The 54265-nt window shown below is 50.2% G+C and carries 70 protein-coding genes and 1 pseudogene (2 of these 71 cut by a window edge); 12 read left to right on the forward strand and 59 right to left on the reverse strand.

Annotated elements, in window-relative coordinates; genetic code table 11:
• From JNE38_RS26055 to JNE38_RS26070, 4 genes are all read left to right on the forward strand, one after another.
• On the forward strand, window positions 1-573 hold the 3' portion of the coding sequence (locus tag JNE38_RS26055; protein ID WP_203353966.1) for a spore germination protein. The gene continues 831 nt to the left of window position 1, outside the view; the window shows 573 of its 1404 coding nt (coding positions 832-1404); the start codon falls outside the window, past its left edge; it ends in the stop codon at window positions 571-573.
• Between the two features lie 2 nt (window positions 574-575).
• Window positions 576-1664 (forward strand): GerAB/ArcD/ProY family transporter, encoded by a 1089-nt coding sequence (locus tag JNE38_RS26060; RefSeq protein WP_203353967.1) that lies wholly within the window; start codon window positions 576-578, stop codon window positions 1662-1664.
• A complete protein-coding gene (locus JNE38_RS26065; protein ID WP_203353968.1) occupies window positions 1661-2452 on the forward strand; it encodes a Ger(x)C family spore germination protein in 792 nt (263 codons plus the stop codon). Before JNE38_RS26060 ends, JNE38_RS26065 begins: the two co-directional genes overlap by 4 nt.
• A 79-nt stretch (window positions 2453-2531) precedes the next feature.
• A complete protein-coding gene (locus JNE38_RS26070) occupies window positions 2532-2807 on the forward strand; it encodes a Ger(x)C family spore germination C-terminal domain-containing protein (RefSeq protein ID WP_238933468.1) in 276 nt (91 codons plus the stop codon).
• Here the strand turns inward: JNE38_RS26070 and JNE38_RS26075 are convergent.
• Together JNE38_RS26075 and JNE38_RS26080 are read right to left on the reverse strand one after the other, a co-directional pair.
• Window positions 2800-3015 carry a CLC_0170 family protein gene (locus JNE38_RS26075; protein ID WP_203353970.1) on the reverse strand — a complete coding sequence of 72 codons (216 nt, stop codon included), beginning with the start codon at window positions 3013-3015 and terminating at the stop codon, window positions 2800-2802. The genes JNE38_RS26070 and JNE38_RS26075 overlap by 8 nt on opposite strands.
• A 78-nt stretch (window positions 3016-3093) precedes the next feature.
• A complete protein-coding gene (locus JNE38_RS26080; RefSeq protein WP_203353971.1) occupies window positions 3094-4530 on the reverse strand; it encodes an aminotransferase-like domain-containing protein in 1437 nt (478 codons plus the stop codon).
• Window positions 4531-4718: 188 nt separating this feature from the next.
• On the opposite strand from JNE38_RS26080, the gene JNE38_RS26085 reads away from it, so the two are divergent.
• Window positions 4719-5624: a DMT family transporter gene (locus tag JNE38_RS26085; protein ID WP_203353972.1), complete on the forward strand. Its 906-nt coding sequence runs from the start codon at window positions 4719-4721 to the stop codon at window positions 5622-5624.
• 55 nt (window positions 5625-5679) lie between these two features.
• Here the strand turns inward: JNE38_RS26085 and JNE38_RS26090 are convergent, their stop codons facing one another.
• The 7 genes from JNE38_RS26090 to JNE38_RS26120 all read right to left on the reverse strand — a co-directional run bounded on the left by JNE38_RS26090 (window position 5680) and on the right by JNE38_RS26120 (window position 9671).
• On the reverse strand, window positions 5680-6381 hold the full coding sequence (locus tag JNE38_RS26090; protein WP_203353973.1) for a nucleotidyltransferase domain-containing protein: 702 nt from the start codon (window positions 6379-6381) through the stop codon (window positions 5680-5682).
• Window positions 6378-6845 (reverse strand): NUDIX domain-containing protein, encoded by a 468-nt coding sequence (locus tag JNE38_RS26095; RefSeq protein WP_203353974.1) that lies wholly within the window; start codon window positions 6843-6845, stop codon window positions 6378-6380. Before JNE38_RS26095 ends, JNE38_RS26090 begins: the two co-directional genes overlap by 4 nt.
• Window positions 6846-6861: 16 nt before the next feature.
• Window positions 6862-7401, reverse strand: a complete 540-nt coding sequence (locus JNE38_RS26100) for a suppressor of fused domain protein (protein ID WP_203353975.1) — start codon at window positions 7399-7401, stop codon at window positions 6862-6864.
• 133 nt (window positions 7402-7534) lie between these two features.
• The gene (locus JNE38_RS26105; protein WP_203353976.1) at window positions 7535-7831 is read right to left on the reverse strand and encodes a putative quinol monooxygenase; all 297 of its coding nucleotides are present in this window, start codon (window positions 7829-7831) and stop codon (window positions 7535-7537) included.
• 29 nt (window positions 7832-7860) lie between these two features.
• Window positions 7861-8502: a nitroreductase family protein gene (locus tag JNE38_RS26110; protein WP_428993677.1), complete on the reverse strand. Its 642-nt coding sequence runs from the start codon at window positions 8500-8502 to the stop codon at window positions 7861-7863.
• 29 nt (window positions 8503-8531) lie between these two features.
• On the reverse strand, window positions 8532-8951 hold the full coding sequence (locus JNE38_RS26115) for a MarR family winged helix-turn-helix transcriptional regulator (RefSeq protein WP_203353977.1): 420 nt from the start codon (window positions 8949-8951) through the stop codon (window positions 8532-8534).
• A 495-nt stretch (window positions 8952-9446) separates the two neighbouring features.
• A complete protein-coding gene (locus JNE38_RS26120; RefSeq protein WP_203353978.1) occupies window positions 9447-9671 on the reverse strand; it encodes a transcriptional regulator in 225 nt (74 codons plus the stop codon).
• A 264-nt stretch (window positions 9672-9935) separates the two neighbouring features.
• Between JNE38_RS26120 and JNE38_RS26125 the strand changes: the two genes are divergently transcribed.
• Together JNE38_RS26125 and JNE38_RS26130 are read left to right on the forward strand one after the other, a co-directional pair.
• Window positions 9936-11378 (forward strand): FtsK/SpoIIIE domain-containing protein, encoded by a 1443-nt coding sequence (locus JNE38_RS26125; protein ID WP_203353979.1) that lies wholly within the window; start codon window positions 9936-9938, stop codon window positions 11376-11378.
• Window positions 11362-11955 (forward strand): replication-relaxation family protein, encoded by a 594-nt coding sequence (locus tag JNE38_RS26130; RefSeq protein WP_203353980.1) that lies wholly within the window; start codon window positions 11362-11364, stop codon window positions 11953-11955. The genes JNE38_RS26125 and JNE38_RS26130 overlap by 17 nt, the downstream gene beginning before the upstream one ends.
• A 77-nt stretch (window positions 11956-12032) precedes the next feature.
• On the opposite strand, the gene JNE38_RS26135 is transcribed toward JNE38_RS26130, so the two are convergent.
• The 5 genes from JNE38_RS26135 to JNE38_RS26155 form a co-directional block, all read right to left on the reverse strand.
• Window positions 12033-12482: a hypothetical protein gene (locus tag JNE38_RS26135; RefSeq protein ID WP_203353981.1), complete on the reverse strand. Its 450-nt coding sequence runs from the start codon at window positions 12480-12482 to the stop codon at window positions 12033-12035.
• An 11-nt stretch (window positions 12483-12493) separates the two neighbouring features.
• The gene (gene dcd / locus JNE38_RS26140) at window positions 12494-13177 is read right to left on the reverse strand and encodes a dCTP deaminase (protein ID WP_203353982.1); all 684 of its coding nucleotides are present in this window, start codon (window positions 13175-13177) and stop codon (window positions 12494-12496) included.
• 177 nt (window positions 13178-13354) lie between these two features.
• Window positions 13355-13693, reverse strand: coding sequence for a YolD-like family protein (locus JNE38_RS26145; protein ID WP_203353983.1), 339 nt, complete (start codon window positions 13691-13693; stop codon window positions 13355-13357).
• Window positions 13678-13800, reverse strand: coding sequence for a hypothetical protein (locus JNE38_RS31015; protein ID WP_275296611.1), 123 nt, complete (start codon window positions 13798-13800; stop codon window positions 13678-13680). Before JNE38_RS31015 ends, JNE38_RS26145 begins: the two co-directional genes overlap by 16 nt.
• Window positions 13801-13909: 109 nt before the next feature.
• The gene (locus JNE38_RS26155) at window positions 13910-14185 is read right to left on the reverse strand and encodes a WYL domain-containing protein (RefSeq protein ID WP_343071376.1); all 276 of its coding nucleotides are present in this window, start codon (window positions 14183-14185) and stop codon (window positions 13910-13912) included.
• A gap of 404 nt (window positions 14186-14589) precedes the next feature.
• Between JNE38_RS26155 and JNE38_RS30840 the strand changes: the two genes are divergently transcribed.
• Window positions 14590-14793, forward strand: coding sequence for a hypothetical protein (locus tag JNE38_RS30840; protein ID WP_238933469.1), 204 nt, complete (start codon window positions 14590-14592; stop codon window positions 14791-14793).
• A 41-nt stretch (window positions 14794-14834) separates the two neighbouring features.
• On the opposite strand, the gene JNE38_RS26160 is transcribed toward JNE38_RS30840, so the two are convergent.
• The 26 genes from JNE38_RS26160 to JNE38_RS26280 form a co-directional block, all read right to left on the reverse strand.
• The gene (locus JNE38_RS26160) at window positions 14835-15521 is read right to left on the reverse strand and encodes a glycoside hydrolase family 73 protein (protein ID WP_203357752.1); all 687 of its coding nucleotides are present in this window, start codon (window positions 15519-15521) and stop codon (window positions 14835-14837) included.
• A complete protein-coding gene (locus tag JNE38_RS26165) occupies window positions 15521-15808 on the reverse strand; it encodes a phage holin family protein (RefSeq protein ID WP_203353986.1) in 288 nt (95 codons plus the stop codon). Before JNE38_RS26165 ends, JNE38_RS26160 begins: the two co-directional genes overlap by 1 nt.
• Window positions 15805-16170, reverse strand: coding sequence for a coiled-coil domain-containing protein (locus JNE38_RS26170; protein ID WP_203353987.1), 366 nt, complete (start codon window positions 16168-16170; stop codon window positions 15805-15807). The genes JNE38_RS26165 and JNE38_RS26170 overlap by 4 nt, the downstream gene beginning before the upstream one ends.
• Before the next feature lie 88 nt (window positions 16171-16258).
• Entirely contained in the window at window positions 16259-16429 is a 171-nt protein-coding gene (locus tag JNE38_RS26175) for a hypothetical protein (RefSeq protein WP_203353988.1), read from the reverse strand.
• A 13-nt stretch (window positions 16430-16442) separates the two neighbouring features.
• Window positions 16443-16709 (reverse strand): hypothetical protein, encoded by a 267-nt coding sequence (locus JNE38_RS26180; RefSeq protein ID WP_203353989.1) that lies wholly within the window; start codon window positions 16707-16709, stop codon window positions 16443-16445.
• Between the two features lie 9 nt (window positions 16710-16718).
• The gene (locus tag JNE38_RS26185) at window positions 16719-17840 is read right to left on the reverse strand and encodes a hypothetical protein (protein WP_203353990.1); all 1122 of its coding nucleotides are present in this window, start codon (window positions 17838-17840) and stop codon (window positions 16719-16721) included.
• 12 nt (window positions 17841-17852) lie between these two features.
• Window positions 17853-19442: a Gp37-like protein gene (locus JNE38_RS26190; RefSeq protein WP_203353991.1), complete on the reverse strand. Its 1590-nt coding sequence runs from the start codon at window positions 19440-19442 to the stop codon at window positions 17853-17855.
• Between the two features lie 7 nt (window positions 19443-19449).
• On the reverse strand, window positions 19450-20019 hold the full coding sequence (locus tag JNE38_RS26195; protein ID WP_203353992.1) for a hypothetical protein: 570 nt from the start codon (window positions 20017-20019) through the stop codon (window positions 19450-19452).
• A gap of 4 nt (window positions 20020-20023) precedes the next feature.
• Entirely contained in the window at window positions 20024-20869 is an 846-nt protein-coding gene (locus tag JNE38_RS26200) for a phage tail family protein (protein WP_238933470.1), read from the reverse strand.
• A gap of 22 nt (window positions 20870-20891) precedes the next feature.
• Window positions 20892-24218, reverse strand: a complete 3327-nt coding sequence (locus JNE38_RS26205; RefSeq protein WP_203353994.1) for a phage tail tape measure protein — start codon at window positions 24216-24218, stop codon at window positions 20892-20894.
• A gap of 198 nt (window positions 24219-24416) precedes the next feature.
• A complete protein-coding gene (locus JNE38_RS26210; RefSeq protein WP_203353995.1) occupies window positions 24417-24824 on the reverse strand; it encodes a hypothetical protein in 408 nt (135 codons plus the stop codon).
• A complete protein-coding gene (locus JNE38_RS26215; RefSeq protein WP_203353996.1) occupies window positions 24824-25411 on the reverse strand; it encodes a major tail protein in 588 nt (195 codons plus the stop codon). Before JNE38_RS26215 ends, JNE38_RS26210 begins: the two co-directional genes overlap by 1 nt.
• A 2-nt stretch (window positions 25412-25413) precedes the next feature.
• Window positions 25414-25749, reverse strand: a complete 336-nt coding sequence (locus tag JNE38_RS26220) for a hypothetical protein (RefSeq protein WP_203353997.1) — start codon at window positions 25747-25749, stop codon at window positions 25414-25416.
• A complete protein-coding gene (locus JNE38_RS26225; protein WP_203353998.1) occupies window positions 25746-26132 on the reverse strand; it encodes an HK97 gp10 family phage protein in 387 nt (128 codons plus the stop codon). The genes JNE38_RS26220 and JNE38_RS26225 overlap by 4 nt, the downstream gene beginning before the upstream one ends.
• Window positions 26125-26436, reverse strand: a complete 312-nt coding sequence (locus JNE38_RS26230; RefSeq protein ID WP_203353999.1) for a phage head closure protein — start codon at window positions 26434-26436, stop codon at window positions 26125-26127. The genes JNE38_RS26225 and JNE38_RS26230 overlap by 8 nt, the downstream gene beginning before the upstream one ends.
• On the reverse strand, window positions 26433-26711 hold the full coding sequence (locus JNE38_RS26235) for a hypothetical protein (protein ID WP_203354000.1): 279 nt from the start codon (window positions 26709-26711) through the stop codon (window positions 26433-26435). The genes JNE38_RS26230 and JNE38_RS26235 overlap by 4 nt, the downstream gene beginning before the upstream one ends.
• The gene (locus tag JNE38_RS30845; protein WP_238933471.1) at window positions 26702-26860 is read right to left on the reverse strand and encodes a Rho termination factor N-terminal domain-containing protein; all 159 of its coding nucleotides are present in this window, start codon (window positions 26858-26860) and stop codon (window positions 26702-26704) included. The genes JNE38_RS26235 and JNE38_RS30845 overlap by 10 nt, the downstream gene beginning before the upstream one ends.
• Window positions 26860-28056 (reverse strand): phage major capsid protein, encoded by a 1197-nt coding sequence (locus JNE38_RS26240; RefSeq protein ID WP_238933472.1) that lies wholly within the window; start codon window positions 28054-28056, stop codon window positions 26860-26862. The genes JNE38_RS30845 and JNE38_RS26240 overlap by 1 nt, the downstream gene beginning before the upstream one ends.
• Window positions 28046-28621, reverse strand: a complete 576-nt coding sequence (locus JNE38_RS26245) for an HK97 family phage prohead protease (protein ID WP_203354001.1) — start codon at window positions 28619-28621, stop codon at window positions 28046-28048. The genes JNE38_RS26240 and JNE38_RS26245 overlap by 11 nt, the downstream gene beginning before the upstream one ends.
• The gene (locus JNE38_RS26250; protein ID WP_203354002.1) at window positions 28614-29813 is read right to left on the reverse strand and encodes a phage portal protein; all 1200 of its coding nucleotides are present in this window, start codon (window positions 29811-29813) and stop codon (window positions 28614-28616) included. The genes JNE38_RS26245 and JNE38_RS26250 overlap by 8 nt, the downstream gene beginning before the upstream one ends.
• A gap of 15 nt (window positions 29814-29828) precedes the next feature.
• Window positions 29829-31550, reverse strand: a complete 1722-nt coding sequence (locus JNE38_RS26255; protein ID WP_203354003.1) for a terminase large subunit — start codon at window positions 31548-31550, stop codon at window positions 29829-29831.
• Window positions 31543-31899, reverse strand: coding sequence for a P27 family phage terminase small subunit (locus JNE38_RS26260; protein WP_203354004.1), 357 nt, complete (start codon window positions 31897-31899; stop codon window positions 31543-31545). Before JNE38_RS26260 ends, JNE38_RS26255 begins: the two co-directional genes overlap by 8 nt.
• A gap of 517 nt (window positions 31900-32416) precedes the next feature.
• On the reverse strand, window positions 32417-32956 hold the full coding sequence (locus JNE38_RS26265) for a hypothetical protein (RefSeq protein WP_203354005.1): 540 nt from the start codon (window positions 32954-32956) through the stop codon (window positions 32417-32419).
• Between the two features lie 4 nt (window positions 32957-32960).
• The gene (locus JNE38_RS26270; protein WP_203354006.1) at window positions 32961-34337 is read right to left on the reverse strand and encodes a DEAD/DEAH box helicase; all 1377 of its coding nucleotides are present in this window, start codon (window positions 34335-34337) and stop codon (window positions 32961-32963) included.
• Entirely contained in the window at window positions 34334-34615 is a 282-nt protein-coding gene (locus JNE38_RS26275) for a VRR-NUC domain-containing protein (RefSeq protein ID WP_203354007.1), read from the reverse strand. The genes JNE38_RS26270 and JNE38_RS26275 overlap by 4 nt, the downstream gene beginning before the upstream one ends.
• Before the next feature lie 267 nt (window positions 34616-34882).
• Window positions 34883-37243: a virulence-associated E family protein gene (locus JNE38_RS26280; RefSeq protein ID WP_203354008.1), complete on the reverse strand. Its 2361-nt coding sequence runs from the start codon at window positions 37241-37243 to the stop codon at window positions 34883-34885.
• A gap of 135 nt (window positions 37244-37378) precedes the next feature.
• Here JNE38_RS26280 and JNE38_RS26285 point away from each other — a divergent pair, with 135 nt between their 5' ends.
• Entirely contained in the window at window positions 37379-37750 is a 372-nt protein-coding gene (locus JNE38_RS26285; protein WP_203354009.1) for a DUF6173 family protein, read from the forward strand.
• Between the two features lie 58 nt (window positions 37751-37808).
• Here JNE38_RS26285 and JNE38_RS26290 read toward each other — a convergent pair whose 3' ends face one another.
• The 14 genes from JNE38_RS26290 to JNE38_RS26360 form a co-directional block, all read right to left on the reverse strand.
• Window positions 37809-38165, reverse strand: coding sequence for a hypothetical protein (locus tag JNE38_RS26290; RefSeq protein ID WP_203354010.1), 357 nt, complete (start codon window positions 38163-38165; stop codon window positions 37809-37811).
• A 14-nt stretch (window positions 38166-38179) separates the two neighbouring features.
• Window positions 38180-39745, reverse strand: coding sequence for a PcfJ domain-containing protein (locus tag JNE38_RS26295; protein WP_203354011.1), 1566 nt, complete (start codon window positions 39743-39745; stop codon window positions 38180-38182).
• A 12-nt stretch (window positions 39746-39757) separates the two neighbouring features.
• Window positions 39758-40144, reverse strand: a complete 387-nt coding sequence (locus tag JNE38_RS26300) for a Cas9 inhibitor AcrIIA9 family protein (protein WP_203354012.1) — start codon at window positions 40142-40144, stop codon at window positions 39758-39760.
• Window positions 40145-40163: 19 nt separating this feature from the next.
• Window positions 40164-40547, reverse strand: coding sequence for a hypothetical protein (locus JNE38_RS26305; protein ID WP_203354013.1), 384 nt, complete (start codon window positions 40545-40547; stop codon window positions 40164-40166).
• The gene (locus tag JNE38_RS30850) at window positions 40547-41380 is read right to left on the reverse strand and encodes a DUF3310 domain-containing protein (protein WP_238933473.1); all 834 of its coding nucleotides are present in this window, start codon (window positions 41378-41380) and stop codon (window positions 40547-40549) included. Before JNE38_RS30850 ends, JNE38_RS26305 begins: the two co-directional genes overlap by 1 nt.
• Window positions 41340-43307, reverse strand: a complete 1968-nt coding sequence (locus JNE38_RS26315; RefSeq protein ID WP_203354014.1) for a DNA polymerase — start codon at window positions 43305-43307, stop codon at window positions 41340-41342. Before JNE38_RS26315 ends, JNE38_RS30850 begins: the two co-directional genes overlap by 41 nt.
• A 179-nt stretch (window positions 43308-43486) precedes the next feature.
• Window positions 43487-44248, reverse strand: a complete 762-nt coding sequence (locus tag JNE38_RS26320; protein WP_428993678.1) for a DUF2815 family protein — start codon at window positions 44246-44248, stop codon at window positions 43487-43489.
• The gene (locus tag JNE38_RS26330; protein WP_203354015.1) at window positions 44241-45437 is read right to left on the reverse strand and encodes a DUF2800 domain-containing protein; all 1197 of its coding nucleotides are present in this window, start codon (window positions 45435-45437) and stop codon (window positions 44241-44243) included. Before JNE38_RS26330 ends, JNE38_RS26320 begins: the two co-directional genes overlap by 8 nt.
• Window positions 45434-45913, reverse strand: a complete 480-nt coding sequence (locus JNE38_RS26335) for a hypothetical protein (RefSeq protein ID WP_203354016.1) — start codon at window positions 45911-45913, stop codon at window positions 45434-45436. The genes JNE38_RS26330 and JNE38_RS26335 overlap by 4 nt, the downstream gene beginning before the upstream one ends.
• Window positions 45914-45991: 78 nt before the next feature.
• Window positions 45992-46195, reverse strand: coding sequence for a hypothetical protein (locus tag JNE38_RS26340; RefSeq protein ID WP_203354017.1), 204 nt, complete (start codon window positions 46193-46195; stop codon window positions 45992-45994).
• A gap of 193 nt (window positions 46196-46388) precedes the next feature.
• Entirely contained in the window at window positions 46389-46568 is a 180-nt protein-coding gene (locus tag JNE38_RS26350) for a hypothetical protein (RefSeq protein WP_203354018.1), read from the reverse strand.
• 78 nt (window positions 46569-46646) lie between these two features.
• On the reverse strand, window positions 46647-46802 hold the full coding sequence (locus JNE38_RS26355) for a hypothetical protein (RefSeq protein ID WP_203354019.1): 156 nt from the start codon (window positions 46800-46802) through the stop codon (window positions 46647-46649).
• A 17-nt stretch (window positions 46803-46819) separates the two neighbouring features.
• Window positions 46820-47086: a DUF771 domain-containing protein gene (locus JNE38_RS30855; RefSeq protein ID WP_238933474.1), complete on the reverse strand. Its 267-nt coding sequence runs from the start codon at window positions 47084-47086 to the stop codon at window positions 46820-46822.
• A complete protein-coding gene (locus JNE38_RS26360) occupies window positions 47073-47309 on the reverse strand; it encodes an XRE family transcriptional regulator (protein ID WP_428993679.1) in 237 nt (78 codons plus the stop codon). Before JNE38_RS26360 ends, JNE38_RS30855 begins: the two co-directional genes overlap by 14 nt.
• 172 nt (window positions 47310-47481) lie before the next feature.
• Between JNE38_RS26360 and JNE38_RS31110 the strand changes: the two are divergent.
• The 3 genes and pseudogenes from JNE38_RS31110 to JNE38_RS26375 all read left to right on the forward strand — a co-directional run.
• Window positions 47482-47709: pseudogene (locus tag JNE38_RS31110) on the forward strand (helix-turn-helix domain-containing protein); the annotation flags it as partial.
• A gap of 145 nt (window positions 47710-47854) precedes the next feature.
• Window positions 47855-48316: an ImmA/IrrE family metallo-endopeptidase gene (locus JNE38_RS26370; RefSeq protein ID WP_203357757.1), complete on the forward strand. Its 462-nt coding sequence runs from the start codon at window positions 47855-47857 to the stop codon at window positions 48314-48316.
• 73 nt (window positions 48317-48389) lie between these two features.
• Complete coding sequence (locus tag JNE38_RS26375) at window positions 48390-49544, forward strand: site-specific integrase (RefSeq protein WP_203354021.1); 1155 nt, start codon at window positions 48390-48392, stop codon at window positions 49542-49544.
• 57 nt (window positions 49545-49601) lie between these two features.
• On the opposite strand, the gene sufB is transcribed toward JNE38_RS26375, so the two are convergent.
• The 5 genes in view from sufB to sufC are tightly spaced (at most 36 nt apart) and all read right to left on the reverse strand, a layout consistent with a single transcriptional unit that may run on beyond the window.
• Entirely contained in the window at window positions 49602-50999 is a 1398-nt protein-coding gene (sufB, locus tag JNE38_RS26380; protein WP_203354022.1) for a Fe-S cluster assembly protein SufB, read from the reverse strand.
• Window positions 51000-51035: 36 nt separating this feature from the next.
• The gene (gene sufU, locus JNE38_RS26385) at window positions 51036-51473 is read right to left on the reverse strand and encodes a Fe-S cluster assembly sulfur transfer protein SufU (protein WP_203354023.1); all 438 of its coding nucleotides are present in this window, start codon (window positions 51471-51473) and stop codon (window positions 51036-51038) included.
• Window positions 51460-52686, reverse strand: a complete 1227-nt coding sequence (locus JNE38_RS26390; protein ID WP_203354024.1) for a cysteine desulfurase — start codon at window positions 52684-52686, stop codon at window positions 51460-51462. Before JNE38_RS26390 ends, sufU begins: the two co-directional genes overlap by 14 nt.
• Window positions 52686-53984 carry a Fe-S cluster assembly protein SufD gene (gene sufD, locus JNE38_RS26395; protein WP_203354025.1) on the reverse strand — a complete coding sequence of 433 codons (1299 nt, stop codon included), beginning with the start codon at window positions 53982-53984 and terminating at the stop codon, window positions 52686-52688. The genes JNE38_RS26390 and sufD overlap by 1 nt, the downstream gene beginning before the upstream one ends.
• 21 nt (window positions 53985-54005) lie before the next feature.
• Window positions 54006-54265 carry the 3' end of a Fe-S cluster assembly ATPase SufC gene (sufC, locus tag JNE38_RS26400; RefSeq protein ID WP_203354026.1) on the reverse strand. Its footprint extends 529 nt past the window's final position, so only the last 260 of its 789 coding nucleotides appear in the window; the start codon falls outside the window, past its right edge; the stop codon is at window positions 54006-54008.

Consider the following 54265-nt stretch of genomic DNA (forward strand, 5'->3'; position numbering starts at 1 on the left):
CTCATCTCTTATCATCCCGGAATGATCCCCACCCAGTTGGCGTTGAGCATTTCTGCAACAAGGGCGGAGGTCCCTTTCCCCGCCTTGCTGGAGGCTGTCTTTATGGAGGCCACGCTGGAGATGCTGCGTGAAGCCGGTTTGCGCCTGCCCAAAGTCATGGGGCAAACCATCGGCATCGTCGGAGGACTCGTGATTGGGCAATCTGCTGTGGAGGCCGGAATCGTCAGTCCGGTCCTCGTCATTGTCGTGGCGATTACCGCCATCTCGTCTTTTTTGGTACCTGCCTATAACGGAGCCATCGCCTTGCGCCTGCTCCGCTTTCCATTGATGTTCTTATCGGGAAGCCTTGGCCTCTTTGGACTGATTTTGGGGCTCATGGCCATCTTGGCGCACCTGGTCTCCCTCAAATCGTTTGGAATCAACTATTTTGCTCCAATCACTCCTTATCGTTTCAGGGACTGGAAGGATTTACTGGTACGTGCGCCGCTCGTTTATCTAAAGGAACGGCCTGAGATTCTCCATCCATTGGATCAAAAACGGATGAACACCCAAAAACGCAAGAAAGGGTGGTAATCGTGATTAAGGATCGATTGACTACTTCGCAGATTACGGTGCAGCTGCTTGCTGCCATGGTCGGGGTAGGTGTCTTGAACCTGCCCGAATCGGTAGGCTCGAAAGCGGGTGTCGACAGCTGGATCGTGCTCTTCGCAGCCGGTTTCCTTGCCATGGTCGCTGTGTCCATCATGGCCTACCTGGGGAACCGCTTCCCCGGGCAAAGCATTATTCACTATGCACCCCTGTTGATCGGGCGTTTTTTTGGAACCATCGTCCTCGTGGCATTTCTGGTCTATTTTCTGGTGTTTGTCGGTACAGTCGTGCGCATCTCGGCAGATGTCACCAAGCTTTTCCTGCTGGATTTGACTCCCCTCGAAGTCATCATCATCGGCATGCTCAGCGTCAGCACCTATCTCGTGCTGCACGGGATCAATGCCATTGCCCGGTTCAATGAATTCATCCAACCGCTCACCCTTTTTTTGCTCATGCTGGTGTTGACGCAAACCATACGGGATACGGATCTGGGACGAATCCTCCCCGTTCTCGGCGATGGCATTCAGCCCCTCTTCCGCGCCTTCCCTACGACGTTTTTTGCCTTCATGGGATTTGAGATTCTGCTGTTCATCCAACCCTTCATGGAGCAGCCCCGTTCCGCTCAGCGTGCGTCTCTGATCGCTGTAGGAACTACCATGCTTTTGTACGTCATCGTCACGATTTTGAGCATCGCTGTTCTGGGGAAGACGGAAGTCACGCTGGTCGAATACCCGACTCTGGCCATTATCAAAAACATCGAGGTTCCCGGCGCTTTTATCGAACGTCTGGACTCCATCATGATGATGGTCTGGATTCCTTTTGCCGTCACCACCATCGTCATGTTCCACTATTGCGCCAGCCTCATAGCGTCCCAGCTGTTCGGGCTGCAGGAGCACCGTGTCATTGCGCTCCTATTCATTCCCGTCGTGTTTCTGATCGCTGTCTTACCCCGCAACATTCTGGAGGTTGACAGATGGAGCCAATTGGCGAGCTGGCTGGGCGTCTTTCTGATCGGCATCGTTCCGATCTGGCTCGTGCTCGTCTACAAATGGAAAAAGAGGAGGCAGCGCGTGTGAAGCGTCTTGTCCTCCCCCGCCTATTTTTCGTTTTGCTGCTGCCCTCACTCTTGACGGGCTGCTGGGATCGGGTCGAGATCCAGGACCGCCTCTTTGTCATGGCCGTAGCGATCGATAAAAACAAAGCGGCGAATGGGGAAAGGTCGTACTACGAATTTACGACACAGTTCACGGAGGCGCGTGCTTTGTCTGGAAAGGTGAGCAACCCGAACATATCCCCTGTCTGGAACGCCTCGACTACAGGGCCGTCCATTTTTGAGTGCATCCGTCTCATGGCGACAAGAGTGGCCAGACAGCCCTATTACGAGCATCTCCAGATCATCATCATCGGGGAGGAGCTCGCCAAGGAAGGCATCAACCATCCTCTCGACCTGTTTTACCGCGACCATGAGTCCCGGCGAAAAATCAAGCTCGTAATCGCCAAAGGCTCTGCAAAAGATGCGCTGTACATCAAGCCAAAACTGATGCCTGTATCTGGCCAATACATAAGCAAGCTGACGGAAGAGGGCGAGTCCAAGACTGCTCGCTTGCCCAATCACGATTCCATCGGTCAATTTTCCACCAACTTCCACGATGGCAGCAACAGCGTTTTGCCTAGGATCACCCCCCATGGTGATGAAGTGAAAATGGCGGGCGGAGCCATCATGAAAGGGGAAAAGCTGATCGGTTGGCTCACGGATCAGCAAGTGAAGGCTCTCCGGTGGATCAACGGTACGTTTTCTTCCGGAGATGAAGTCATTTTGCAAAATCTCGAGGGGGAAGTCCCGGATTTACGACCATGGAGGTAAAAGCAGTGCGCTCCACCGTTCATACGGCCATCAAGAACGGCAAGCCTGTTTTTACGGTCATGATCCGGGAGAAGGAAATTTGGCTGAGGATGGGCTGGAAAACCACCCTTCCATCGAGAAACTCAGGGAGAAAGAGATTCAAATGAACAAGACGATCCAATCAAAAACCGAAAAGCTGATCAAGAACATGCAGGAAAAGTACCAAACCGACATCTTCGGTTTTGGCGAAGAGCTCCGCCGGCATCAGTATGCCTATTGGAAAACCCATCAAAAAGACTGGGACAAACTCTTCAAGGATGCAGAGGTCCACGTGAAGGTGGAAACCTTCATCAGACGAATCGGCCAGTTCAAATAAGCATGTAATGGGCAATCAAAACAACGGCAGCGAGAGACAGCAACGTGTAGCTTCCGCCTTTTGCAACCGCGGCATCACGCGTCAGCTGGCGATTTTGGTAGGCGATATAGTAACGAAAACGCAGGATCAGCCCGGTGACAAACAGGAGCAATGCCAGATAATACGAAGTCAGTGACTCCATATAGCCAATGACCAGAGAGAAGCCCATGGGTTCACACCTCAATTCGACATTCTTGTAGCCGTCACTAGTATGAACACAAATGCGCTCCGTTATAGCCCGATGCGGTCACGTACCCGCTAGAATCGCCTTTTGGAGACGCCGCATCCCCTCGTGAATGGAAGCTGGCTGCTCCCATGAATACGTCAATCGCAGCCATCCCGCTTCGGCGCCGTAAACGCTGCCGGGTGTAAACACGACCCCCTCTCGGATAGCCGCATCCAAAAGCACGCGCTCCTCTCGCGGCTCGTACAGACGGCCCCACACATGGTAGCTGCCCTCCGGAACATTCCACTCTACCAGGTCTGCCAGATGAGACTGCAAGGCATCCAGCGTGGCGTTTCGCTGTTCGTACAGATACGACGACAATCGCTCGATCTGCGCTTCCCACCTGCCATGCTCCAAAAACGATCTGGCCAGCTGCTGGGAGACCGTACTCGTGCCAAAGTCCATCTGCTGCTTGGCGTCTGCAAGCCTCTCGACGACCGAACGCGGACCGACCAGCCAGCCGATGCGCAGACCCGGTGCGATCGTCTTGGATACGCTGTTTACGTACAGAACCGTACCGCTCTTGTCGAAGGCTTTGATCGGTTGGGGCGGCCGCTTGCTTTCTTTCATGGAAAGAGCACCGTACGCGTCGTCTTCCACCAACGGAATTCGCAGCTCCATGCAAGTATCGAGAATCTGTTTCCTGCGTCGCTCGCTCGTGACCAGCCCAGTCGGATTGTGGTAGGTCGGATTGGCAAATACCATGCGCAGCTTGTGCTCCTGATGCAGCTGGCGGATTCCCTCGGGTATGATTCCTTCCGCATCCATGGATAGCCTGTACAAGCGAAGTCCCGCCGAAGTGAACAAGGGCAACGAGTACGAGTACGAGGGGCCCTCCATCGCAACGGCGTCTCCCGGGCTCAGCAGGCAGAGGGAAATCAAATGCAGCGCCTGCTGTGCGCCCGAAGTCACGAGAATCTCCTCTGGAGAAGCCGGGATTCCGTATTGTTTGCGCAAATGCCGGGATAATACTTCGCGAAGCCCCATGTCTCCTTTGGGATGCGTATAGCCAAGCTCAAACTGCGGTGTTTGCTGCAATCGCAGCAATTCCTGCGGATCGAGGGAAGGAATCAATGGCGTCGCCAGCTCTGCCTTTGCCAGATTGATGATCGACGTATCAAAGCATGCCTCCTGAATGCGTTTGACCAGCGGATAGGCGGGAAGAAAGGCTCCCCCATTCGTGTATTTATGCCAATTGGGAACCCGCTGCACTCCCCACAAATGCCGGCTGACCCATGTCCCGCTCCCTTGCATCGACTGCAATAGCCCTGCTGCCCGCAGCTCTTCGTAGGCGGCTGATACCGTCCCTCTATTGACCCCGAAGCGCTTGGCCAACACTCTCTCGGCAGGCAGTGATGTGCCCGGCGGCAAATCTCCCTGAACGATTTGACCTTCCAGCCACTGTGCAATCTGCTGATAAACAGGTGTGTCTCCTTGCTTGTCAGGCTGCCACTCCATCCCCATCGTCCTCCCTAGCGAAGCGTTCCTTCGTATTTCCTCAGTCGTTCGACAAATTGGCCTGCTATACCTCCCGCCAATTGGCTCTACCTTTTGCGGACGCAGCACCTTACGATAGGGAAAACCATCGTCATGCGAAGGAAAGAAGGGATTCTTTTGAAAGCGGAAGTATCGATTGAAGAAAAAAGATGACGCGGTCATACTCAGCAGACAGCAGCCTCTCCCATGAAAAGGCGGGTTTGCTCTACGGTTTGCTGGGAGTGTGCAGCTTCAGCCTGACTCTTCCTGCGACAAAAGTGGCGTTGACCGCTCTCACCCCAGTGACAGCTGGTTTGGGGCGCGCCTTGGTCGCCGCCATCCTCGCAGCTATTGTTCTGCTGGTCAGACGGGTTCCTTTTCCCACCCGGCAACAGGCCATGCAGCTGCTTTTAGTGGCCGGAGGAGTTGTAGCGGGCTTTCCCTTTTTCTCGGCTTGGGCTATGGAACGTGTCCCCGCTTCCCACGGCGCGGTCATCATCGCCTTGCTGCCGCTCACGACAGCTGGCGCTGCTGCGTTCTTCGCAGGGGAACGCCCTGCGCGTATGTATTGGATGTCCAGCGGAGTCGCTTGTCTCACCATCCTCGGCTACGCCATTGGTTCCGGGTTCGGGTCCTTGCAGTGGGCGGATCTCGCTTTGCTTGCAGCGGTCATCTCCGCAGCGATCGGCTACGCCGTGGGCGGGCAGCTCTCCAAGACCATGGGCGGCTGGCAAGTGATCAGCTGGTCTCTTGTCTTCTCCTTTCCCTTTTTGGTCATCCCGATCGCAGGTCCGCTCCTCTCCCAGCTGCAGCACGCGACAGCAACGGCCTGGCTCGGCTTTAGCTATGTCAGTGTCATCAGCCAGTTTCTCGGCTTTTTCGCCTGGTATCATGGTCTTGCCTTAGGGGGTGTGTCGAGAGTCGGACAGACGCAGTACCTTCAACCGTTTCTCACCATCCTCGCCTCATGGCTGCTGCTCTCCGAATCCATCACGATCGGCGCAGTGCTGGCTGCGGTGATCGTAGTCGCAGCGGTGGCCAAAGGACGGAAATCTTCTGTCAGGCAAAAAGCATAGGGACAAAGGGTAACGAAAAAACACCGACCTTGGGGAGAGGGTCGGTGTTTCATCATTACGGATTATAAAACTCCCGGTTCAATCGAATGGCCAGCTGCTGCACGGCATCGGCATCCACTTCCTCCGGCAATGGGGACACCTCGTATGCCTTGGACATTTGGGCAAACAGCTCTTCTGCATAGGCGAGGAGATCGTCTATTCGCCACTCTCCCCGCTTGATGGCCATGAGCTCCTCTGCATTTGATCGGGCTACCAGCAGCTCTCCTGTCTCCAGCAGCTCTCGTCCCATTTGCAGGAGGCGAATGAGGTGATGAGCATCCTTCGCATCGTAGGCCTGCCCTGCACTCGCCAGCTTTCGCAGATTTCGTATGGCATACCCGCCGTAGGAATGATAAAGCCGCTTGGACAGGAACAGCTCACGCCTCTCTCTCAGCTCTTCTCCGGCAGCCACGGCATATACGACATGCTTCGGCTCTACGTAGAGCATTTCCACGATGTTGGGGTTCCCATTCATCGCCAAGCGGATGTATTTGTTCAGCGCGTATACGACCAGATCCGGTTCAGTCAGGATCGTTTGCTCATATCTTTCCAGTCCAAATACCGCTTCCACCGGAGCAAAAGCGATACCACGCAGGTCGACATCACTGCTTGCTGTATTCGTTCCATAGCTGAGGCTCCCCGCGTAGACGAGATAACAGAGATGCCCTTTCAGCTCAGGTGCTTGTTCCCATACGGATTGCAGCTGTGACTGGTTCATGGATTCTTCTTGTCCAGCATGTTCCCGATGTAGGCTGGCTTGTACTGGTCCCCTTCCAGCGCCGAGATGACCTGCTCTTGCCTGGAATTGGCGTACCGGGGGTCCGTCTTCCACTCCTTGAGAGGGACCCACCCTGCCCACTCGATGATTTCATCCTCGATTCCCCCCGGAATGGGAGTCTCGTCCTCGCCAATGAATTTGGCCAACACCGCAATGCCGATCGTATGCTTTCCTTCTCCCGTACGGTTGATCCTCTCGTCCACCCAGAGCAGGCGATCCATTTCGACGAGCAATCCTGTTTCTTCCCATACTTCTCTCCTCACTGCATCCGGGATCCCCTCGAGATACTCGACATTGCCACCCGGCAAACAGTAGCCTATCTCTCCTCCCGACTTTTCCCGAATCAGCAGGATTTGCTCTTGATGGACGACTACCACGGTCACTCTTATTCGAACTGCTTTCATCCCGCTCGCTCCCTTCTCAAATGGCTGGAGTACGCATGAAGTCCAGGGAATCGACATCGGCACACGCAAATAATTCCTCCAGAGCATCCAATCCATGTCTTCGCGCAAACATCGCCTCTGACTCGGCAATGGCATGAAGCATCATGAATGAAATGACCTCTGCACCGTTTGTAAAATAATCAAATCCATCCTCTTCATAATCAGCAGGCGTCACGATCACATGGTCCAGGCACGATGCCTCCTGGACCGGGCTCTCTAACGGAAAGACTTCTCCCGGCTGCAGACGGTAATGCAGCCTGTTCTCCCCGTTTCTCATGACTTGATCGGCCACATGCGCCAGCAAGGTAATCATGTCCCTTTCAAATTTGTAAGAGTACATGAGACATTCGCTCGCCCCTACCCGGTATAGCTCTAGCGTGACATACGTCCACCAGCCCCGCCTTTTGGTTGGTGGAAAGACGGCGATCAGTACGTCAGCCTCCTGTGATTGATACAATTCTGCATGGCAGCCAAATGCGCTGCTGCAATGATTCAGCAACTGTTTTACTACTATCATATGTAGCTCCCTATCCTGCACCAGTACGAAATATCCATTATCTACAGTATAAGCGAAAAAGGGCAAAGAAAGGCACCTTCAGGCGGGCTCACCGCTCGAAAGTGCCTTTCTTGCTCCGCAAACCATCCGCGCATTACGGCTTCACAGGCTCTCCTGTGAATACTTCCAATTCCATTGCTGCCGAGAAAAAGGATGGGGCTTGCTTCACAAACGATTGGAAATGATCACTAGCATTGTGCGCCGCTACTGCGTCGGCGTCCTTCCACTTCTCTACCATGGTGTAGTGATATTCCTGCTCCGTGCTCTTCAATAGGCTGTATCCCCTATTCCCTTCTTCCGCTCGGCTCGCAGCAACCAGGGACTTGACCGCTTCTAGGAAGGCCTCTTCCTGTACGGGAATTACTTGCAGATGGGCATGTATAATTAGCATGTCTTCTACCTCTCTTCCACGGAATTGGATTATTTCCAGGTTGTCACGGTCTCAACTGGCAGACGATACGATGGGTATCCTTCCTTGGCTGCTTTCCCGATACTGATCAGCATGATCGGCTGATAGCGGGCCTTGTCCAAATCAAACGCTTCCGCTATCTGATCCTTTTCATAGCCGCCGATGGGATTGGTGTCGTAGCCAAATGAACGGGCCACCAGCATCAGCTGCATGGATACGAGACCGGCATCGATAAAATTGACATCCCGCAGGTCAGAAGCGGGCAAATTGGCGTAGTATGGCTTTACTGCCTTCAGCTGCATCTCCTTCACTTCCTGCGGCATGTATCCGAGCTCGACAGCTTTTTCAAAGATCTCATCCATATACTCCGCATTGTTCATGTCAACGAATACGGCAATGACGGCCGAAGAAGTGAGTACCTGCGTCTTGTTGAAGCGTGCCAGCTCTGCAAGCTTTTCTTTCCCTTCCTGACTTTCGATGACCACAAAGCGCCAAGGCTGCATATTAACCGAAGATGGCGCGCGTGTGGCTCCCGCTAAAATTTCGGTCATTTCTTCACGGCTGATTTTCACTTCAGGATCATAAAGCTTGACGGATCGGCGACCCAATGTGATTTCACGAAAATCATTTGTTCTTTGCAATGTGCTCATCATATGAAAACAGACTCCTTTTTTATGAACGATCAAATGTTGTTTTGCATCCGTTTGAGAAAGTCAGCCAGGACCTTCGTTTCTTCTTCGCGAAAGCCATCCAGAATCTGCTGGATAAAATGATGCTTCTCGCTTTTGTAGCCTTCAATCCGACGATGCCCTTCTTCCGACAGACGAACGAAGGTTTCCCGGTTATCGTTTGGATTTCTCTGCCGAGTTACCATGCCATCTGCTTCCAGCTGCTTCAGGTGGCGGGTGATGGCGGCACTGTCGATATGGATGTGCTTTTGCAGCTGGGACTGGTTGATCTCCGTGCACTCGCAAAGGATTTGCAAGATTGCGAGACGGGTGGAGCTGATTCCGGTACAGCGTTCGAACTTGGGACTGATTTTATTGGTTAGCCCCATGAGCAGATTCAGAATCTGCTCCTCTTCAAATTCCTTGCTTGTCATGAAAAATGCCTCCCGGGAGCACGACGAATAGAAACTAGGTCTTCTAGATCCACAGCAACGACAAGAAACAGTCAGCTGTGCGTCCTTTATGATTGAGGCATCAATCTTTGATACCTCAATCATTGATGCCTCAATTAATATAACAGCTTTTTTCGTTGTTTGCAACTCTCGAGTGTTGGCTGCCCCAACTAGAAAGGCCCCTGTCTCCCTCCCACATAAAAAAACGTGCCCGCGCAACTGGATCACGACAGGCGTGACAGTCACTACGGACACGTGTTGGTGTTTGCTTTTTTATCCGATAGAGCCTTCCATCTCGAACTTGATCAATTTTCGATTTCATGCCGTTTCACTATATTCAAGAATCGTTGATTTTATTCGGTTTTTAAAATAACCCGTTTCATTTCCCTTCGCAGATTATCAATTTGATGGGGGCAATTGGGGGGCAACAGGGGGCACTATCCGAGATCCGGGGGTGCCCCCCTTCTCTTATGCAGATCACATCGGCCAAAAGTCTTCCTGCTTCAATGTTCTATCTTTCTTCCGCAGCGCCTGGATGATTCTCTGCATCGTAGTCCCGGACGGAAGAGGCTTGTCTTTTGAAGCAAGCTGACTGATGGTCTTTTTATTCAGCTTTGTCTCATCGACGAGCCATTGCTGGGGGATCTCCTTGTCATCCAAGTATTTTCCCAATCGGCTCCTTTGTTTACCGAGTCCGAACATTCAGATCACCTCAGTAACATAATGGGCAGACTTGAGAAAACATAAACTCGTCTGTGGAGAAAAAAGTGTAATTTTGGACAACCAGTCTCTCGTAGCCATTAGTACACCAGTAACCTCACCAGCGGCTGACGCACAAACCAACATAACCCTACCGTAATAAACAAGCCAAGAAACCGCAAGGCGTTGCCAAACAATAAACCTGTTAAGAGCGAAGCGAAGGAGCAGAGCGAGGCGCTGAGCTCGGGCCCAAGGAGGCGGAATTGTATGAACGTTTTGGAGAGTGTTACGACTGCCCTGGATGATTTCCTGCAGGACATTTTCCGTGAAATCGTGATCGAGTTGTTTGGGGGCACTATGTTTGGAGGGCTGCCAAGCGTTCGCCTGGCTGACGGGTTGTATTTTCTGGCCAAAGGGTTCACCACTGCCTGCGTGCTTACCTATTGCGCGTTGAAAGTCCCGGGATGGGTAAACGATCGAATCAAAGTAAAGGAGCGACTTGTCCGGGGGTTTATTGCTGCAGGGATCTACATGGAGAAACAGCGCCGCGACTTGGGCGACGGCAAGATCAAATCATACCGGATATTCCCGACCATCGAGCGTGTCTCCGTCGCGGGCAGCTGCACAACTGTGAATCTGCATCTGCCGATAGGTATGGATCCCTCGGTGATCGAGAGCCGTGCCTGGGTGTTCCAGCAGCTATTTGGGCCGACTGCCCAATTGGTCAATGACAAGGCAGGAAGATTCCGGCTGCAGATCCCCAAAGAGCTGCCAACCAAGGTGGCGTATAACTTGGAGATCGCCCGCGCAGCTATGAAGAAAACAGAAGGCTTTGCCCTTTACATCGGGGAGGCATACAACGGTAGCGTGGCCGTCGACCTCAAACAAATGCCGCATGTCGGACTGGTCGGCGTCACCGGCTGGGGCAAGTCGACGGCCCTGCGTGTAATCCTGAACACCTGGCTGCAGGTATATGGTCCGGATCGGCTCCGGCTGTTTCTGGGAGATCTCAAAATGACGGAGTTTGGTCTTTATCGAAATGTACCGCATGTGGAGGGAAATATCGCAGTGAGACGATCGGAAGTAGTCGCAATGCTGGCAGAAGTTCTCGACGTTTTACGATATCGTCAGGAACGGTTTCATGATGTTGACGCGACGGATCTGGACGAATACGAGGAGTTGACCGGTGAGCGCCTGCCGAACGTAGTGGTATGTATCGATGAAGTGGCCAGCCTTGAGGGAGAAACTGCAGCTCACGACGTTCTGGAGGAGATCGGCCAGCTGGGTAGAAGCTTTGGCGTCTTCCTGGTGCTCTCACAGCAACGGGTTGACAGGGAAGTGATGGACGGCAAGCTCAAAAACAACCTAAACGTGCGGATCGCCTATCGGATGAGCGACGACCTGAACAGCCGAATGCTCCTGGGGAAGCCAGACGCTGCAGACCTCCAGGTGAAAGGCAGGTGCTTTGTCAAAGATGCCACGCATATGCGAGAAGTGCAAACTCCCTGGCTTGCACCAAAGGAAGCCAGGGCACAGATCGTAGAAATAAAAAAGCGCTTTGCCGGGGTCAAGAAGATACCACTGATCCCTCCGATCAACCCCGACATTCCGCAGTCGGTTGAGCTGGACCAACAAGAAAGTAACGAGCTGCGGGAGCTTCTGCAAGCCCTAATGGATCAGGAGGTGCAATCCCATGCGAGCACGCGATAGGGCTATTCTGAAAGACCTCGATCGTTTTCGTTGCTTATCTCGGGACGACATTATCAGGCTCCATTTCGGCGGGATCCGGGATGGCGTGAACGCGGCCAACCGGGTGCTGCGTCGTCTGCGCGATCGCGGAGAGGTCGAGCTTATTACCAGCCAGGCACCGTACGTGTATGCCGTGAAGCCCTCCCCGATCAAGCGTGATTCTCAAAAGATCCCACACTATTTGGAGATTGCTGCCGTGTACCATCAAATGGCGCAGCTGCGTGCGCCGGATATTTTCGTTCCGGAGCCAAAGTACGGTAAGGGGCTGCCTGAACCTGATATTTTTGCTCTCTGGGGTAAGCCGTTATATATTGAAGTGCAGCGAAACCAGTTTACGCCAGGAGTGTGGCATGACAAATTTGCGAAGTACCGCACGCTTTTCCACCGCGGTGAAGTAGCCCGCGAACCTTGGCAGAACAAAAACGCACCTGTTTTTCCCTGGCTGATTATCTTGACCGAGAATCGGATCCCAGTGCCAGAATGTCTGCCGTTTCGGGTTTTTCAAGTGCGGAACATCAATGAGCTAATTAAAAACTGATAAGATTAACGCTACAATAATCCCTTCACTGTTTGAGAACTACGAAATAAAAAAGTCGCCTGATGAAGGCGACTGTTCTACTTTTCTTTTCCTTTCCACCACAGCAATCCCAACAAAATCGCCAACACCACTAGTATGCCTGTCATGATCCAATCTTTTTGGGTTATTGCGTAAGTTAGGCCAGCGAGTAAGAATGGAAGGATTACTACTTCACGAAATTTATCAACGAAGAGGTTGGTCTTCTTCTTCTGAGGTTCTTCACTAATAGAAGCAGCAATAGCGTCTACCGTTGGCGTGCCCTTCATAAACTCCATCGTTTCCTCGAAAGCACTTTCAACCATTTTGTCGATCAGAGCTGTTTCCTTCTCAAGAAAAGCAATAAAAGTATCAATAACTTCTTTGCTTGGTTCCTTCTTGTGTTTCTCTCGATATAACTGCTTTAGCGAATCGATAAGGTAAGCTATGTACTGCTGGCGGGTGATTTGAAACAACTGAAGGCTTTTTATATCTCTTTGGTTAGCAGCCATTTATTTGAGACCTACAGTTGTACTTCTTTTTGAAACAGATCAAGAATTTTTGCGGTTTTCCCCTGGAGATTTGCAAATAGTGACTTTTGGAATAACAAGATGTGATCCTCAGTCACGCTCTCAATCCCATTCTCCCGCAAAAATTCGTTTATTTCCTTATCAAGATGGATCTTAGATGTCACTACACCCGTTTCGCCAACATACTTTGCTTCTTCTCGCACATTGTAAGGCTTTTCGACGCCATTTACTTCAGTCAAGACTAACTGGCAAACGCGTAATCCAGCAATTATCTGGATAGGATGTGAAGAGAAATTGCTTATTACCAATGGCAGGTTCCCTTCATAGCCTGGATTTGCAAAAGAAGACATCGCCACATCCAGGCCGAGTCTAGCCAAACTGCTACGATTATGTATGTTACCTGCTAGCGTAGAAGGCAATTTAACGTATTCACGAGTATACCCTTGAATTGTTTCACGCGGTTTCAGATAAAAGGGCTTCTTGAATAGATCAATCTCTTCATAATTATCTGAATTATCAACCATAGGATTAGAAGCGATGTTCTTGGTTGCTTTTTTAATGACATGTCCTAGGGTCAAATCAATTGATGCAGGGCCGACGTTTTTATCGTCAAACGGCTCAATATGCAGTAAGCCGCTCTCTACATATTGGGCTATTTTTGTATCCCCAAGTATCATAGTGATCTTCCCATCTATTAAATTTCGATACCCTCAATATATCGGTTCTCTAACTACCTGTCTATATTTTTCCATTCGCATGGGTCATCTGTCATAATTTGTTCGTAATTCGTTCGTCCCAAATCAACAAAAAACTCCACAGTAGTTAAACTGCGGAGTAGCTTTAAATAAGCATTTCTATACCCTAACATCAACAATGCGATCCATATTGACCCACTGGACGTCTGTGTCATTTACAATCTTGATTCGACGCCCTTGTTGATCGATCCATTTCACGGCGCCCCACATGGAGCAGGTCGATCCGAGGTTGCCTTTCACCTGTCTCCACCAGGTTACTGTGATAGCGTAATCCTCCCTTGCGGAATCACGGATCGAATAATGAAAGCTCTCCAGTTCGTCCTGTTCGATTACCGGCATGGAAACCAGTTTCTCGTCTTCTTTAAGCTGCAGGTATAGCTCCCTTTGCTCCGGTAATACAAAACGCATAGAAAAAGGATTCTCTATCTTGCTTGCCATCTGCCCTGCTCCTTTCGTTCCCACGCCTCCAGCACCGTCATGGTGTCCGGTGCGGATCGCTGCCACTCGATATACTCCTCTTTCGCAAGAACTTCAAGCACAGTCATGATGCCTCCTCTGTTGCGCCCAGTTTTGATGCACAATTCGTCCACCGTTGGCGTCCTACGTCTCCCAGCTGAGTAGTTGGCGATTACGCGCAGGACTTTTCTCTCGATATCAGACAGCACGGCTGCTCACCACCGGTGCAACAGCGAGAATGTTGTCAATGACAAAGACCCTCGGTGCCTTACGTGTGAGGCAATATGCTTTCAGGCGATCCCCTACAACCTCCAGCGGCCGTAAGGTTCGCATTGTGGTCTGGCCTTCCTGGCCCAAATATATGATCTGAACATGTTGTTGATGGTCTATGGCGCGTTGTAGTTCCTTTACCACATTGTTCGCCTCCGAATAAGAACGTTTGTTCTGTATTATATGCGAACAACATGCGAACATGCAAATGAAAAATGCTCCACTTTAGGAAGGGAGCATATCAGGCTAGTTATGTTTCCTCTATGTACTCATTTGGTTCTTCTTTACCTTCCAGTTATTTTTACAGTCTTTACAGTGATTGTATTTTGGAAGAAAGAAAGCAACCGGTGAAAGTAGAATTAAAAGTGCCGCTAAAAAAAGAACAGGGAAGAGAATGAGGCCGACCCATATCAAGCATCCTCCAGAACCAAACAAGATAAAAAACCACATCCACTTTCCCATCGTTTGCACTTTATTTGATCCGCATCGCGGGCAAGGTTCCCAATACTGACTCACTATGAATCCTCCCTTTCAAATATTAGGGATATTGTACCATTACATGGATTTAAAATGGTACAATATTGCAAATAGGCAGGCAGGTGATACCTTTGAAATTCGGCATGCGTAAGCCAAGTCTTAAAAAAAGAATTGCTGCCAGAACCAGTATAAAGCGTCAGATCGTTCACCGTGCTGGACTAAAAATGCCCCGTGGCTGGGGCTGGTTGAGGAGTCCCAAGAGATACGCATACAACCAGGTGTATCGCCGAACCACGTTTGACATCTTTGCTTTACTTAAAAAGCTGTTTAAATAGAAATAGCCCTCCACCGGTTAAACGGTGGAGGGCTTTCACTTTTACTTCGCTGGTTCTGTCACCCGGTCCAGCATAGTAAACATGAGCCAGGGCAATTCGCTCATTACACCAGCTGGATCGTCGGTCAATCGCTTTTTCCACTTATCCGGATCATTCAGCAGTCCTTTGCAAGCAAGACTATCGATCGCCTTCAAGCCTGCTTCGCGTTCCCAGTCCTCCAGCTTCAAAGCTGTGGCTGCTTCCTTATCCACAGAGTTGTCAGACTTATCAACATCATACTGGTGCAGCGCGTACGTTTCGATCAAGTTGATCAGCTTCTGTGGATAGGCTGGATCCGTCGCATACCCGCCTTCTTTGATCTTCTGACAGGCTGTCTTGTAATCAGCTCCAAGGACTCCATGGTATCGAGTAGGCTTGTCCCGCGTACCGTTCAGAATAAGAGCCGAGTGATCGGCAATCGATTCCGCCCAGCTGTTGTATTTTCGGAATTTGGCGCTTGTTTGAATCGGGGTAGATCCAACATACTCCGTTGTGGGCATGTTAACGCTGCCCGCGGTGCCGGTCCCTTTGATGCCAAACAGGTTATTTGCGTTGACAGTCAGACCGCTTTTTCCCCAATTGCTTTCCAAAATCGCCTGTGCAATGGTCAGCGAGGCAGGGACTCGAGTCTTCTTCATATCCGCAACAGCTGCAGGAGCGATCTTTGCGATAAACTCTTGCTGGGCCATCACTGATCACCCTCCCGTTTTTCAAATGTCTGCTTCCACAGCTGGTGCCCCAGCGTAGCGATCCCTGCAGCAAGAATGCCCTGGATCGTCGCCTGCACAGAAATCGCTCCAAGTACGCCCCAGGCCATGCCGATGCCTCCCCCGGTTAGAATCCAGGGAATGCTCCAGTCCGGGATCCAAGGTGTTTTCTTCAAAAACACGCCGATGACCAGGAGAGCAACAACTACAATGAGCGCCTTATCCAGCAGGAATTGATTGGCCAATGCCAACAGATCTGTTTCATTCATGATACCCCTCCACCTTTCGCTACTGATTCGATTAGTTTCCAAATGAGAGCTCCTGCGCCCAGCACAGTTCCGACAATCCAACGTTTATCGTCCCTGCCTTGGCGCTTGTCGTCCTCGATTCGTTTTTCGATTTCCTTTTTGATGTCCTCGGCCTTCTTAGTCAGGTCTGTGATCTCCGCGCTCAGCTCATCGAGACGTTTGTGAGCAGCTTTCGTGCTTTGCAAAGCTTCGAGGGCGAGTTTTTCGGTCGAATCGAGCTTGTTTGCCATGCTGCCGAGCTGCTTGATTTCTGTTTCGATTTTTCCGATCGCAACCAGGATGTCGGTGATTCCTTTTTGTAGGTCCTTGATCTCGTCCGCCACTAGCGCATGACCTCCTCACCCCCTTGGGGCAACAAAAATAGCCCCGCTAGGAACGAGGCGAACTTTCAATCTTGATGGGATTAATTTCTTACTCAATATCAGGTCGGATACTGTACACATATGCTTTGACTTGAGTAGCATCGTCCTCGGAAAGATTCGGATAACTGGTGTTTACAATTTCGTCAAGTGTCCCTTCTCCTGCGTCATAGCGAGTAACGCACGCTCGACCAATAATGTTTACCTGATAGGATTTCAACATGTCCCATTCCTCCTTAAATGTTTCCTGCGAATAGATCAGCCAGTGCCATCTCCAATTCATTGATGCGCTGCTCCATAGATGGCTTGTTGTCCACGATAACAGGCTCTTTCTCAACCTCAATAAATGAGGTACCATCATAAACCCACCCTTTTGGATAACGCAGCAATTTATCCGCAATTTCTTCTGGAACAAGAGCGGATTTCGAAAAAGGTGGATTTTCGTATCCTTGTGAAATCTGTGCAATCGTTCCGTCTGGACGAATTTGACAATATGTTTTCATGCTGCCCTCCTATGCCGTAATTGGATAGAACCTGCTCAATCCTGCCCCGCCAACTGTAGCCGCACCTGATAACGATCCTGTGTTTGCTCCTACCTGACCGCCTTCTACGGATACTGTTGCAAGAGAAGATGGAGCTATCTGGTAGACAATGCCACCGCCGCCTCCAGCACCGCCTGGAGAGTTCGTTCCGATTGCGTTTCCTCCGTTCCCACCTTTTGCCTCTACTGCGATAGCAGGGATTGGGTTTGGACTTACCACTGCAGCGATGCCGCCACCCCCACCGCCGCCTCCACCGTTTCCTGTGTCCGAGGGAGGATTAACGTTGGAGTAACCCATCGTCCCTCCATTTCCATACGCACCTGCACCGCCTCCACCACTTCGCCGCGCCACACTACCAGAAGTGTTGTAGTCGCTTGACCCTGATCCCCCCGTGCCTGCCCCCATATCAGTCGCCACCAATTGCGACAGATTCGCAAGCAAAAGCGATAGTGCATTTGCCACTCCTGCCCCGTTAACGGTAGCGACAGTATTGGTTGGTGGGAGTGGAGAGCCGCCACCTGCCGTGAAACCAAAAAACTGCCCATCAGGTCCGCGGTTTCCTTCTGTACTCGTGGTACCTGTTCCCGCTGTCGCATTTCCTCCATTCGCCCCATTGGAAATGATCTTTCCATTTCCCACAATGGTATTTGCGATAACGAGAAGTAACCCACCGCCCCTTCCTCCGGCCCCGGCATTATTGGGTCCTGCCACATTTGCACCGGGTTCAGAAGAAATCGTGCCGTTTAAAGTAAGGGTGCCGCTCACATAAATTACCTGTATGGGCTCGGTTGTTTTCAACGTATGGCCACTATTTATCGTTAAGTTTCGGTATCTCGCTACCGATTCGGATAGGGTTGTTGTCGGTACAGCTGTACTGAAATCCGTCGTGCTACCGAACGCCATTAACGAGGGGCCTGCTGCCCCCACTAGGCTCTTAAATAGAGCTACATTGAACTCGTCCGTCTTCTTTTTGTCATCCGCGCTCATAAACCCAGATTTTAATGGGGTCGCATTTTCGTGTGAATGATTCGTTGCTGCAGCAATTGCGATCCACTGACCTGATACTGGATCTTTTACCTTTGGGATCGTCATATCCTCACCTCACTAATTAGTTGTATCGATCCACAATAAACTTGGATCTGCTGGAGGGCTACTTCCTACATAATATCCTCCTGGTCCAGGTGGTCCTTGGGGTCCAACATCTCCTTTGGGGCCAGAAGGTCCTTGAGCTCCTACATCTCCTTTTACCCCCTGAACTCCCTGCGGACCTTGGGGTCCCTGTGGGCCGATATCCCCTTTATCGCCTTTTGGCCCCTGAACACCTTGCGGCCCGCTTGGTCCCGGATCACCTTTGTCGCCCTTGATACCCTGTATGCCTTGAATACCTTGAGCGCCCTGCGGACCGATATCCCCTTTATCACCCTTGTCCCCTTTTGGTCCTTTCAAATCGGCATAGGAGTAGGAAGCATCCGTATCCCGTTTGATTCCAAGGGAGGTCCCTTGCCACTGATACTGCAAACCAACTCCTGCTGGCCCCTGGGGACCAGGCTCACCGCTGCTACTTATTTCTGCCACCGGTTGTTCAGTCACCTGTTTGATTTTTTCAATCAGAGTTGGGGCTGCCTTCCCGAATGTAGCCTCTAGTTTCACTCCGATGGATTCGTATGTTTCTTTGACTTCAACGATTCGGACATGGATTCTGACTCCCCAATTCCGGTTCTGTATCGTCACGACATCCCCCAAGTCGTAATCCCTTCGATAAGTCAGGTTGGAATAGGGTAGTAGCTTCGATTCAAAGTTCTCCACCCTAGCGGTTTCAGCAAGCTTCTCATTCCCCCGATCCATCAGCATCCGCCTAATATCCTGCTCAGTTAATGGTTGCTCGGATTGATCATTGGTTCCAATATCTCTGGCATCCACGAACATCTCATAACGATCCAGTCCAGCAGCATCACCGATTGAAATAATTTTCCGTTCTGCTCCCTCTCCTTGCCCACCTACCAAAGCTACGTTTTTATGGCCTATACTGGATGAAACATAACTCTGGCTTTCTACATTGTCATACTCAATGGAGAAGATGGCGGGAGGCAGCCTGTCCTGATCGGATGTTAAATCGCGCCCCTCCAGAACTTCAAATACAAAGTGTTGATTCTCGAGGTCTAATTGAACGGCCCAACCAAGCCCAGAAGAAATGCTCAGTTTCTCTTGTTCTTCGTCTAGGGGCTTGTATCGTGTTTGAAACTGAATCTGTTGACCGCGCTGCAGATCAGTAGCGCAAACCATATGCGGAATGATTCTTCCCTCATCTTCGGGCTGAATACAATTGGCATGAACGTAATGTTTCATAATCGTTTCCACAGTGCCATTCACATAGTCATAAGCCTTTTCAGCAGGTGGGTAGGTGATTCTCCTCCCTAATAGGCCAGATAGCATCGGCCCTCTGACAACCAGCGTTTCTTTCCCATCATCATCAAAGCCGATTTCCCGATGCTTAATGATGGCCGCTTCCCTCGGATGGTCCGGCAGAAAAATAATCCGATCTTCTTGGAGAATGTTCGCGTTATGCATGGATCGATCAATGTGCAACTCAAATTCCCCTGGCTTATGCCAGCGACGAATCCACTGCAGGGATGAGTACGTGTCAATCTCACCGAGAAGAGAAAAATCAGTGTCGATTACGCGAATTGGTTTCATCCCCTACTCACCTCGTATCCACCCAAATATCCCCTGCCTTAGGAGCAACAGGTTCCGTATCCGAAACATAAACCGTTGAGGTAAGGTTTTTCGCTGTGACAACCCCCGCCACTGTCAAATCAAAACGCTCATCCGAAACAGTAGAGATGGCTGCAGAACCTGCGTTTATTCGCACCTGAGCCAGACTTACCTCGAAGATGATCTGGTCACGCTGCAGTGCAGGCGGGGCAGGATTGGTCGCGGGTGTTCCTTTTTTAACGAAAACTTTCACATACCTGCTGGCAACAGATCGATCGAGACGGATCACTACCCGATCGATCCGTGGATTTGTTATATCCGCTGCTGCGTGTGTAAGCTCAAGATCAGACGTGTTACGGTATTGATAGCCCTCCAGCAGTGCTGATCCAGCTTCCACTTTCGTTTTCAAACCGCTCACATGACTTACTTTCAAAGCAGGTAAGCCATTTGTATAAAAAAGGCCAGATGTGAGAAACTGCCTGAAAAACTTCGCAAACTCGTCCGCCTCATACTCTCGGTCCCCATCTACCGAATTAAAAAAACTGTACTCTTCCGCCACCAGGTCACACCCCCAAAAAGCGTTCACGCCACTTGACTTGGACAGGTGAACGCTCATATTCATAGCCGGTTGAATAGCTGATCTTGTTGTTTCCTTCGATCAATTGGAAAAAGATGCTGTTATTTTCGATATAGTGGAAGGCGTTGCTCACCACTCCGCTTGCATCCACTTTCGTTACCGATTTCTTCCCGAATTCTGTTTGTACAACTAGCTGCTCACCTTCAAACAAGCTTTGTTTGACTTCCACGAATTCGCCTGTCGTATCATTCTGAATCCGAATAGGCTTAGTTGCTGGACCAAAAAAGGTAATTTCTACGGGGGTTTCCACATCCCCCTCATTAGCGATGATTTTGCTCTTGCTAGGTGATTCATCTGCAAAACCGTTTGGTAAGTGAAGAGGAAATGTTAAGCCGCCATCAAAGGCGGTTAACTCCTCCGTTTTTCCTTCTGGATCCAGCCAGAACGGATTCGGACAAAGAAAGTCCACTACAAACTTGCGGTATGTTCCGCATCTGGAATCAATAAAGGTTGGGCCTGTCTCAGGCACAGCAGTAATTTCTTTTACCCCACCGTCATATTCATACCGAAGGGTACCCGGCCCCCTTTTCGGATTTAAAACCGCTACCAGCATCCTACGTATGGCAAATACATTCTCCCGACTCTGTCCGAGAAGCGCCCCCTCAATAGAGATTGATCGGGAGTTAAGAAAAGAGGCAATGTATGTTGTGCCGTCCTGGTAAGGGGATTTTTGCGTCTGTATATCAAGCTTTGGAGTCCCAACGCCCTCGAGTTTAGTAACGATAAGAGGGGCAGAGTCGCCGAAAACGACGCTCTCCCCTCGTGGATTCACATATGTGATTGTTCTCATTCCCTTACAGCCCCCATTCCAAAGCCAAACGGCGACTGACTTGAAGATTCTTCCGAGCGGTTTCAGCCGGTGACAGCGGCGTCGGACTATTGAATGTATTGTTCATAGTAACGTTAGGCTTTGTATTGGCTGCAATCGCCTTAGCCAAGGCATCGTAATCGATTGCCTGACCGCCGATTTTCGGGATATCGTAGTTCGGAATGACCTGAGAACCACGTGGTAATTTCAGCAGTTCAATGCCGTTTTCCCCGACCCACGTCCATCCCTCTTCAGTGACAGTCCCTCCATTTTTCAGTCCTGGTGCCGAGAATGACGCAGCAGCTGCACTGCCGCCTCCACCTGCCCCCGACATGCTTGAGTCGCCCGTATTGTTGCCCCCTGATCCGCCTGACCCTCCGCTAAGCGCTCCGCGTATCTGACTGATAAGTCCATCGATCCAGCCCTTGATTTGCTTCCAGAGCCATGACGTTTTGCTTTTGATCCCGTCCCATAGACTGATGACAAAATCTTCGCCAGCCTCTACGAAATCCTCAGCGAATTCCTTGATCTCGGTCACGGTATCATTCATGTAGCTGATAAAGTCGCTCTTGATCTGTTTCATGCCGCTGACTACAGTCTCTTTGGCATTATTGAGGCCATCCGTGAAGAGCCACTTAATCTTATTCCATGCCTCAGTAAAGAACGTTTTGATCGCGTTCCATGCTGTTTCAATAGACGTCCTCATCGCGTTCATCGCCAAAGCGTTAAGAGCCTTTAGACTCTCCCAAATAAACGAAAAGAACTGGAGTATCCCGCCCCATATCGTCTCGGTCAGAGTCTTGATAGTCGTCCAAGCTAATGTCAGGTATCCTTTTACAGCTTCAAGCGCCCCAAAGAATACAAGCTTGATCCCTTCCCATATCTGGCCGAACGCTACCTGTAGATTCAACCAAATCATTTGTGCATCGGCTACGAGCTGAGTAAAGTTCCCCGTAACCAGGTCGTAAATGAGCAGCACGGCACCCAGAAAGATACTTTTTATGGCGTTCCAAACGCCGCCAAAGTAAAGCTTGATTCCGTCCCAGATCATCGCCAGCCCAGCCTGCATGCTATAGAAAATTGCCATGACTCCATCGACAAATGGTGACACGATCGCCAAAACTGTCGAGACAATCAAGTTCCACGAATCCGAGGCGATCTGCTTTACGTTTTGCCACAGCGCAGCCAGATAGGTTACTATCTCGCCCCAGTGCTGCTGGATGAGGAGTGGGATTCCAATGAATGGCGCGATAACCGCGAGTATTACCGGTCCCCACTCTGTAAAAAAGCTTTGTATCCAATTCCAGGTTGTAGCAAAATACTGCTTGATCCCTTCCCAAGCAGTTTCTGTAGCGCTTAATATGGAGTCCCAAAGGTTTACCATGTACTCCTTGATGGCGTCCCAGTTTTCATAGATGAGATATGCTGCGGCAGCTAAAGCGGCGATAGCTAAAATTACTAAACCGATCGGCCCAGTGAGAGCGGTAAAAGCTCCTCCTACTCCTGCTAAAACTGGAGCGAGCATACCAAATCCTGCGGCTATTTGTGGCAAAAATCCGACCAGCAAGAGAAGTGGCCCAGCTATTAACGCGACAATCGCTGCGATAGCTCCAGCAATAGCAATAAAGGACTTTACTCCATCTGGAAAACGGTTGAACACGTCCACGGCGCTCTGAATCGCAGAGACCAATACCTGTAGAGCCGGCAGCAACGCTTGCCCAATGGAAATTTTAGCGGTGTCCACAGCTCCACCTAACTGTTCTATCGCCCCTTTAAACGTGTTCAGCTTTTGGGCTGCTACCTCATTTGCAGATATTTTCCCCATAGCCACCGCCATGTCGGTGACGCCCTTTGCGCCTTCCTTGTACAGGATATTCGCTGCCCGGATCGCGTCAGATCCAAACATCGTGTTGAGGGCAACCTGCCGTTGCTCAGCTGTCATATCCTTGAGCGCATTCTGTAACAAGTCCGCGATCTCAGACATTTCCTTTAAGTTCCCGTTGCTGTCGTAAAAAGCCGAGGATAGTGCCCCGGAGTTAAATGCCATCTCTTTGAACGCCTTATTTGCCTGTTCTGACCCTACTTTTGCGCTGACTGTCTCAGCTGAGAATGTCATCATAGCGTCTACTACGTCTGCCGTCGCACTTGATGCTGGCTTTATCCCATTGTCAGCTAGAAACTTCATCGCCTTCGCGGCATCGAATGAGATTAACCCGAGTCGATCGAACTCTCCGTATGCATCTGCAGTAGTAGGTGTCAGCCGCATCAACATTGTTTTTAACGATGTACCTGCGTCAGATCCTTTCAGCCCGTTCTGAGCAAATACAGCGAGAGCAGTTGAGGTGTCTTGGAACGTCAAGCCAACGCTTGAAGCTACAGCTGATACCTGAGATAGTCCGAACTTCATTTCTTCGACACTCGTGGCTGATGCGTTTGCGGCACCGGCCAGAATGTCAGCTGCTTGTGACACCGAGATGTTGTCATCCCGGAAAGCGTTCAAAGCGACTGAGGCGATCTCGGCCGCATCTGCTAGCTCGAGCTCACCAGCTACAGCCAGCGATAACGCTCCCTGCAGGCCGCCCCCCATAATGTCTTGTACACTGACTCCGGCTTTGACAAGCTCTTCGATGCCGCGTGCTGCCTCGGTTGCTGAGTACTTGGTATCAGCGCCCATCTTCATGGCTAGATTCTCCAGCTCTGCTGAGAACTGGGCAACCTCATCAGGTGCCATAACGGAGTAGACGTTTGCCATGCCCTGTTCAAATTCGGAAGCACTTTTCACCGCAATCCCAAGCCCTGCTGCGATACCGACACCGGCCGCCGTGATGGCAGCTCCCACTCTCTGCATTTGTTCGAAGGAGTTACCCATCGCCTGCTGTGCCTGGTCAAATGACTCTTTATATTCATCACCAAGCTTGTCCACCAGGCCGCTTTGCTTCTTCACTTCCCCGCTTACGTCCCCCAGCTTGCCTTCCAGACCCTTTAGTTCCTGCTCGGTCTTCGCGATCTCCCTTTGAAACGCCCGGTACTGACCCTCAGATATATCTCCCTTCGCAAACTGCTGATTGACTTGCTCCTGTGTTGCCTTCAATCGGTCCAGCTTTTCACGGGTATTGGCGACTGCGTCTCCCAGCAGCTTTTGCTTTTGAGCAAGCAGCTCAGTATTCGTCGGATCGAGTTTTAAAAGCTTTTCGACTTGCTTGAGCTCAGATTGGATATTCTTGCTTTTTGTATTAACGTCAGTGAGGGCTTTCGACAGCCCGGTTGTTTCCGCACCGATTACCACGTTTATACCGCGTATCGTTTCAGCCATCTCCTCACCCCCTATCTGCCGTAAAAGGCGTCAATATCAGCTTGTGTGGCTTCCCTTGGCTGATCTTCCCTAGTGCCACGAAAAATTTCTACGAAGTCGATCAAATCAATGACTCGTAGCTCGTTCACCTCTGCAAAACTAAGACCGGCCTTCTTTGCCCCTACGAGCAAGGCAATTTCAAGTCGTTCGGTTTGATCGTTATCTTGCGATTTGCGCGCTGATTTTCGCTCCGGAACGAAAAAAGCCCTCAGCGGCTTCCTCCATTACTGCGGAGAGTATGCCACTATCGAAAAGATCAAATGTCTCAAAAGAAGCGACCCATTCTACAAATGACGGGAATTGCTTTCCGTAAGAATCTGCTTTTGCCATAGCCCAGATCAATTGGATAAGCATAACAGTATCGAGCTGCCCAAGGTCTATATTTTGCACGTCAAGATTCGGTGTGCCGTTCCCTTTTCCAAAAAGTGACTGTGCCCCGACCATGCCCTGTAACATCTTCATCAGGTCTCCAAGCAGGTCGGCTTTGAATTCCTGCTTATAAAACAGAAGAGCCAGGGGCGTAGCCCTGACTCTCACTTCTCTTGATCCAATCCTGATCTCACGCATTATGCGCCACCCCCGCCGAACACAGGCTTGTAAATGGTTGTGAAGAATGAGTTATAAGCAGTAGCATTTGTATCACTCAGCTCAAGATCGCCCTTCACGATCTTTTTCCCATCGATCTCAATCGGAGAAACGACGAGGTTCATTACGTCAGTGGCCACTTCAATCGATTCGCCCTTTGTCTTACGTTCTTTTGCAGGTCGGTTTGCCTGGCAGTCGTAGTAGACAAACCGTCGGTTTTTCTGATCCCCTTGGATCTGGCCAAGCAAAGCGAATTTCTTTGGAATCGCATCCGAAATTTCAATGAGCGCTCCGTTGTCGTCAATTTCCCAGCCCAACATTTCTGCCAGCACCGCATCCGGCACAAGCGTCATTTCCAATTCGCCAGTATAGCCGTTGTTGCTCGAAACAACGAAATAGGCTGTATTATCTGCGTAGAATGTTGATGTCTCACCCTGCGCCTCTGGCGTCCAGCGCACGGCTCCTGGAATTGGGATTGGCGGTTTCCAAGCTGGCTGTCCCTGCGCTGTTAAGTCAGCGAATGCAATGTGCACTTTTTCAAGTCCAAAGGTAACTTTGTTGTCAGGCATATTTACCCTCCTAAGAGTTGAATTTCATAAATGATCTGCCATAGCTTCTCGCCATCCAGCCAGGCTTCTGTCTTTCTGTACGGCAGCTGCAATTCTTTTAGCTTGTCCTGGACTAATTTCTCGGCAGCTAGATCCTTTTTCGCTGTGTACAGCTCTATTTGAAAGTTTTCGATACTCACATAATTGTGATTGTCGGCGATCAAGTCACTTGAGTATGAAAACTGGTAGGTTATAAAGGGCGGAGGCGGCGCTGGTTCGTTCTCGGTACTCTCAAACTGGCCATATGCGACTGGAAGGCCCAGAGACTCGAGAACCAGGTAAAGATCGGCTTGGGTCATGTTCCACCACCATTCTGAATGATCCGCTTGATATCATCAGTCAATCCGTCAGCGTGCTTATCATAGGCTGGACGTAAATGGGGGATGGCTTGTACTCGACCGCCGTTCCGCTTTGCATGTCCAAACTCAAGCAAATGAACCCGGCGGTAGTCCTTCTTGTTCCAGATCACGCGCCGAGCTTTTCCTCCGCTGTCTTGCTTGGTTACTTTGAAGCCTTGGGCATATCCTCCGGTTCGCTTGGGAGCGCTAACTGCTACTTCTGCCAAAACCTTGTCTGCTACCTCACCCACTTTTTTCTCAACAGCTTCGGAAACATCCTCGGTATATTCGCGAACGACTCTTGTGATTTCTGCAGCCAGCTGGTCAAGCGAAATATCAGCCATTGGAGGCCACCCTCTCACAAGTCAATTCCAGCTCTTCAAAGTTGGTCTCGTATGTCCGAATTACGTTGTAGCGCTTGCCCTCGAACTCCAGAAGGCGCTCGCCGTTGTATTCATAAGCATGAATAACAAAAACCAATTCCGGGCGAAGTCCTGCGGTAGCCGCGTTATAAAACTCGGAGCGTCCGACTGACTTCAAGCCGCATAGAATTGGTGTTTCGATAGGATCTATAGGAATTTGGTTGCCAATCTCGTCCTTTTCTACCCTGCCAGGTGAAATCAGCTTCAATTCATGATCGTAGGTCATGCCATCGCACCGCCCGAATGGATAATCAGGTTATGGAGGCGATACTGCATGTGCCTGGGCATTGCCTCGGAGCTGTCACGGGACTGGTACCGCCAAACGGATAGGTCAACGCAAAACATAAGATGGCTTGCACTGTCCTCCCGTAGAGCGATACCCTTCTCGTCTGCCAGCTCCTCAATCACGCCTTCGATAATGGCCGTGAGGTACGTATCCCTTACTGCTGTACTGATTCCAAGACGTGCTTTGGTAAGTGATAAAACGGCTGTTACGTCCATCCCATTGCCCCCTTGATGGCCGTAATGATTTCCGCTTTCAGCATCGTAGACGACAGCCCCTCTATGCCATGATCTAAAGCGAACTGCAAAAGCTCCGCTTTAGTCATGGCGTCAAGGTCAGGCTGCGGCTCGGGGCTGCTGAAAGCCATTATTCCCCCGTCGGTCTTGTGTATGTCAGGTAATACCCGGCCTGCGTATCTCCTGCTTTTACATCAAAACGGACAAAGGCTGCAAGCATCTGGCCGTATACGTTGTGATCTACCCATTTAACGGACACTTGCTTACGGTTAAAGAATTTGCAGAACGCCTTGGCATCTCCGATAAATCCTACGAGTTGCCCAGCCGCCGTACCGATCATGTCATCATCCAGTACGACAATCTCTTTACCTTTCAGACGTTTACCGGATGCAACTGTTACGTCGTCCTGGAGCATGTATCGTCCATTGCCGTCTTTCATCAAATCCAGCTCATTAAACAGCGACTGGGAGACGTAGAGTTTGACTTGATACGCCGTTTTGAAGCCGGTGTTAAGCAGCGTAATAATGTCATCTAACGAGTCTGCTGTTTTAGCCGGTGCGGATTTCAGCACGGTTGCGATGGCGAAATTACGAGTATTTACTTCTTGATCTTGAATCTCTTCGTCGATTAATCCAACAATGTCATAATCAGCATCGTCGATAGCTTCCTGTGAAATCGGGATGTATCCACGGTAGGTTTCAATGCTGTAAGAAACATCAGAAATCGTTGGCTTAGCCAGCTCTGGGTTAGCTTCCAATTCAGCGACAGTGCTCATTTTCGTTCCTGATTTCTTGATAACCGGGTACTTACCGGTCGAGCGAGTAGCTGGCACGTTCTTGACATATTGCAGCAGGTCGACAGTATCTTCAACCGCCTTTTCAGGAGCCAGCAGTTCTTCTGGTATAAGGGCCCCGCCATCAACGAGTTTGAATCCCTCAATAGCTCGAACTTCCGCGCCTTTGGAACGAATATAAGCATTTACTGCCGAGCGCAATTCTTTGACTTGTTCTTTATCCATCTTCCCTTTACCCTCCGTTTGGCTGCGGTTAGCAGGCTTTTTATTATTTGAGCGTTCGAGCTCTGTTTCCAAATCCTTGATTTCCTGTTCAAGTGTTGCTTTATCGTTCTCGACTTCACTGATTTGAGATTGATTATCCTGGATGCTTTGCTCCAGGGCTGCCAGGTCCTCTTCAGTTTCTGCGGCCTCAATAGATGCTTCGAGATCGTTCCGTTTCGCAAGCAATTCTATCAGCTTGTCGCCCGTTGTTTTCAAGGCCGAGCGCTTCAGATTCAGTTTTGCTCCAATCAAAACCGGGTTAATTATCATTCTTCAACATCTCCCTCAGTCGTTGCTTCGTCTTAGCAACCTTTTCTTTTTTTATGGATTCGGCATCTCGCTGACGGGCGCTAACGTCCGTTTGTGGATATGCCGGGAAAGCGGTAGTTGATACTTCTAATAGCTCGGCCTCTAAAACGCGCCATTTCACGCTGCCGTCTTGTTTCTCGATGACTTCCTCCCGTGTTGGGTAGAAGCCAAAAGAGCAGCCTTTCACTTTCCCGGTTTGCACCTTGCGATAGGCTGATTTAGCGTTTGGATCCTCTAGGTCGATCGTCACTCTGCCCCAAAGTCCTTTTGAATCGGATCTCAATTCCAAAGTCCCGCTATCTGTGGAACCAAGAACAATCCGGCTGTCGTGGTTGTCCAGGCAGAGAATGTTCTTTGTTCGCAGGCTCTCCTCAAAAGCTCCAGGTGCTACCTCTTCAAAAGCCCCTCGCCAAAGTTCAGTCTCAGAGTCGTAAACAACAAAATAGCCTTCGAGAATCGCCTCGTTTTCATTCTCAGCAGCCCTGACCTGCAATTCAGAGGTAAATGGCATAATCCGTTTATTCACTCGTATCACCGCCTTTCAATTTAGACTGCTTACCAAGCATGGTAGACGGGATGTAATTCTCCAGGATGATCAGCTCTTCCATTTCTGCATCCGGGTCCATCCCGATCCAGTCGCGCAACTCGTTCCGCCTCATCGTATTACGGTCAATCATTTGCGTTCCGGCTTCTACCATCTCGCTTAGGTCGTAAGCATACAGGCTGCGTGGATTCAGCCGAATGTATAAGTCTGGGCTGAACAATAGATCGCGTGTAAGCGTCTGAGCTATTCTCTGGCCGATGGACAGAATGCGAGAATTAACAAAGTGGTTGTATTCCTCTTTTTTAAACTCACCCACGCCCAAGAAAAAGGCTGGCACTCCAATGAGCCCAGCAATCGTCTTTTTATCAATTTCCATGCCCTCGATAATAGCGATATCTTTCAGGGATAAGGGTGTTACCTGGTGGACATTCAGAAGATCGGCAGGAATAACCCAGGGCTTTCCTCCCTCTGTGTCGTCGACGTACTTCTGGAGAATCTTGTCCCGACCTTCTTTTGTTCCCATTTCCTCGGTCAGTGCATCGACTGCCAAAATCAATGTCGGCATGTATTTGCCTGACATAAAATTCTGCTTCGTTTTCTGCGCCTGGGACAACCCTTTTACGATATCCCGTAGGGCCACTCTGTAGCCCGTGCCGCGATATGGGTAATAGGGATGTGGGTTAAGAACAAAATGCACGACTTCGTCCGGCTGATAGGTAACCCCGTTGTAATCAATGCTATAATCCATCATTTTTTTGCCGTCGTTGTAAATGACTGCTGGCATCTGAAACGGCGTCAGGCTGTCGATAAGCCCTGTCTCAGGATCAACCTCTATATGCAGGAGGGAATTCCCGTCGCCATCCAGCAGAAGATCCCTAACGATCTTATAGAGCCAAGTTTTTCGCGTCATATTTTTGCAAGGCTCGATGTCAATCTTACGTGACAAAGCATTGCGTACTCTTTTGTCGCCTGTATCGCTATTCTGAACCAGGTGGATTGTCATACTCGACACCAGGTCTGCAATTTTATCCACGGCAATGAGCACGTCAGGATGATCGGACAACCGGGTATAGCCGACCGTACCAGTGTCGCCCAAGGCAATCTGAATAGCGACAGGGGCAGGGGCAGCGTCATCCGTAGATCTTGTCTTTGGCTTACGATTCCAGAATGGCATTTCGCACCTCCTTCTCTAATTGTTTAGCCAGTCGTTGGCCTCTGACGCTTTCGTCATATTTTCGAGCATTTGCACCGCTGCGAAGACAGAAGCGTCGAATATATCGATACGCTGCTCAGGCATTATCTTTTCGTATTGGATCATGTCGTCCGTCTTCTCGACAGCATGGACATTCTGCACGCAGTATTCGAACGCCTGGGAATGCAAGTAATAAAGCTTGCCGTCTTTGGCGTGCTTCTCGATCCTGCGGAATCCCTCTGACTTCTTGTAAAAGTATTGCGGCTGATCGACTATTTTGAAGCCTTTCTTTTTCATGCCTAAGAAAAACTCCCGGCCAAACTTCCGGTCGAATCCCACTTGTTTGATTTTGAAGCCCATCGCCTTCATATCGACGAACCACTTAATGACGTCGTCATAATTAACCGTTGGCGTGTTGCTCATCGTCAGCCATCCGTCATCTTTCCAGCCAAACAGCGGAATGTTATCCTCTTCTGCCTTCCTTGTCGCCGCAACAATCGGGAAAAAGGCATGCGAAATGATAATATCCACGCCCTTGTAGGTCCCATATATAGCTGCTGCCGTCAAGTCATGCAGTTTGGATAAGTCGCCGCCCCCAAACCAATCAATAGGCAGTTTGGCAAGCTCCGCAATGGTCCATTTGTATTTCCGATCACTCGCCCGAAACTCGTCCAGGTTGAAATACGACTTCATAGCCGAAGTGTAGACATTTAACGACTTCGCAAGGAATGATTTTCTTTGCTGTGGGTCGTTTTGTGCTTGCATCGCGTCGTTCATAAGCTCTTGCCCGGATACCGACACGTTGTAATTCGGGTTTGCCTTCTCGTGCTCTATTGGATTGGTGTAGTCAACCTCTCCGGTTTCGGGATCTGCGTCGGCTTTAGCAATGAATATAAACAGCTGTTCATCTTTGACGGTGCCATCCAAGACCTTTTGACAGTAAACCATCCGGTTATAGCAAAAACTGTTCATGTTATCGCCAGCCGTCGTAATGCCGATGCACAAACTATTTCGGTAGGCTTTACCTGATTCTTTAATCGTGTTGTATTGGCTCGCATTCCGGTAAAGATGCAGCTCATCAAGAATCTGGATCAGCGTGTTCAGTGAGTCCATGCGGTCGCTATTTCCCGCCACCGTCTCAATCCGTAAATATCCGTCTCCCAGATCGCCACTGATGCTGTGCTCTTGGTTATTGTCGAGGATACGGAAGTTTTCTTCCTCTCCCATTTGCTTCAAGTTGTAATTTAAAAAATTGAAGCTCTGCAACGCTTGTTTCAGCTGCGCTCCAACGATTACAATTTCAGCTCCAGATCGTCGCTCTAGCAATCCAAGGCCCCAGGCTAACGCGCTCATGAATGGCGTTTTTCCCTGTTTACGAGGGAGCATGTTAAACGCCTCTTTGAACCGCCGCAGCTTCGTTCCCTTATGGAAGAACCCTAAAAGGTTGTAGACGACAAATTTTTGCCATGGCTGCAACAAAAAAGGCTTACCTCGTAATGGGTAACCCTCCATATCTTCGCCCTTTTGGTGGACGAACGTCTTTTCGATTATCCCGATAACAAACTCTGCGTCTTTCGGGTTGAAGTCATATGCCGGGTTTCCTAAGTCGTCCAAGAACCGCTGGCATGCTTGAATGACCTCTTTATTCGCTACTTTCCTGCCCTCGACAATGCTAGTGGCATACTCTAGTACAATGTCGTAATTCTTGAATTTACCCATTTAGACTGCTCATGGCAGCCTCTAAAGCTGACTGTTTTTTGCCCTTGTCCGGCTTTGCTGTTTTCATTGCCTGAGGATTGAGGCACAAGCGGTCGGAGTATGCCAGGATGTCCTTCCGTAACGACTCCAGGGTTGCAACAATTGGTGACTTTTTTGCCCCGCCAGCAGCGGTATAACTTTCGTACTGATATCCTTCTTCTTCAAACTGTTTGTTCAATGTCAGGAACTGAAAAACCAGCTCCGCATACAAGTCAACCACGCGATTGTACTGGGGTTTATGTACTCCCAGTTCCTTCATATCCGCTATTGTCCTGCGCTTAATTGTTTCCTTTGTCGGTACGTCCGCCATGCACTCACCTCCCTCAAAAAAAATATTTTGGAGAATCGCACTATTGGAAAAAGCTCCCCGCCCGGTCCCTTATACTTGAAATCCTTTTGCTCTAAGGAGGGGGGATACCTTATCCTGCCAATACTTGCCGAAATCCGTCACTTCTCGGGTTATCCTGTCATGCATCGTATTATGCCGCTTGTCACTCAACGCCACCAGGTTCTCATCCACCAAAGCCAACTCTGGGTAACCTTCAAGAGGAAATATGTGGTGCACCGTTGTAGCTGGTTCAGTCTTACCGTACCGCTTACTCTCTTGGCACATGTACTCGTCACGTCGCAAGATCGCTGATCGCTTTCGTTTCCACTTCCTTGACTTGTAGAATGATTGAGTCATGGCTGTACCTCCCTTCTATACGGAATAACAAAAGCCACCCGGATTCCGGATGGCTTGCTTACGGTGCTTTGTATATTTTTCCACACTATCAGTTTACACTGGACAAAGTGACACAGTAAACGAACTCTTTTTGACATGGCCTCTACTCTACGAATCGAATGCTATCAACTCCAAAAATCAATGATGCCAAGGCTTCGCAGGCTTTGTCCACGTCCCGATAGACCGTCCGAGTATCTGTTTTGTGACATATCGCAATTTCTTTTGCTGTGCTTCTTTCCTCGTCCAGATACAAGAGTTTGATAGATTGATAGATTCGCTTATCCTCTTCTCTTCCTGATTGCTCGCACATGATCCGATAAACGGCAATCATTCTGTCGATAAACTTTACCATTAGCTTAGTCCTTACCTTACTCCGTTTGATGGAATCAAGGGCTAACTCTTCCGCCCCCAATTCTTTCAGCATCCACGTATCATCCATGTTATCCAGCTCAATACCTCGTGTATCACAATGTTTCTTAAAATTTCGGTAGTTTTTCAAAAGCAGCTTGATGTTTCGTAATCTGCGATCCCGATTCGTTTGTTGCTTTTGCTTCTCTTTCTCTTGAAATTCCATAGCTGCTTGCACAGCTGCACGCGAAATCTCTTTGATCATTTCAGGGCTCAATGCTTGCTGTTGTCCCATCGGCTCACTCCCTTTTTACTTTCTCAATTCGTGCCTTTACAGCCTGCATCAACGACTCTTGGCCCGACGCTTTTCTCTCCAATGCCATCACTGCCTCCTCGTCCATCGTGCCCTCTGCAACCAGCCGCATGATGACGATCCGTCTGGTCTGCCCTTGCCGGTGAACACGGGCGTTCGCCTGCTGATCTTCTTCCAGGCTCCAAATCTGGTCATACCAGACAACGGTTTGGCAGCTCGACTCCTGTAGGTTCAAGCCGTGCCCTGCGCTTTTCGGATGTAGAAGCAACAGCGGAATCTCATCGTTGTTCCACGCCCGAATATCCTCGTTTCCGTCCTTGCCTTTCCGCAAGATCCGGGCTTTTGGGAATCGCCTCTGGATCCGATCAAGGCTGTGCTTGAAGTTGTAAAACACCATGACAGGTTTCCCGTTTGCCGCCTCGATAATATCTTCCAAGGCATCCAGTTTTGCCTCGTGGATCTCCTTCACTCCGCGTTCCTCGTCATACACGGCCCCGGATGCCATTTGCAGTAGCTTGTTACTCAGGACAGCCGCTGTATTTGCCACGACATCGGCGTCTGCAAAGGGAAGCAGAAGCTCCTCTTCCAGTTTTTCGTACAGTTCCCTTGCCCGGTTAGATAACTTAACCGGTACCGCCAAATCAATCCGTTCCGGCAGCTCCAGCCAATCCTCGGCTTTCATGCTTACCGCGATATCGGATATGGCTTCATAGATTCGCTGTTCGGCCTCTTTCTTCTGCCTCCACTTGTGGACGATATGACCGTCTCGCTCTGCAGGGACAAAATATCGATCGCGGTAGCCAGTTATCGTCTTACCTAGCCTTTCGCCTTGATCTAGCAGATAGATCGGTGCCCACAAGTCTAGTAGGCTGTTCGGTGCTGGCGTGCCTGTTAGCCCTACCACGCGTTTGATCATCGGTCGAACCCGACGAAGCGCCCTGAATCGTTTTGATTGGTGATTTTTGAAGCTCGACAACTCATCGATCACAACAGTATCGAAATTCCACTTCGTGCCAAGCTCACTTACCAGCCACTCTACGTTTTCGCGATTGATGACGTATATATCAGCAACTGCTTTCAGTGCTCGCCTTCTCTCATCTGCGCTGCCTAGAACCTTTGAGATCCTTAAATGCTGCAGGTGATCCCACTTTTCGACTTCACGCGCCCAAGTGTCGTCTGCGACTCGTAACGGTGCTATGACCAGCACGCGATTGGCATCAAAGTAGTCATTCAGCAGTAGGTCAAGGGCTGTCAGCGTGGAGACCGTCTTACCGAGGCCCATCTCCAACAACAACGCGATATACGGCGTGTCCAGTATTCGCTGCGTAGCGTATTCTTGGTATTGGTGAGGTCTGAATTTCATTTCAGTGTCACCTCTTGTATGAATTCCTCAATTCCTTCAACCGAATCTATTTTGTAAACCTCGTGCCCGAGGCTGCGTAGTGTTTTTGCCCATTTTTCCTGTAAGGGCTCCAGCTGTTTCCCCGGCGCTTTCATCTCCACGTAGACCGTTCTGCCTCCTGGTAGGATGACCAGCCTATCCGGTACTCCGCGATTGCCGGGGCTTGTCCATTTCGGCGCTTTCCCACCTATCCGTTCCACTTCCCGGACCAGTCGTCGTTCCAGGTTTGATTCTCTCATCTTGTCCTCCTCATATCCGGTTGCCGTTTTGCCCTTCTCGCGCACGTACTGTATATATGGGCGTTTAACCCTATATACCCGTAGTCGCTATATAGGTTAATTAATATATTTATTACTTTTAAGGATTTTACGGCAACCTTGGCAACCAATCGCCTAATGCCTTGATACTGTAAGCCCTAGGCGGTTTCCGTAACCGGACTGTCTCGGCAACCTCACGGCAACCTTGGCAACCAATCACGGCAACCTTGGCAACCTCTCGGCAACCAGTCACGGCAACCGCTCAAACACCCTTTGGACACCATATCCGGGTATCTTCGCTTTCCCGTTTCGTTCAGCCCAACCCGGTATGCGCCTCATGATATCCATGATCTCTTTCCCTTCCCATGTCCGCATGTCGCCTCTCTTCTTACCAAAGCATTCCGTCCAGATTTGGGCCGCACAAACGCGCTGCCGCAACAGGTCTGATGGCTCGTCCGCCCACTCGTCCTCGATCGGTGTATCAAGCCATTCCTGAATAAGCCCTTCTCTTGAATCGCTTTCCATATGGGCTGCTTGCTGCTGTTCTGCCGCCTCCCTAGCTTCCTGATCCAGCTCTAGGGTTTCCCCCGCCTTGAACCAGCACAATACCTCCGCCCAGATTTGGCTCACTACTTCCTCGGTTAAATGCGTCCAGTGGCTCAGCTCCGCCTTATCCGGCTCAACCTCGATCGGCCAAAAACGGCGGTTCCCCGTAGCATCCCTCAAGAAGTCACGCGTGTTCGTCGTTCCGAAAAATACGCACTTACGCGGGAATTCCGACACCTGCCGGTCATATGCCACCCGATAGCGGTCTTCCGTCTTGGATAAGAACGCTTTGACCTCCTCGACTTCGGTCTTCTTCATAGCAGAAAGCTCCCCGATCTCGAAAATCCAGCCAGACTGCAGGTGCTCCCCTGCCTCTTTATTCTCGAATGTCCGCAAGCTGTCAGAGAACCATTCACGGCCAAGCTTCGCCAGCAGGCTACTCTTACCGGCACCTTGTGGACCCACCAGTACCAGCATCTGGTCGAACTTGCAGCCAGGCCGATACAACCGGGTAACAGCTGCCAGCAGCATCTTCCTCGTAACCTGTCGGACATAATGCGTGTCTGGTGCCCCCAGATAGACTGTGAATAGCCGTTCTGCTCGCTCTACTCCGTCCCACACACGGCTTTCCAGATACGCCTTGATTGGGTGAAACGTATTCTTATGGACTACCTCTGTGAACGCATTTTGTATTAGCTTTGCTGAACCAATTTCATGCACTTTAGCGAACCAGTGCTGCAGCCGTTTGTCGTCCGCACCAAGCCATGGCTCATACAGCCTCCCTGGCCGTTCAAGACCGCGCCACGGCAGCGCCTTACGGATTACTTCTGAGTTTCCAAAAGCGTCATAAGCCAGTACCTTTCGCCATACCCCGTGCGTCAGAATCAGCTCTATATTGCCGGCAGTTGGTAGAGGCAATCCGCTCTTGTGGTGGAGCTCCAGTTTTGTCTCCCAGTCCGTGTCCTCTGGCTCTTCCTCTTCATCGTTGTCAAACTCGTCTGCCATCTCGGCGAAGTCCGCCTGTCGTTCCTCGAAGCTCAACTTTTTCACCTCTGGCCGATCAGCTGCCCAACGTTCCATAGCGAGGTGGCTTGGCTTCTTGGCGTCAGGTGTGTGCTCTTTCACCTTGTCATCCAAATGGCCGAACTTATGTATGCGTACCAAGTCAAAGAGGTTGTACGTTCGACCATCTGCAACCGGATCGCTATCCTGATGAGAGAACACCAGCTCTTGATCCGGATAGACCTCCAGACCATTGGCAGAGGAACCATTGACGAAAGTGTACCGATTTGGCATAGACCCGGGGCTATATACGTCTGACAGGAATGTCTCAATACCCTCTTCGATCGTAAAAGCTCTACAGAACAGGCCGATGACTCCGCGCTTCTCGCGAGGGTCCTGTGCCTTCGAAGCAGATACCCGGATCGCTTTCTTCTCTTCTGGATGCCGTGGCCAGGCCATGACATCTTGCCAGTCCTCATATTCGGCCAGAATATCGTCTGCACAAATTGGGCTTCCTTCGAATTCTTCGAACACCGGCTCCGCGTCCGAAGAGCAGCTGGGGAAGTACATCAAGCGATGTGCCTGAAAGGTCGTTTTGTCAAAGTAGTGCATGCCGATCTGCTCGGCAATCTTTCGGCTGATTGCGGCATATTCGTCTGGGCTCATGGTGCGATCGACCGGCGCGATCAGGCGGTACTTCGGTTTGCGTAGCCGGTGGCTGTGGGTTGAGTAGACAGCGTAGGCTCGTCCACCCAACACCAGTTCCACCGTGAAGAGAAAACCGTCATCGGCAAAGTCAGCATCCAATGTAATCAGGCTGCGCGTGTCGACGTTCTCCTTCTTCCGCCGACCGCCACGGATGAGCCCGCCGACGAACGCCGGGCCATCCTTCGCCTTTCCTTTCCCGTTCACGTCCATCTTGTCGTACTGAGCCATTGTTTCAGACGTTCGGCGCACCTTCCGCAGACGGTCAACGAACTCTATCCAAGTTAAGAACTCCGGCTTCCAGTTCGTGTCCGCACGATGCTTGCCGAATGAGATATCAAGTTCGATGTCGTGCATTGGAGGTTCACCCTTTCATTTATCAATGGTATTGATCGGTTAGAAGACTTTCATCATGCCTTGACAAAATTAGTACTTCATGAAGGTATTTCACCCCACTAATAGAATTTGTTGTAAAAATGGAGGGATCAAATAATGAGTTATATTAACAATTACATTAAGTCCCCTGATTTCACTGCGTTGCTGAATGGTGTTGAGGAGCAGAAGGAAAGTGAACGTGCAAGTGGCTACCACAAACGTCTAATCGAGATGATTACAGCTTTTGATAACTCTCTCGACAATGAGCATGAAGTGGGTATGAAACTTGTTACATTTGGTCAAGCTGTTACTTTCCATGTAACTGGAATTGGTTACTATAACCCAAGCCTTATTCGTTTTTTGGGAAGGTTGGAGGATGGCTCCTCAGTCGAGTTGATTCAACATATTTCTCAAATCAGTTTCTTACTGATGGCAGTCAAACGCTCCAACCCGGATGAGCCCAAAAAGCCAATCGGTTTCATTAGTTAGCAGCTTTTACAACAGCCTCCAGCTGGAGGTTGTTATTTTTTATGTGTGTATGATTTACCTATTTGCAGTTTTTGTGGGACTCCGGGTTTATCCCCCAGCGAACTTTCATCCGAAGCAGCTTGGATTTATGTAGACCCGGTATCCGGAGATCCAGAATATCCGCATCGCTTTTCCCCTGTTTCTTGTAAGCTAGGTATTGTTCTTTGGAGATCTGTGGCTCGGTACTCTGGCGAATTACCGGTCTATGCTGTGTCCGCTTTTTCAGAATGGGTCCGTACTTCTCGATGGCTTTTAACCGTTCTTCCTCGCTGAGGAAATAGGTAACCATTTCTCCAGGAGGGCTCCCTTTTAGGTCCCTGCGATTCAGAACGCCTTCAGTTCCGATGATCGATTCGTTTTCCAATCTTCGCCCCATCATTGCACCTCCATCTACGCTGGCTGTGCCACGTTGATTTTCCGTTTACCCGCCCGTTTCTTTTTCAACAGCCGCGCCTTGGTGAAAGCCTGGATAAACTCTTCGACCTCTTCTGTTGGTGGGCAATTACTCTTACCCCGAGTCTGGATGATCTTATTGTCGATGATCTCCATGGTGTAGAACGGTGTGTCAGGCTCGTCCGCTTTGCGGATCACGAAAAGATTCGTTTTCCCCTCGGCATATGTTTTGGCGTACCGCCCTACACAATGGATCAGCTCTTTGCCTTCCCTGAATAGTTCGGCACTGTCCTTTGCAGGTCGTATGAACAGCCCGTTGTGTTCAAATTCGTATTTCTGAAGATCCGCAAGCCTTTGACCGATCATTCCATTCAGTGCATTGTCGTGTTTGATTTTGACCTTCTCAATTGACTTCTGGTGAGCGGTATACAGATTATTCGGGAACAGGATATGTTCTTGTTGAGTATCCATCCCGAGCTCCACGCAGTCTTTGAGGTAATCGCGCCAGGCCGTTAAAATCGAAGTCGCATTCCGATAGTGCTTTCGTACATCTCCTTTGCCTAGCTGCTTCAATGCATATTGGGCGATCCGAGTAAAGGAAGCGAAGGTGGACATCTTTCGCGCTTCCTCCAGGTAATACCCCTCTGACAGGCTTTGCAGCTGATATGCCTGTTCGAACGATAGTGTCATGCCGTTTCGTTTGAAGAAGTGGTAGCTGTGGAGCGTAAGAGGGTCCACCTCGGTATTTACAGCTGTAGCCCGTAGATCCTTGAGCTCCGGCTTTGATAGTCGCAATACTTTCTCCAGAGTTTTGCCACGCCAGTTCACAACGCCATGCGTTTGACGCCCAATCAATTTCGCCTCGACCAGGCTCGTCAGCCCCAGTTTTGTGAGGTATTCAACGCATGGGTATTTCGCAGCCAGATCGAAGAACTCTATGAGGTCGGTAGACTGATACTGATATTCCTCCCACGTACTGTACTGAAACGGCGTCCCCTGAACGGCAGCCGCAACGCTTTCCCCAGAGAGATACCAGCTTTTATTTTTCATGCTGTTGCGGCACTCCGACCGTACATTTTTCCTGTCTACCCACTTCCCGTTCCAGCCTTGATACAGCATTTTGCTTTTCCCCGGCTGGAAGAGGTACATAGCAACCGTTCGGTATTGCGTTTCGACTTTGCGATAGTCGCCACTGTAATCCCTCATCACATGCAGCCCATAGGCAACAATCGCTTTCGGATCCACAACAGATTTCTCGTAGTAAACCATGTAGGCATCATCAATCAGATGTTTCCTGCCTCTACCGCTCGCCTTTACGACGCACTTCGATTCGCACTTGTGGCAGATTCTTTCCTCATTGTGGCGGTAGTAGATGGATCCCATCCCGCATAGGTACTCTTGCTGGCAATGCGTGCAGTATGAGTATTGGAGATCCAGAACGCGCCGGGTGAAGAGATACCGGCTGTTGAGGAAGACGGTATCTCTTACAAAATCGACGATGCCTTTACTGATCGTCGGAGGGAAGTGAGCCAAGATATTATCGGGATTGAACTCTTTTGCCATGCTCGGCACCCCCTACTGAAGCAAATCGTCAAAATCAAAGTCTTCTTCCGAATCCTCAGAAGCTTTTTGCTCCGGCTTCACTGGCTCAGCCTGTTTTTCAGCACCCGGTTCGGCTTTTTTATCAGCAGGTGCCGGCTCCTCAGCTTTGAAATAGTTCAGCACGATCGCAAAGCCCTCATCGTCGGAAAGCACAGCCATATTCCCGACCTTCTTCTTTTCTGCGACCTTGCGCATGGCGTCGAGACTTTTCATGATCGATTTATCTGTTTTCAGGATGCACGCGGCGTCATCCGGGTTTTGCTCCAGGTGTTGCAGCAAAAATTGACCGACCAGCTGAACATAAGGATTTTTACTTTCAGTAATCTCAGTCTTTAACTTTGAAATAGCATCTGTTAGCATGAGTACAAACCTCCATTTTTTACACAGGCATTTGACCGAGGTCGAGGAGCTCGACGCTCCCCTTCCCGCCTGCAGCTGTGGTATATTCCAGGATCAGCTTTCCACCTGTACCGCCTTCGACTCGGTATGAGGTGATGAAGATCCCTCGATCTTTCATGAGCTTATCGTGAATCTTTTGATGGACGAAAATAGATTCGCCTGGGTATGAAGTGGGGATTTCGATCCGAGGCCGGGAACGCTGTGTCCGCAGCCATTCCCGTTGCTTAGCCTCGGCTTTTTGTCGCCTCAGCTTTTCCGCCTTCTCCCGCTCTTTCTCTTCCCATTTGCGCAGTGCCTCCGCACGCTTCTGTTCGCGAGCAATCCGTTCCTGTTCAATTTGTGCTTTCGTTCTTCTCTTCGCCATCACGCGCCCCCAGCTGCTGCAATCAATCGATCGATATACCAACGGGCCTTCTGCAGATCCTCTATGCCTCCTTTGTGCGACCAGCGCCAAAGGTATTTTATTGCTGTGCCAGTGTTGAAAGCATGGACCCCGGAAAGCCCCGTCGTTGCGGCTTCGATCGCATCGATGCACTCGATATGCCCGGCGTTATAGTGTGCCGGATGATCAACCATGGAATCGTTCTTTTCTACCACGATACCGGCAGGCTCGTCCGACTCATTACTGACAGGTCGCGCCTCTTCGAGCTGTGTGTTCAGGTCAGAAATTGTTGCTGTAGCCTTTTCTTTTTCCACACTCAGCGCCTTAATTTCATCCGTTGCTTTCTCCAATTCGCTACGTAGCCTATCGATCTCATCGTCCTTCTCTTTGGTCCGCTCTGCCTCCGCAGCGATGATCCGCGAAGCCACGTCTTCCACCGTCACAGGTGCAGGTCCAGCAGGGCTCTCGACCGCATCGCTATTTTGCTCGAGCAACTCTTGAGCTCTGTCCGGAGTGATCCCCTTTAGTCCCCACTTTTTCACCCAGTTATGGATGGTGTTGTACTTCATCCCCCAGGCTCGCTCAATGCTCGACAGTGTTTCTCCTGCTGCAATCGCCTCCAGTAAGTCCTTTCTGGTTAGCCCGCATGCAGGGGCATCTTTTTCTCGCATCCTGTTCAGCTCCTCTTCTGAAAGGTAGTAAGTAACAACCGGTCCGGCGCCGATGGATTTAAGCTCAGTGTCACGATTCGGTATTGCCGTTCCCACTGATTCATCAGTCCTTTTGATAGAAATCACATTCAAATCCAGCTGCATTCAGCGGCAGCCCCGGAGCCCAATCGATCGGGATACTCATAATCTCAGAGACCTTTTCGAGATCCCGCTCTATGTCGTTAGCCATAACATCCAGCACTACCTCATCGTGTACGTGCATGACGACCTCGTAACCCTCAGCATCCAGTCTCGTGAGACTCACCGCCAGGCAGTCCCGTGCGATAGCCTGCACCAGGTTCTCCACCAAACGCCCACCATATGTTCGATGGGACATCCACTTCTTTTTCACCTGATCCATGCCGTCAAATACGAGTCCATCTTTATCGAAGTTCGGATCTGGCTTGATTCGCGGATTCACATACGCAAGGCTCCGACCACTCGGCAGGTCTGCAAACAACACCCCGGCTCGATACCGGTACTGTACGCCATGCGCCAGCTTGACTGTTGTTTTCTCCCTTACTGCGGTAACGGCTGCTTCCTCGGCGGCATACCACAGCTTGACGATATTCGGATTTGCCTTTCGCCACTGTTTGACCAGTGCAGGGAGCTCGTCCTCTGAAATGCCACTTTTGAGCGCCCCCATTTGAATTAGAGCGTTCGGTCCACCTTGGTATCCACATGCAAGAGTGGCCACTTTCCCTTTTGGCCGTAGTTGATAATTTACATGCCCCTTCACGATCGTCTCGAAAGGTACTTTGAACATGTTTGCGGCTGTAGCCTCATAGATCTTGCCGTGGCCTCTGAATACATCGAGTACCCAGTGCTCGTCTGCCAGCCAGGCGATAACGCGGGCCTCGATCGCGGAGAAGTCACTTACGACAAACTTGCAGCCGGGCGATGGAACAAACGCCGTCCGGATCAGCTGGGAGAGCACGAACGGTGGAGCGCCGAACAGCATTTCCAGAAGATCAAAGTCACCACTCAGCAGCGTCTCCCTGGCAAGCGCCAAGTCCTCGATCTTGTTTTGCGGCAGGTTCTGAACCTGGATGAGCCTCCCAGCCCATCTCCACGTCCGGTTTGCCCCGCAGAATTGCAGGAGCCCGCGTGCCCGATCGTCAGAGCAGATGGATCGTTGCATGGCGTTGTACTTGTCGACGCTGGTCTTACTCATTTCCTGCCTCAGCTCCAGCATCCGGCGAGTTTCCTCATCCGGTGCTGCGTCGAGTAATGCAGGCATGTACTCCTTGGACAGTCCGTCAGGCGTCTCCAGTCCTCGCTCGGCAAGCCATTCTTTAACCTGCGCCAAGCTGTTGGGGTTTTCTAATCCGGTCAACTCTCTCGCCTCTTGAACGAGGCGCGCCTCGTATTGTTCGTCGCAGGCAATCGCCTGATGCACCAGTTCCGGATCCAGCCGGACGCCGCGATCGTTGATACGCTGATCCAGCGCCCACAGCTGCCATTCATGTGCCGGTACAGGAAAGCGCTCCAGCTTTCGTCTCGCTTCCCGTTCTACGACTACGTCCTGCCGGTTGTACTCGATGTACTGCTGCCATTTCTCCGGATCGTGGTGCGGGTAATTGCGTGTCCGCTGCCCATTCACTTTCGTAGGTTTGCAAGGCTCACTGAAAAATTTGATGAGTGCCTTACCCTTTGTGTCTTTCTTTACAGGCAGTTTCAGAACCTCAGCCACGCCATCCAAGTATCCCGGCAATCCCAGTGCAAGGGCATGGACTGCTGTGCATCGCCATTGGAGAGGATCGCACTCAATACCGAATTGCCGAGCGATTGCGGTTCGTTCGAAATTGGCATTGAAAGCTGTCTTGGTGATGTTAGGGTCAGTCAGGTCTCTCATGACCTTATCCGGTAAATCTTCAAATGCTGTCAGGTCAATCACTGTCACAGGATCATCGTCGTAGGCGTAACCGAAGAGGAGAATTTCAAAGTCGGGTGCTTCGACGTATCGGTAAACGCCACTCTTTTTCAAGTCGACGCTGCTGTATGTCTCAAGGTCGATCTGTAATACGGTCATTCCTCGTCCTCTACTTCCTCGTCTTCACTCTTGCCGCAATCCGGGCAGAAAGACTCGCGGCAGCAAGGGCATTGCACCCAATAACTCATGCAGTCTTTGCATTTATCCAAGTGGACTCACTCCCCAATTTTGAGATAGGAAAGGGGAACCCTTGCGAATTCCCCTGCTGTGAATACCAATTAGCTTAAAAAGTCCTCATCGTCACCATCGTCGTAAACATCAAAATCTTCATCCCCGAAGTCGTCATTCACACTCGAACGGCCTGCGAGGGATTCGCCGTCTTGTACTTTTACGATGTTATTAAGGCCAACACCGATCCCCTTACTTTTGTTGTCGTAGAGGTAGAAGTTAATCGAGACTTTGCAATAGCAACCAGAGTAGACTTCCGTCGAGTCGGTAATCTCCTGGAACTTTGTCTTCCCGTCTGCCCCTTTGCCGATCGGCTTCGCGATACCAGGCTGATTATTCGCGTAAGCATTCAAGAAGTAGTGGCCGGCATAGTTCGGGTCATCAGGTTTGTCCTCGTCCCCATCGTGCAAAGGCAGTTTAAAATTGGAAGGTAGTTTCTTGTATTTCGCTACTGCTTCAGCCTTGAGTGCGTCGACGATCGCTTTGATTTTGCGAAGCGTTTCCTTATCCTCTTTCGGAATCAGAAGAGCGCAGCTGTATTTCAACTGACCTTGGTCGTTCTCTTTCGGCTCCCAGATATTTGCGTAGGAAAGTCGAACTTTCCCAGTTACCATTTTCGTTGTGATTTCAGTTGCCATAATCGATCTACTCCTCTGAGTGGGTTTTATTTTCTTGGCTTCAAACCGCCATTTGTAGGCGTCTTTGCCGATTTTTTCGAAAAGCTTTTTCCGCGCCTGGCTCTTCGAAGGCTCTGCAATTCCGAAGCACCATTGCTTCGACCAATTACTCCATATGCCCCATTGCTCAGGCATCAAAATCCTCTCCCGCAAAATCCTCCTCGATGCTGTTCAGCTCAGGACGCTTGTCCGATTCAGGAACAAGAACCGGCTTGCCAGGCGGCTTGATTACCAGCCCAGCCAGTACAGCCGCCAGCTCTTTCTTCCCGATGTACTTTTCCAGATCCCCAATACCGAGTAATTCTTGCGGCTTGAGGTACTTCTCTGTTTCCAGCCCCGTAGCTTCCAGAGCGAGACGTGCAGCTGCTTTGTCAGTAATGACCCGGTTACTCCGGCCTTCGACCAATTTCCATTGCGGGATCTTATTCCCCCGTTTTGCCTGTTCAAACGCATACTCTTCCACGTCCTTTGCCCACGACTTGAGTTGTTCGGTTATGTACAGAATCGAACCGATCTCCTCGTTATCCATGAGTGATGGGTCTCTGAACTCGTAAGCCAGAGCCTTCAAGTTTTCATCTGCCCGAGCCCGGCAGGTGGCTTTCACTTTGCACCAGCGGCAATGGCTTCCAGCCTTGAACTCGCCCTCTCCTGCATAGGCCAAAGCAGCTGCAGGCTTGACTACTGACTCAGCCCACTCCACCAGCTCTTCGATCTGTAGAATGTCAGTGCTGATGTCATCGAGTCGCGGATGCACGATTGTCATTCGAATCTCCTGGATGTCATACAGATAGCTGTAGGCCGACCACGCGCCAAGCGCGTACAGGCGAATCTGAGGGTTGCCGACCGCACTGACTGGCACACCCTTGCCGTATTTCAAGTCAATGATTTCCAGCACGCCGTCTGAGATCAGAACAACGTCACCAGTCCCATACCCATCTGGCACCCATTCGGAATAATCCAGACGTTCTTCCAGCAGTACAACCGCGTCACTTGAACGCGCCTTGGATTCCATGAAGCGCTCATTTACTACGTCCACGTAATCCTGGATTGCATTCTCCATTTCCGGCCCGTAATACTGATTTGTTGCCTTGAAGTGTTCAAGCGTATCGGCTAGCTTCTCCCGTTCTTTCGAATTGCAGGGATAGAGGCTGCGCCGAAGCAGAATCTCTGAAAACTCGTGAGCTGCTGTTCCTTCGTTTGCATACTCGCTCCGTGTATCCGGAATGTGTTCGGTAAGCCGAGCGCTCGGGGGGCAATTGATCCACCGGCTTGCCCCCGATGCACTCAGAAGGGCATGAGCCCGTTCTGCATGCGCTTGTGTCATAGCAATGCCAACTCGTCCATGAAGTCTGCACGTTTTTCCTCAGGTAAATCAGAAAGCGATTTGCTACCGAACTTATCCAGAAGCGCTTTGATCGCTTTCTTGCCCGCTTCGGTTTTCCCGATCTCCTGGGCTCGCGCTCGGAGCTCAACAATGTCTGGGATGTCGCTGGCTGGTGGTGTTGGTTCCTCTTTCGGAGGTTCAGACGCTTGAGGTTCTTTTTCATTTTCTGAATCTTGTTGAGCTTCTTCAGGCTCTTCTGCAGGAGTTGGCGCAGGGGCTGCTGCCTGTTTAGCCGCCGAATCCTCTTGCTTTGCGGCACGTTGGCGCTTCGGCTTCTCTTCTTGTTGCGCTTCTGCAGGAGTAGCTGTGATTGCCGGAGTTGTAACAGGTACGAGAATGAAATGAGCGGCCAGGCTGGAGAGCTCTTTTACTGCTTCTGCGGCGTTTTCGCCGTTGATATTGATCTGTACGGACATGGATAATCCTCCTTGGTATGTGTACTCCCGTTTACGGGACCAAATTTTTGTGCTACGATACCCGGTAATAGCTGATTTTTAAGACTCCGTTCCCGCGGGGTCTTTTTCTTTTGCAATGCTCGTGATGATCATAGTTCCTGTTCCTACATCCCGAAGATCCTCTGACTGGCAGTCAGGGCACACGATATGACTCTGATCTGCGTTTACCTCGACTGCAAACCCTAGGCAGCACCCCTGGCATTCGTAGATGTGATATTCGGCTTCAAGGTTAGAGATCTTCAATACTCCTCCTCCTTTCGTGTTAGTCACGAGGCTGCCGCGTCCCAACCTCTACGCGGCGGTTGCAGCTCCATGGCTGCGCCACACTGTTACCTCGTTTATGTAGACCTGTCATCAGATACCTGATCCGCATTCGCGGTCGTCAGTGCCGGGAGGTCATCCCCGACAGACTGAGGCACGTAGCCCCAGTTTCGACTCAAATCCGCAACGTCACGATTTCAAGACCGCTCTTTAAGCACGATTGGCTACAATACATATCACTTCCGACTTTCCAAGCTGTCTGGCCTTTTTGTATGTCGCTGCCGCAGTGATCGCAAAACTCAACCACTTGATCGTCATCAGCTACCGGAATGCTGCTTTCTTTGTACGTCCCCATATGGCACTCTCCCGTCTTAGGCTTGTCCCTTTTCAGAGACTTGTGCTATTCTAGCCTTAACCCAAATTTTTACTTAACTCATACCGCCTGCGACGAACAGGCGGCTTTTTCCTTTTCCTGCACGTCGGCCATCATCAGGAGTCCGATGAAGGCATCCGCACAGATCCTTACCTGCAGTTCCGGGCTTTGAAGAATGTCCTCCACCATCTCTGCTGGCGTTGCGAGATTGCGCATCCCTCTCTCACCTCCCCTCACTGGGCCTGCTCACGGAGCCATTGCTCAAGGAAGGCTCGTGCTTCCCTGGCTGGGAAATACCATTTACTACCGACTTTTCGTTTAACGAACCTCGGATCGTAGAAGAAAGTATCTTGGATAGTATTCCAGCTCATGCAGGTCCGTTTTTTCAATTCTGCTGTGTCCCAAAAAACGTATTCGGTGTCAACTTCCTTTATCAGCTCGGCTATCTTTTGGTTGCAGAGATCGCGTACTTCCGATTCGTTTACACTAACGGAGAGCATAGTTTTCCACCTCGGCCTGTTCATCGGTCTGCTCAAACAAATATTCTAAAGAGCACTTTGGGAAAAACTTCCTTCTAATATGCGATGCCTCGTCGTAGAAGAAGCGGGATCTGCCGTTTAACTTGTCACTCACTGTCGCGTAACGAACCCCCAGCAATTTAGCTAACTCGCCAACGGTAATGGTTTGCCTTGCCATTTCTGCACGCAGATTTTTATATCTCACTTAACCACCTCCTACCACTTTGAACGCAATTGCGTTTTGTTAATCAGATATTAAACGCTGTTTCGTTCAATGTCAATATTTTTGTTATAATTTTAAACGCGTTTGCGTATATTATATACTTTACAGAATTAGTAAGTTGCTGTAGGATGTAACTATATACGGAAAAGCGTACATGGAATTAATTTATAGCGAGGTGCAGTCGGTGGATAAGAAAGCTGAAATTTTAGCAGATCTGATAGATAGAAGAGGAAGCAGGAGAGCATTTGCTGAGGAAATTGGCATCCCTCCTACTACTCTCCAATCTATGCTCACTCGCGGAGTCGGAAGAGCATCAGTCGATAACGTTATCAAGGTATGTAAAGCTTTAGGAATATCAGTTGAGGAATTAGAACAAATGGCAGCTGGAAAGAAGGACGTCTTTACTCTTGCAGCCCATCATGAGGGTGAAGAATGGACGGAAGAAGAAATGGAAGAGATCGAGCGCTTTAAAGAATTTTTGAGGATGAAAAAGAAAGGTAAGAACGACGAATAAGGGTGTGACCGCCATACTGTACGAAGCTCTATTAGCCGAATTAGATGGACAAGCAGTCGAAGTCTATGAAGAGAGAATGAAGCAAACAATCAAAGGTCTTTATGGAGAGAATGTAATTTGGATTAATAAAAGCATACCTACTACAGTGGAAAAAGCTTGCATCCTTGCAGAGGAATTAGGACATCACTTCACAACAAGTGGAAACATCATTGATCAACAGAGCATACCAAATCGCAAACAGGAAAAACTGGCAAGAAGCTGGGCGTATAATAAACTCGTACCGCTCTCCAGTATTGTCCAGGCCCATAAAAAAGGCATCCGCAATCGCCATGAACTGGCCGAATACCTCGGAGTGACTGAAGATTTCCTTGATTCTGCCATTAACCGATACCAAGAAAAGCACGGGATAAGTGTTTCGTTTGGGCCCTATACCATTTGCTTTGAGCCCTTGGGGGTATTGGAGTTTTTCGAGTAGCGCTTTCCAGCCCAAAAAGGCTGTTTTTATATACATTTTTCGAACATACGTTTGTAAGAAAGGAGATCTATCGATGGCGTATTACCGAAAACGTGGCGATAAGTGGGAGTACCGAATCAAATATGCAGATCGTCAAACCGGTAAAACAAAAGAAAAAACTAAAGGTGGCTTCCGAACAAAAAAGGAGGCACAGCTGGCAGCTGCGGAAGAAGAGGCCAAGATCAACCACTTTGGCTTTGCAGAGAACGGCAATGAACGAGTAGACAATTTTTTCGAGGATTGGCTGGAGGTGTATAAAAGGCCCAATGTAAAGCCCATCACCTATTCAGTCCAGGAGAGAAACGTCCGGTTAAACATCCTCCCGCGATGGGGGAATTACCGGTTAAAAGATATCACGCGAACCGAGTACCAGAAATGGATTAATGAGCTGCGTGACCATTATAGCGAGGGAACCGTTCGACGCATTCACAGTATCATGAGCACGGCTATGGTAGACGCGGTTCATGAATTCAACATCATTCGGGAGAACCCTATCCAAAAAATCAAGATACCAAAAGACAATGAAAAAGTGGACAAAATCAGTTACTTCACAATGGAACAGCTCGAATCATTTTTAAACGCCGTGAAGACTCCTATGAAACATGCCAAGTATCAGGCATCAATTCAATACTATGCCCTATTCACGTTACTGGCGCGGACCGGGTTGCGGATCGGTGAAGCCCTAGCGCTTACATGGGACGATATTGACTTTGAAGAGAAGACACTTTCGATTGAGAAAACACTGGTCTATCCATTAAACTCGACGCCTTACCTGTCGACTCCAAAATCGAAAAAAAGTGCTCGAACCATCAGGTTAGACGATGCAACAGTGAAACTCATGAAACGCCACAGAATCAATCAAAAAGAAGTTTGCTTGATGTATGAGAACTACAAGCCATCGCAGGATAACGTCATATTCCATCAACACGATGGTCGCTGGCTGCGGACCAATGTTGTACGCGAATACTTCAAAGAGGTTTGTAAACGTGCTAATCTCCCCGTACTCTCCCCTCACGCCCTCCGGCATACCCATGCCGTCCATTTACTTGAAGCCGGTGCAAATATAAAATACGTGTCCGAGCGACTTGGGCACGCGAGCGTCAAAGTCACTGCAGACACGTATTTACATGTTACCAAGAAAATTGAGGACGAATCCCTATCCCTTTACGAGAGATACGTCAAAATTTAGGGGGCAAAATGGGGGCAAGCCCATTTTTGAAGCCCGGAAACCCTTGTGGCGCAAGGATTAACCGATACTTCCCTCCATCTCGAACTTGATCAGGCGGTTCATCTCTACCGCGTATTCCATCGGCAGTTCTTTTGTGAACGGCTCGATGAAGCCCATTACGATCATCTCAGTCGCTTCTGCTTCGGAAAGGCCGCGGCTCATCAGGTAGAACAGTTGATCCTCGGATACTTTGGAAACAGTCGCTTCATGCTCGAGCGTGATGTTGTCGTTCATGATCTCGTTGTACGGGATCGTGTCGGACGTGGACAGTTTATCGAGAATCAGCGTATCGCATTTGATGTTGGACTTGGAGCCTTCCGACTTGCGTCCAAACTGCGAAAGACCGCGATACGTTACTTTACCGCCATCACGGGAGATGGACTTGGAAATGATGGTCGACGTGCAATCGGGAGCCAGGTGAATCATTTTCGCACCTGCGTCCTGGTGCTGTCCTTTCCCTGCTACCGCAATGGAGAGAACGGTACCTTTTGCACGTGGGCCTTTCATGATAACAGCCGGGTATTTCATCGTCAGCTTGGAGCCGATGTTACCGTCGATCCATTCCATGTTCGCATCCGCGTAAGCAACCGCACGTTTGGTAACGAGGTTGTATACGTTGTTGGACCAGTTTTGGATCGTGGTGTAACGGCAGCGAGCGCGTTCTTTCACGATGATTTCTACAACAGCGGAGTGCAGGGAGTCCGTGCTGTAGATCGGAGCTGTACAGCCTTCTACATAGTGAACGAAGGAATCTTCATCCGCGATGATCAGGGTACGCTCGAATTGACCCATGTTCTCCGAGTTGATGCGGAAGTATGCTTGCAGCGGAGTGTCCACTTTTACGCCTTTTGGTACGTAAATGAAGGAACCACCTGACCATACTGCCGAGTTCAGGGCAGAGAATTTGTTGTCTGCCGGAGGAATGACGGTCGCGAAGTATTCCTTCACGATGTCTGGGTACAGCTTCACTGCGGAATCCATGTCGCAGAAAAGAACGCCCAGTTTTTCGAGGTCTTCCTGCATGTTGTGGTATACAACCTCAGACTCGTACTGAGCGGATACACCCGCGAGGAATTTTTGCTCGGCTTCTGGAATACCCAGCTTGTCAAAAGTGGCCTTGATTTCCTCTGGCACTTCATCCCAGCTGCGTCCTTGCTTCTCAGACGGCTTTACGTAGTAGGTAATGCTGTCAAAGTCGAGGGAATCCAGATCGCCGCCCCATTTTGGCATGGGAATGCTGTTGAAGATGTCCAGAGATTTCAAGCGAAACTCCAGCATCCATTCCGGCTCGTCCTTGATGCGCGAAATTTCTTCGACGATTTCGCGAGTCAGACCCTTTTTCGTACGGAATACGGAAACGTCCTTATCGTGAAAACCGTATTGGTAATCCTGTATTTCAGGGGCTTTTTTAGCCATCGTTTGCTCACTCCTTTATTCTCATTTGCAAGATTGCTATTCTTGCTCGGCCTGTTTGATGCCTTGTTCCAGCGCTTTCCAGGCAAGCGTCGCGCATTTGATTCGAGCAGGGAACTTCGCGACACCCGACAATGCCTCGATATCGCCGAGATCGATCGAATCGTCGATCTCCTTGCCCTGCATCAAATCGGAAAACTTGTGGGCCAGCTCAAGCGCTTCTTCCACTGGCTTGCCTTTTACAGCATCCGTCATCATCGAAGCGGAGGACATGCTGATCGAGCAGCCTTCGCCCATGAATTTCGCGTCCACCACCTTGCCCTCCTCCACTTTCAAGGAGAGCGAGATGCTGTCGCCACAGGTCGGGTTGTTTAGATTGACAATGAGTCCGTCGGATTCTTCCAGCTTGCCGCGGTTGCGCGGTTTCTGGTAGTGGTCCATAATGACGCGGCGGTATAGATCATCAAGAGAAGACATTGCCGAAATACTCCTTCGTCTTCTTCAATCCTGCTACCAGTACATCGACTTCTTCTTCCGTATTGTACAGGTAGAAGCTTGCCCGTGCGGTAGCCGTGCAATTCAACCAACGCATCAGCGGCTGCGCGCAGTGATGACCGGCACGTACTGCGATTCCGTAGCTGTCCAGAACCGTAGCCAGGTCATGCGGGTGTACCGTATCCAGATTGAATGTTATTAGACTGCTGCGGTCCTGCTGCGGGCCGTAAATCGTTAAGCCTTCGATCTCGCGCATTTGCTCCATCGCATATTTCACGAGGTGCTTTTCATGACGCTCGATATTTTCCATGCCGATCTCGTTCAAGAAGTCGATAGCAGCTCCGAGGCCAATCGCACCGGCAATGATCGGAGTACCGCCTTCAAACTTCCAAGGCAGCTCTTTCCACGTGGAATCGTACAGCTCCACGAAGTCGATCATTTCACCGCCAAATTCCATTGGCTCGACGCGCTCCAGCACCTCACGCTTTCCATAAAGCACACCGACACCAGTCGGGCCGGCCATCTTGTGAGCGGAAAACGCGTAAAAATCACAATCCAGGTCCTGGACATCGATTTTTTTGTGAGGAGCTCCCTGCGCTCCGTCTACCAGCAAAAGAGCACCATGCTCATGAGCGATCTTGGCGATTTCCTTGATCGGAGTAGTATCCCCCAAGACGTTGGAAATATGGTGAATCGCCACGAGTTTGGTGTTGTCCGTAACCGTTTCTCTCACTGCATCGAGAGTAACAGTGCCGTCTTCCTGCAGCGGAATGAACTTAAAGGTAGCTCCGGTCGCTTTGGCTGCCTGCTGCCATGGAATGAAATTGGCATGGTGCTCCACGACTGTGGTCACAATCTCATCGCCTGGCTTCAGAACCGCGCGAGCATATCCGTACGCTACGGTATTAATCGCCGACGTTGTCCCGCGAGTAAATACCACCTCGGCAGCTTCACGAGCGTTTATGAACGCGCGAACCTTCTCGCGCGCTCCCTCGTACGCATCCGTCGCCATATTGCCCAAGGTGTGAACTCCGCGGTGCACGTTGGAGTTAAATGCCTTGTAGTATTTATCCATCGCCTCGATGACCTGAATCGGCTTCTGCGAGGTCGCTCCATTATCGAGATACACGAGTGGATGCTCGTTTACCTCTTGGTGCAGGATGGGAAAATATTGCCGAAGCTCCTTGGCGTTCATTAGCCTAACTTCCTTTCGAGCGCTTGGCGGAGCCTGTTTCTCACTTCTTCTACCGGGATCTCAGCTACAACCGGATCGAGGAAGCCCAGAATGATCAGACGTTCCGCATTTTGGCGGGTGATACCGCGCGACATCAGGTAGTAGAGAGACTCTTCGCTGAAACGTCCTACAGAAGCTGCGTGACCTGCTTTGACGTCGTCCTCGTCGATCAAAAGAATCGGGTTGGCGTCTCCGCGAGATTTTTCGCTCAGCATCAGGATGTTCTCTGCCTGTACGCCGTTTGCTTTTTCAGCGCCTTTTTCGATTTTGGTGATACCGTTCAAAATGCTGACGGCCTCTCCAGTCATAACGGCCTTGCTGACCATGTCAGACTCGGAGTGAGTGCCGATGTGCTGAACTTGGGAAGTCAGGTTTTGGCGTTGGGTGCCCGTACCTACGGAAATGGATTTGGTCTCGGCAATCGAACCGGTTCCTTTGAGGATCGTGGTGTTGTTAGCAACGGTGTTTCCGTCGTTCATTTCACCCAGGATCCACTCCATTTTTCCATCGCGATCTACGGTTGCGCGTCGGAAGCTGTAATCGTGAACATCCGTGGACAGGGAACGCACAGATGCGACTTGTACGGAAGCGCCTGCTCCTACGTACACTTCCACGATGCTGTTTGCTACCATATTCTTGCCTTCGCCGGACACAAAAGTATCTACGTAAGTCACTTTGCTGTTTGCTTCCGCTACGATCAGAACATGTGGGGAAAGGAGCGCGTGGTCGCCAGCTACTTCAAAGACGACTTGCAACGGCACTTCCACTTCCACATTTTTCGGCACGTAGAGGAACACGCCGCCATTCACTACTGCTGTGTGCAAAGCAGTCAGCTTGTGCTCGTCATAAGCCACGACATTCAGCAAGTGCTTTTGAACCAGATCGCCATGCTCCACTAGAGCTTTTGCAAAGGTAGTGAAAATGACGCCCTTGCTCTTCAGCTCGTCGGAAACGGCTTCAAAAACAGAAGAAGCGTTCTTTTGCACCAACAGGTTTTTCACGCTGTCGGCGTCGATTTGTGCTTTGACCAATTCGCTCAGTTCACTCGCAGACGCCACTGGCGCTGCTGTTTGGAACGGATCAAATTCGGTCGTGTTCCATTTATCAATTTTCGTTTTCTCCAAAGCGGGCAGTTGCAGCTCTCCCGCCGCTTTCAAGCCGGCGAGGCGCTTTTCCAGGAACCAGGCAGGCTCCTGGTTGGCTTTGGAGTACTCGGTGATCGCTTCAGAGTCGAAGCGGAGCTGTACATCCACACTCATTTCACTGCTTCCTCCTTCTTCCTACACGTTGGCGTTTACGGTTTCATCCTCGATGCCGAGCTCTTCCTTGATCCAATCGTAGCCTTCTGCCTCGAGGCGTTCAGCCAGCTCAGGACCACCGGACTTCACGATACGACCCTGCATCATGACGTGTACGAAGTCAGGCTTCACATAGTTCAGCAAGCGCTGGTAGTGCGTGATGATCAAAAAGCCGCGGTCAGCGGAGCGCATTTCATTCACGCCGTTTGCCACTACTTTCAGCGCGTCGATGTCGAGACCGG

The organism is Brevibacillus choshinensis (assembly GCF_016811915.1).
GTDB classification, from domain to species: domain Bacteria; phylum Bacillota; class Bacilli; order Brevibacillales; family Brevibacillaceae; genus Brevibacillus; species Brevibacillus choshinensis_A.

Bases quoted from the DNA above. Each gene is read 5' to 3' on its own strand.
- JNE38_RS26185 (WP_203353990.1), bottom strand. From the start codon at position 17,840: ATGACGATCCCAAAGGTAAAAGATCCAGTATCAGGTCAGTGGATCGCA.
- JNE38_RS26335 (WP_203354016.1), bottom strand. From the start codon at position 45,913: ATGTCCGTACAGATCAATATCAACGGCGAAAACGCCGCAGAAGCAGTA.
- JNE38_RS26105 (WP_203353976.1), bottom strand. From the start codon at position 7,831: ATGCTAATTATACATGCCCATCTGCAAGTAATTCCCGTACAGGAAGAG.
- JNE38_RS30855 (WP_238933474.1), bottom strand. From the start codon at position 47,086: ATGCTCTCCGTTAGTGTAAACGAATCGGAAGTACGCGATCTCTGCAAC.
- JNE38_RS26295 (WP_203354011.1), bottom strand. From the start codon at position 39,745: ATGGCAAAAGAGTTCAATCCCGATAATATCTTGGCTCACTTCCCTCCG.
- JNE38_RS30845 (WP_238933471.1), bottom strand. From the start codon at position 26,860: ATGGCTTTCAGCAGCCCCGAGCCGCAGCCTGACCTTGACGCCATGACT.
- JNE38_RS26100 (WP_203353975.1), bottom strand. From the start codon at position 7,401: ATGATAGTAGTAAAACAGTTGCTGAATCATTGCAGCAGCGCATTTGGC.
- JNE38_RS26330 (WP_203354015.1), bottom strand. From the start codon at position 45,437: ATGACACAAGCGCATGCAGAACGGGCTCATGCCCTTCTGAGTGCATCG.
- JNE38_RS26285 (WP_203354009.1), top strand. From the start codon at position 37,379: ATGAGTTATATTAACAATTACATTAAGTCCCCTGATTTCACTGCGTTG.
- JNE38_RS26350 (WP_203354018.1), bottom strand. From the start codon at position 46,568: ATGGGGACGTACAAAGAAAGCAGCATTCCGGTAGCTGATGACGATCAA.
- JNE38_RS26270 (WP_203354006.1), bottom strand. From the start codon at position 34,337: ATGAAATTCAGACCTCACCAATACCAAGAATACGCTACGCAGCGAATA.
- JNE38_RS26080 (WP_203353971.1), bottom strand. From the start codon at position 4,530: ATGGAGTGGCAGCCTGACAAGCAAGGAGACACACCTGTTTATCAGCAG.
- JNE38_RS26145 (WP_203353983.1), bottom strand. From the start codon at position 13,693: ATGGCAAGCAAGATAGAGAATCCTTTTTCTATGCGTTTTGTATTACCG.
- JNE38_RS26210 (WP_203353995.1), bottom strand. From the start codon at position 24,824: ATGCGTGAGATCAGGATTGGATCAAGAGAAGTGAGAGTCAGGGCTACG.
- sufD (WP_203354025.1), bottom strand. From the start codon at position 53,984: ATGAGTGTGGATGTACAGCTCCGCTTCGACTCTGAAGCGATCACCGAG.
- JNE38_RS30850 (WP_238933473.1), bottom strand. From the start codon at position 41,380: ATGCAGCTGGATTTGAATGTGATTTCTATCAAAAGGACTGATGAATCA.
- JNE38_RS26265 (WP_203354005.1), bottom strand. From the start codon at position 32,956: ATGGGACAACAGCAAGCATTGAGCCCTGAAATGATCAAAGAGATTTCG.
- JNE38_RS26095 (WP_203353974.1), bottom strand. From the start codon at position 6,845: ATGAAAGCAGTTCGAATAAGAGTGACCGTGGTAGTCGTCCATCAAGAG.
- JNE38_RS26260 (WP_203354004.1), bottom strand. From the start codon at position 31,899: ATGGCGGACGTACCGACAAAGGAAACAATTAAGCGCAGGACAATAGCG.
- JNE38_RS26355 (WP_203354019.1), bottom strand. From the start codon at position 46,802: ATGCGCAATCTCGCAACGCCAGCAGAGATGGTGGAGGACATTCTTCAA.
- JNE38_RS26130 (WP_203353980.1), top strand. From the start codon at position 11,362: ATGCGAGCACGCGATAGGGCTATTCTGAAAGACCTCGATCGTTTTCGT.
- JNE38_RS26255 (WP_203354003.1), bottom strand. From the start codon at position 31,550: ATGGGTAAATTCAAGAATTACGACATTGTACTAGAGTATGCCACTAGC.
- JNE38_RS26305 (WP_203354013.1), bottom strand. From the start codon at position 40,547: ATGGCGAAGAGAAGAACGAAAGCACAAATTGAACAGGAACGGATTGCT.
- JNE38_RS26375 (WP_203354021.1), top strand. From the start codon at position 48,390: ATGGCGTATTACCGAAAACGTGGCGATAAGTGGGAGTACCGAATCAAA.
- JNE38_RS26085 (WP_203353972.1), top strand. From the start codon at position 4,719: ATGACGCGGTCATACTCAGCAGACAGCAGCCTCTCCCATGAAAAGGCG.
- JNE38_RS26230 (WP_203353999.1), bottom strand. From the start codon at position 26,436: ATGACCTACGATCATGAATTGAAGCTGATTTCACCTGGCAGGGTAGAA.
- JNE38_RS26390 (WP_203354024.1), bottom strand. From the start codon at position 52,686: ATGAACGCCAAGGAGCTTCGGCAATATTTTCCCATCCTGCACCAAGAG.
- JNE38_RS26300 (WP_203354012.1), bottom strand. From the start codon at position 40,144: ATGCTAACAGATGCTATTTCAAAGTTAAAGACTGAGATTACTGAAAGT.
- sufB (WP_203354022.1), bottom strand. From the start codon at position 50,999: ATGGCTAAAAAAGCCCCTGAAATACAGGATTACCAATACGGTTTTCAC.
- JNE38_RS26120 (WP_203353978.1), bottom strand. From the start codon at position 9,671: ATGTTCGGACTCGGTAAACAAAGGAGCCGATTGGGAAAATACTTGGAT.
- JNE38_RS26250 (WP_203354002.1), bottom strand. From the start codon at position 29,813: ATGCCATTCTGGAATCGTAAGCCAAAGACAAGATCTACGGATGACGCT.
- JNE38_RS26320 (WP_428993678.1), bottom strand. From the start codon at position 44,248: ATGCCTGAGCAATGGGGCATATGGAGTAATTGGTCGAAGCAATGGTGC.
- JNE38_RS26315 (WP_203354014.1), bottom strand. From the start codon at position 43,307: ATGACCGTATTACAGATCGACCTTGAGACATACAGCAGCGTCGACTTG.
- JNE38_RS26135 (WP_203353981.1), bottom strand. From the start codon at position 12,482: ATGGCTGCTAACCAAAGAGATATAAAAAGCCTTCAGTTGTTTCAAATC.
- JNE38_RS26160 (WP_203357752.1), bottom strand. From the start codon at position 15,521: ATGGCCCAGCAAGAGTTTATCGCAAAGATCGCTCCTGCAGCTGTTGCG.
- JNE38_RS31015 (WP_275296611.1), bottom strand. From the start codon at position 13,800: ATGACTGTGCTTGAAGTTCTTGCGAAAGAGGAGTATATCGAGTGGCAG.
- JNE38_RS26225 (WP_203353998.1), bottom strand. From the start codon at position 26,132: ATGGCTGATATTTCGCTTGACCAGCTGGCTGCAGAAATCACAAGAGTC.
- JNE38_RS26235 (WP_203354000.1), bottom strand. From the start codon at position 26,711: ATGGACGTAACAGCCGTTTTATCACTTACCAAAGCACGTCTTGGAATC.
- JNE38_RS26280 (WP_203354008.1), bottom strand. From the start codon at position 37,243: ATGCACGACATCGAACTTGATATCTCATTCGGCAAGCATCGTGCGGAC.
- JNE38_RS26115 (WP_203353977.1), bottom strand. From the start codon at position 8,951: ATGACAAGCAAGGAATTTGAAGAGGAGCAGATTCTGAATCTGCTCATG.
- JNE38_RS26090 (WP_203353973.1), bottom strand. From the start codon at position 6,381: ATGAACCAGTCACAGCTGCAATCCGTATGGGAACAAGCACCTGAGCTG.
- JNE38_RS26110 (WP_428993677.1), bottom strand. From the start codon at position 8,502: ATGATGAGCACATTGCAAAGAACAAATGATTTTCGTGAAATCACATTG.
- JNE38_RS26175 (WP_203353988.1), bottom strand. From the start codon at position 16,429: ATGTTGAAATCCTATCAGGTAAACATTATTGGTCGAGCGTGCGTTACT.
- JNE38_RS26275 (WP_203354007.1), bottom strand. From the start codon at position 34,615: ATGAGAGAATCAAACCTGGAACGACGACTGGTCCGGGAAGTGGAACGG.
- JNE38_RS26205 (WP_203353994.1), bottom strand. From the start codon at position 24,218: ATGGCTGAAACGATACGCGGTATAAACGTGGTAATCGGTGCGGAAACA.
- JNE38_RS26190 (WP_203353991.1), bottom strand. From the start codon at position 19,442: ATGAAACCAATTCGCGTAATCGACACTGATTTTTCTCTTCTCGGTGAG.
- JNE38_RS26220 (WP_203353997.1), bottom strand. From the start codon at position 25,749: ATGACCCAAGCCGATCTTTACCTGGTTCTCGAGTCTCTGGGCCTTCCA.
- JNE38_RS26240 (WP_238933472.1), bottom strand. From the start codon at position 28,056: ATGATAATTAACCCGGTTTTGATTGGAGCAAAACTGAATCTGAAGCGC.
- dcd (WP_203353982.1), bottom strand. From the start codon at position 13,177: ATGATACTTGGGGATACAAAAATAGCCCAATATGTAGAGAGCGGCTTA.
- JNE38_RS26075 (WP_203353970.1), bottom strand. From the start codon at position 3,015: ATGGGCTTCTCTCTGGTCATTGGCTATATGGAGTCACTGACTTCGTAT.
- JNE38_RS26155 (WP_343071376.1), bottom strand. From the start codon at position 14,185: ATGTTCGCATGTTGTTCGCATATAATACAGAACAAACGTTCTTATTCG.
- JNE38_RS26290 (WP_203354010.1), bottom strand. From the start codon at position 38,165: ATGGGGCGAAGATTGGAAAACGAATCGATCATCGGAACTGAAGGCGTT.
- sufU (WP_203354023.1), bottom strand. From the start codon at position 51,473: ATGTCTTCTCTTGATGATCTATACCGCCGCGTCATTATGGACCACTAC.
- JNE38_RS26125 (WP_203353979.1), top strand. From the start codon at position 9,936: ATGAACGTTTTGGAGAGTGTTACGACTGCCCTGGATGATTTCCTGCAG.
- JNE38_RS26215 (WP_203353996.1), bottom strand. From the start codon at position 25,411: ATGCCTGACAACAAAGTTACCTTTGGACTTGAAAAAGTGCACATTGCA.
- JNE38_RS26165 (WP_203353986.1), bottom strand. From the start codon at position 15,808: ATGAATGAAACAGATCTGTTGGCATTGGCCAATCAATTCCTGCTGGAT.
- JNE38_RS26180 (WP_203353989.1), bottom strand. From the start codon at position 16,709: ATGAAAACATATTGTCAAATTCGTCCAGACGGAACGATTGCACAGATT.